Below are 57,671 nucleotides of genomic sequence, written 5' to 3'. Positions count from 1 at the left end.
CCGAGACAGCCGCAATGTCGCCCTGACTCCTCTTGGCCAAAACTACGTTGATCGCTGCCAACCTCTGTTCGATGAATTGGAAAAAGCCACCGCTGAACTGCATGATAATAGCCAAACGCCCCAAGGTGCGCTGCGCGTTTCTGCCCCAGTGGGCTTACTCACCTACCAGCTGATGCCCATTTTTAATCAGTTTTTGGCACGTTACCCAGACATCACCTTATCCATCCACCAACTGTCGAATCAGCATCACGATTACAATTCAGAACAATATGATGTAGTGTTCCGTGTCGGACAACAACCCGACTCTAATTTTGCCGCCGCCCAAGTGGGCACGTCTCATCGTATTTTAATTGCCTCGCCCAGCTACTTAGCACAATACGGAAAACCCAATCACCCAGAGCAACTTAATCAGCATTCACGCTTGGCAACAGTACCTGAGTTTGATTGGGCACTGACCTGTGGCCAACAAACTGTATGGGTAAATTCGCCCCCTAAGGTAGCGATTGCCGATCTCAACAGTGTAAAGCAAGCCAGTATCAGTGGGCTTGGTATCGCGTGCTTACCCAGCTATATGGTGATCCAAGAATTAGAGCAATCACAATTAGAAACCATGATGCCAGAATGGTACTCACCACCTCGGCCTATTTATATGCTTTATCAGCGCTTAAGTTATATCCCGACGCATATAAAGTGTTTTACGGATTTTGTTCGTGAACACTTACAGTACAATAACAATCCATAGCGCCACTTCTATACAATAAACAAAGCTATCTTGTGAAACTAAAGTCACTAAGGGCTGGTCTCAATAACCATGCTGACACCCCATTTACCGTAGACATAACAATCATGACCAAACAATTTCGCTTTTCCCACTGGTTGCTGCTGGTGGCTTTAATACTGAGTAATCTACTCACTCCCGCACGGGCTGCTTTTAACTTGCCGGGGTTAAGTAACAATGAACCTCAATTTGTGATGGTGGATGAAGCTTTCCCTTTTAACTTTATCCAACAAGGGGATCGCCTCTATCTCGACTGGCAAGTCAAACCCGAATATTACCTTTATCAGCACCAACTGTCTGTCAGTGCCACCAATGCCCAAATTGGTGATATCGAAATGCGCCAAGGCCAACCGTATACAGATGAGTTTTTTGGTCAGGTCAACATTTACACCGAGCCATTAACCGTAACGGTGCCTTTGGTGTCAGTTGATGACAATGCCGAGCTGATTGTAAGATATCAAGGCTGTGCAAAAGCAGGCTTCTGCTACCCACCAGAGATCAGAAAAGTGCCTCTGTCACCACTCACCGCAGCGAGCAGTTACACCCAAGCAGCAGAAGAGACACAATCTGGCGGCGCACAACCAAATCAAACCACAGCAACAGCAACAGCAAGACAGGACATCACCACTGAAGCTCCTCAGCTACAAACACAGCAACAAGAGCTTGCCGATAACCTAGGTACACAATGGTGGACTCCATTACTGTTTTTAGCCTTAGGTGTGGGGCTTGCCTTCACCCCTTGTGTACTGCCAATGTACCCAATTCTGACCGGAATCGTATTGGGCGGCGGAAAATTAAGCCACGGTAAAGCCTTTAAGCTGTCTTTTGTCTACATTCAGGGCATGGCGCTTACTTATACCTTATTGGGCTTGGTTGTGGCCTCTGCAGGCATGCAATTTCAAGCGGCACTACAACACCCTTATGTACTGATTGGCTTAAGTATTTTGTTTGTTGCTCTCGCTCTTTCTATGTTTGGCCTTTACACCATTCAATTACCAAGTAGCGTGCAAACTTGGCTTAACGGGTTAAGTAACAAACAAAAAGGAGGGAGCCTAGCGGGCGTATTCACCATGGGTGCCATTTCGGGTCTAGTGTGCTCACCCTGCACCACCGCGCCATTGTCTGGGGCACTGATTTATGTAGCACAAAGTGGCGATTTAATGACGGGTGCCATCGCATTATACGCATTGGCCATCGGTATGGGGATTCCATTAGTTCTTGCCGCTATGTTTGGTAATAAACTACTGCCAAAAGCAGGCAACTGGATGAACCACGTCAAAACTTTCTTTGGTTTCGTCTTGCTAGCCGTGCCTGTCTTTTTACTGGAACGTATTTTACCGCCTCACATCATTCCATACCTATGGGCTGTACTGGGAGTTGTGGCTTTTGGTTGGGTCTACCACCTACAAAGTGCGATGGAGCTGGGCTGGAAACGCAGCCTGATCGGTATTATTGCGATTTTAGGTGTGATTGCTTCCGTACAACCGTTGCTCAACCAACACACCAATGTTTCCGCCAATGGCACAACACCAGCGGCAGGAACCAACCAAACAACGGCGGTCAGCTTTAAACGGATCGCCGATTTAAACGAGCTTAATACGGAACTGGCAGCGGCCAAAGCAGCCAATAAACCTGTGCTGCTTGATTTCTATGCCGACTGGTGTGTAGCGTGTAAAGAATTTGAAAAATACACCTTCCATAATTCCGAGGTTGAGCCTTTGCTCGCCAATTTCGTTCTGCTACAAGCGGATGTCACCAACAACGCCCCAGAAGACATCGCCTTGCTGCAAGAACTGGATGTACTGGGATTACCCACCATCGACTTTTGGGATGCCAATGGCAATAAAATCGACAACGCACGTTTAACGGGTTTTATGAAAGCCGAACCTTTTATTCAACACCTTAAAAACGCCAAATTAGTTCAATAAACTACCTTACAGCAGAGGAACTCATCGTACCTCTGCTGCCTTCTTACATTCAGTAAATGTATCATTTGTTCACCTCGACAAACGTCGAACTTCTATCATCACCCTATTATCATAATCCCGTTCTATTGTTTGCATAATTAAAGAGAGAAGGCTCAGACTTTAGGCGAATAAAATTGCCCGCTAAAACGGCAAATGCTACCGTCAATCAACACAATAATGAGAATAAGAACGACATGGACGCTAACTACACCATTATTATTGCTGATGATCATCCCCTGTTCCGCAACGCTTTATTTCAATCTGTTCATATGGCGATCAGCGGGGCAAATTTGCTGGAAGCAGACTCTCTCGACAGCTTACTCAGCTTGTTAGAAAAAGACCCAGAAATCGACCTGCTATTACTCGATTTAAAAATGCCAGGAGCCAATGGAATGTCTGGCTTAATTCACTTGCGATCCCAGTATCCCGATCTTCCGATTGTGGTGGTATCGGCCAGTGAAGAATCCAGTGTGGTCTCTCAAGTCAAAAGCCACGGTGCGTTTGGTTTCATTCCTAAATCAAGTGATATGAGGGCTCTCGTCTCTGCGCTCAACCAAGTACTCAATGGCGATTCTTTTTTCCCTGAAGGCGTGATCGAAAACGATCAAGCTTGTTCCGAATTGGCAGAGAAGATAGCAACCCTCACGCCTCAGCAATATAAGGTACTGGGCATGTTGTCTGATGGCCTACTCAACAAACAAATCGCCTATGATTTAAATGTCTCCGAAGCCACCATTAAAGCCCATATGACGGCCATCTTCCGAAAGCTTGGAGTTAAAAACCGTACCCAAGCGGTCATTTTGCTGCAACAAATCGACGTAGCTTAATTAAGATAAGTTCATTAGGTATTGGCACATAGGGTGCTAATACCTTCCTTTAAAATAGAAAAATAATAGACTCCCCCTCTAATTAATACCAGCACTTACCTATAAACAGAAAACCTATTCTAACCTCTTTGATAGCAACACCTTATTTGTAAAGAATAGACATAAAAAAAAACAAAATTTCTCTATAAATTCGCCAATAGATAATGATTTATTGCTAAGATAAGTAATAAACACTTCATACCTTAAATAAAACCACGTTACCTTTCACGACTGTCATTGAAGGAGTTCTTTTTGCTTAGTGCCTTAATTACCCAATTTGTTCTCGTGTGGGCAGTAGTTGACCCTATTGGTTCAGTTCCTGTTTATTTGTCTCAAACCAGCCACCTTAATGCCAAACAACGTCGCTTGGTGGCACTCAAAGCCACCGCCATTGCAACAGGCATTTTGTTGTTCTTTATTGTTGTCGGCCAACTGTTATTAGAGGCAATGCAAATCCCACTGCCTGCATTCCAAGCCGCTGGTGGGCTGGTATTACTGCTGTTTGCACTGACGATGATCTTCGGTGAAAGCAAAGTGGATGAAGAATGCAAACTGAGTGAAAAAGAAGTTCAGCACTCAGAGTTAGGTAGCCTTGCTGTGTACCCATTGGCAGTCCCTTCTATTGCCTCTCCTGGTGCCATGATGGCCGTCGTCATGCTGACTGATAACAATCGTTACGCCATTGTCGATCAAGCCATTACCACCCTCGTGGTTATCACGGTGTTATTGATCACTTTATTGTTGATGCTGGGTGCCAACAAAATTCAAAAATACATCGGTCATGTGGGGGCTGCCATCATCAGCCGAATCATGGGATTAATCCTGGCGTCTGTGGCCGTCAATAACCTGCTAAGCGGGATCAAAAATTTCTATTTCATGAGTTAGACCTTCGTCCAAAGCAACATTTAATTAACATAGTTAAAAATAAGCTCACCTCACAAAATCGCTCAATTTCGGGCGATTTTCGCTTTTATTCCTCGACTAAAGTTGCACTGTTTTCTTTTTCTTTCATTGCTAATGTTTTCTCGTAACATTTATTTAACGAATAACATAAACACAAAGGAGATGGCGATGGCGTTCGAATCTAAAGAACATGCGCAAGCCTACTGGAAGGAAAATCTAGGCATTATGGGCTCGTTACTCGCAATTTGGTTTCTAGTCTCATACGGAGCAGGAATTCTATTTGTTGATGTGCTGAATACTATTCAGATTGGCGGTTTCAAACTGGGATTCTGGTTTGCACAACAAGGTTCGATCTACACCTTTGTCGCCCTGATCTTTATCTATGTTGCTCGCATGAATGCGCTCGACAAAAAATTTAATGTACAGGAAGATTAAGAGGGGTCGTCATGGATATCCAAACTTGGACGTTTATATTAGTTGGTATCACCTTTGCTCTTTATATTGGCATCGCAATTTGGGCTCGTGCGGGTTCAACCAGTGAATTCTATGTAGCAGGCGGTGGGGTTCACCCTATTGCCAACGGGATGGCAACGGCCGCTGACTGGATGTCGGCTGCATCGTTTATCTCTATGGCTGGTATTATTTCCTTCATCGGTTACGACGGTAGTGTGTACCTGATGGGTTGGACTGGTGGTTACGTACTGCTGGCTCTTTGTCTTGCTCCTTACCTCCGTAAATTTGGTAAGTTTACGGTGCCGGATTTCATCGGTGACCGTTATTACTCTAAAACTGCACGTTTGGTAGCTGTCTTTTGCGCCATCTTCGTTTCGTTTACCTACGTAGCAGGTCAAATGCGTGGTGTGGGTGTGGTATTTGCTCGCTTCCTAGAAGTAGATATTAACCTCGGCATCATCATCGGTATGGGTATTGTTTTCTTCTACGCAGTATTGGGCGGCATGAAGGGCATTACTTATACGCAGGTAGCTCAGTACTGTGTGCTTATTTTCGCTTTCATGGTTCCTGCCATCTTCACCTCTTTCATGATGACGGGTAACCCAGTTCCTCAGCTTGGTTTTGGTTCAACCTTAACGGGCTCTGAAACCTACATGCTAGACAAACTCGATGGCCTATCGGCAGAGCTCGGATTTAATACCTATACCGACGGCTCCAAGAGCATGGTGGATGTCTTCTTCATCTGTGCCGCTCTAATGGTGGGTACGGCTGGTTTACCACACGTCATCATTCGCTTCTTCACCGTGCCAAAAGTCTCTGATGCACGTGTATCAGCAGGTTACGCTCTTGTATTTATCTCAATCCTATACACAACGGCTCCGGCTATTGCGGCATTTGCTCGTGTAAATATGATTGAAACCCTAAATGGTCCAGACAAACAAGGCGTTGCTGCAACCGAAGCACCAAGCTGGTACCAAAACTGGGAAAGCACTGGTCTTGTTGGTTGGGAAGACAAAAATGGCGATGGCAAGATGTTCTACTCGGGTGATGAGCGTAACGAAGTTAGCATCAACCGTGACATCATCGTACTGGCTTCACCAGAGCTAGCAAGCCTACCAAACTGGGTAATTGCTTTACTGGCAGCAGGTGGCCTAGCCGCTGCACTATCAACCGCTGCGGGTCTACTACTGGTGATCTCAACCTCCATATCACATGACTTGTTGAGAAAGAGCTTCAAACCAGACATGACGGATAAAGAAGAACTTCGAGCCGCACGTATCGGTGCCGCCGTGGCCATCATAGGTGCTGGTTACTTAGGCATTAACCCACCTGGTTTCGTGGCAGAAGTAGTGGCCTTTGCCTTCGGCTTAGCAGCAGCGTCTTTCTTCCCTGCGATTATCTTGGGTATCTTCTATAAGAAGATGAACAAAGAAGGTGCTATCGCAGGTATGTTGGCAGGTATCGTCTTCACCACGGCTTACATCATTTACTTCAAGTTCATCAACCCAGCAGCGAGCACACCTGATAACTGGTGGTTCGGTATCAGCCCAGAAGGCATTGGTACACTAGGTATGTGTCTGAACTTTGTAGTGTCGATTGTTGTGAACAAATTCACGGCTGAAGTACCTGAAGATGTCCAACAAATGGTTGAATCGATTCGTTACCCTAAAGGTGCTGGTGAAGCGCACGAGCATTAATCCCATCGGTAACCCAAAGCTTCAACAGCAAATAATATAAGCAATGCATAATAAAAAAGGATTGGCCTCATCGCCAATCCTTTTTTATTTTACGACCACTCTACACTTGTCTTATTCCACTTCCGCCAACACTTTGTTCAGTACCGTTCTGAGCTTTAATGGCTTCACGGGTTTTGAAATGTAACCAAAACCATTTTGACTAATGCCATCTAGCACCGCATTGGTTCTATCAGCACTGATCACCACGCCTTGGAAGTTATTACCTAAGCGTAACCTGCATTGCTGAAGCACTTGTAAGCCCGTTTGATCATTCGCTAAGTGATAATCACTGAACACCACTTGTGGAACCCAACCGTTTTCTAGCGCATTCATACTCTGCATTAAGTCTTCTGCGGTTTTTACTTCACAACCCCAGCGCTTTAGTAGAGTTTCCATACCCAATAAGATTTCAGGCTCGTTATCCACACAAAGCACTCGTAATCCAGCCAGAGGTAAATTGGCATTTGGCTCTGAAGGTACTGGTATTGAACGTTGTTCTAACTGCCCTTTTGACACCTGAATAGAGAACACGGTGCCACGATCAGGCCATGAACGCAGCTCAATTTGATGATCCAACACTCGGGCAATACCACGGGCAATGGCGAGGCCTAGCCCCAACCCTTGATCGGCGTGGCTTTGATCCGCCCGAGTAAACTCTTCAAAGATATGAGATTGCTTATCTTCTGGGATCCCGACACCGTTATCCCAAACTTCAATACGAACTTGCTCTCCCACCCGTCTTGCTCCTAACAGCACTTTGCCTTTCGGGTTATAACGAAATGCGTTCGTTAAGAAGTTTTGAATGGCCCGTCGGAGCAGCTTAGGGTCGGAAAAGATCACCACATCCGATGGCACAACATGGAACTCAATGCCTTGCTGCTGTGATAACACCCCAAACTCAGCCGCCAAGTTATTTAAAACATCATTTAACGGAAAAGAAGCCATGGCTAAATCTAACTTGCCAGCTTCTAAACGAGAGATATCCAGCAAGTCACCAATGAGCTCTTCTGCGGCCCCTAACGCACTTTCAATATGACCAGACATCTTTTGGGTTTCATCATCTTTGGCCACTTCTGACAATGAAGAGGCAAACAATCTGGCGGCATTTAAAGGCTGCATTAAATCATGGCTTACCGCTGCTAAAAAACGACTCTTCGACTGAGAAGCATGCTCTGCACGTTGGGTAGCATGAACCAATCGGCTGTTTAGGGATTCCAACTCCTGTGTTCGTTCTAATACCCGAGCTTCCAAATTTTCATTCGCTTCTTTTAACGCTTGCTCGGCATCCCTAAAGGCGGTGATGTCGGTAAAGCTCATCACAAACCCCCCTCCCGGCATCGGGTTACCTTGCACTTCAATCACACGGCCATCAGGACGAATACGCGAAGAAGTATGAGCCGTTCCACGCTCTAAATGCAAAACACGGCGCTGAACGTGTATTTCCGGATCGCCTGGACCACATAACCCGGCTTCTGCGTTATGACGGATAATATCGGCAATGGGTCGACCGACTTGGATCAATCCTGCTGGGAAGGTAAACAGCTCTAAGTAACGTTGGTTCCAAGCCACCAATCTTAGCTGCTTGTCGACTACCGCAATACCTTGATTAATATGCTCAATCGCGCCTTGTAATAATCCTCGGCTAAAATCAAACAGCTCCGAAGCTTCATCCACAATGGTAGCGACCTCTTCCAGCTGCATGTTCCGCCCTTGAAGCGCCGATGCCAAAACCAGACGGGCAGAAGATGCCCCAAACACCCCTGCCAACACTCGCTCAGTATGGCGTATCAGCGCAGAGCTGGCTTGCTGCTGAGGTGACAGCTCTTGCTGATTTTGCTGAGAAAACAACCGAAAGGCTTGGCGTACGCGTTTACGTCCCACAAAGCGTGATGCCAGCATTTCCAACTCCGCCACCGTCACACGGCTTTGGTATAAGCTAACATCTTCATTTTCAGGAAGAGGGGTGCCCACGAAGGCAGCAGCTTGCAAGCGTTCACTCAAGCTAGAATGGGTTGTCATTGAAACAAAGATGTACGCCACAGTATTAGCAGCAAGACTCAGCACCATTCCCCAGTCCGACGATTTCAGATTTAAATTCGCCAGCCAGTCTGGTGGCGTCACCAACCAAAGTAGCAAGTTGTTATCGGCCGTGCCCGCCAACATTCCTGTTTGGCTCATTAAGGTGATTAGCCAAATCACAAAACCAATTAACAGCCCAGCGTACACCCCTTTTCGGTTGCCATAGCGCCAATACAAGCCACCAATCAGAGCGGGCGCAAATTGAGCTATTGCAGCAAAGGCCAACAAGCCAATCACCGATAAAGAACTGATGGTGCCTAAAGCTTGATAAAAGCCCCATGCCGCCGCCAGTAACAAAACGATCAAGGCGCGGCGAGTATTCAGCAACAAACCGGAAAACTGTGTGAAATTACGATTCGACATTTTTACGCGGCGCAACAACAAAGGCAGCACCAAATCGTTCGACACCATGATCGCCAACGCAATGGTAGACACGATCACCATGCCACTGGCGGCGGAAGTTCCCCCTAAAAAAGCAATCAACGCAATGTCGTCAGCACCTACCGATAAAGGCACACTCAATAAATAAGACTCAGCCGGAATACTGCCACTCAACAAGCCCTGCCCTGCCCATGCGATAGGCAGCACTAAAATGCCCATCAATAGCAAATAGCTTGGAAATACCCAACGCGCCGTGTGTAAATCTTGGGCTCGTTCATTTTCCACCACTGTGGTATGAAACTGACGAGGCAAACACACAATGGCTGCCATGGTCAAAATGGTATGAATGATCAACGTGGCAATATTAGGGGATTGATAAGTCTGCGCAGCTATCTGGCTAAAATTCACCGAAGGCTCACTCAACGCCAAAAACACAATGAAGCTACCGACAATCAAAAAAGCAGCCAACTTCACTAAAGATTCAAACGCCACCGCCATCATCATGCCGCGGTGATGCTCAGTGGTATCAATATGGCGCGTACCAAATAACATGGTAAACACCGCTAAGGCCGCGCCAACAAACCACGAAATGTGCTCTTCTTCATAACCAAAATCTTGAGCTAAATTGGGGGCCACCAGCTCTAGGCCCATAGTGATCCCTCGCAACTGCAAGGCAATGTAAGGCAAGATCCCCACCACCGCAATCACGGTTACGGCCACCGCCAGTCCTTGTGACTTTCCATAACGAGCGGCAATAAAATCGGCAATGGAAGTAATATGCTCCCGTTTGGCAATCAAGATCAAGCGGGCCAAAAAACGCCAACCAAACACAAACACCAAAATAGGGGCGAGGTAGATAGGAAGGAATGACCAAGGGTTATTACTGGCTTGGCCTACCGTGCCGTAAAAGGTCCATGAGGTACAGTACACCGCCACCGATAAACTATAAATCCAAGGCCGATAACGTGATAGCCATTGTGTTTGCCTATCACCATACCAAGCAATTAAAAACAGTAACCCTAAATATGCCAACGACACGGGAACAACAATCCAACCCTGCGTCATAACGTCTCCTTGTTATTGTTATGCAGTAGTGGGCATTGTAACCGTGTCGTTTTTTTAGGCTAATGTTTCACTCACCTTTTGTAAGATGAATGCATAAAGTGTGATTTTCCCCTACTTCACTTTACCCAGTTTGATAAACAGAGCCAGTACACCCATCAGCGCCATTCCCCAAAATACCTGACCAGACCATAACTCGTATGCCCAGCCACTTACGGCGGTCATCAAGGCAATAAATGCCCCAAGCGGCAGTGCGTTATACAAGGCTTGTAGAGCAACCATTTTATTTTGAGGGGCTTTTTGAATGTATTGAATCGCCGCTAAATGAGCCATCGCAAAAGTAACACCATGTAATAACTGCACCACCACCAGCCCAGCCAGCTCAGTGGTCATGGCAGTCACTCCCCAACGAATTACCACACCTAATGCCGCCAAACGGAACAACATGGCAATACTCATTCCAGCAAAAAGACGCTTACTAAACGCAAACACCGCGACTTCAGCAACCACCCCAAGGCTCCACAAATAACCAATGATGCTTTCAGGGTGGCCAGCTTCTTTCCAATAAATCGAGCTAAAGCTGTAATAAGCCGCGTGACTGCCTTGAATCAGTGAAATCAACACTAAAAACCGAACAATGGGCATTTCTGTTAATAAGTGACTCAGCTTTGGTCTAGGTTCATCGTGTTCTTTTTCTGTCACTGGCAAAACCGTTGGGTTGCGCATCACAAATAACATGGCAACACCTAAGCCAAACAAAGCGGTATATGGGATCATGTCTGAGCCATACTCCGCCACTAAAAAGCCAACGACCGTAGATCCTGCAATGAAGCTCACAGATCCCCATAAACGAGAGCGACCATAGTCCAGCAATTTAAGCTTCGCGTAATGATTAGCCAAAGCATCAGATAACGGCACCGCCGGACCGCATGCAATATTAAACAGCACCGTAACCACAGCCATGAGCCAAAAGCTGCCCCCAGCCCACAGATGAAACGCCGCAAAAATTAAAGAAGCAAAAGTTAACCAGCGCAGTGCTGGGATCAGGTGCTCAACTTTGTGTAACCTTGGCGTAATGAATAAATTGGCAAAGCACCGAGTCGCAAACGCCAACCCCAATAAAATGCCAATATCAGAAGGGCTGATCCCTTGCTCTTCAAACCACAACGCCCAAAAAGGCAAATACACCCCATAGGCAAAAAAGAAACCAATAAAATATTGTGACACCCAACCAAATGGCGAACTGCGTAGCATCTGAGCCTCGAACCGAAAAAGGAAAGTAAGTGGCGCAATTATGCCGCAGAGGATTAAGGAGAAAAAGGGAAAGGAACCACGGTGATATCATCCTCTTATCGTTGATAAACATCCCATATAGACTAAAGTCGCCTAGAGCAAAACCATCCCCTGATCCACACTGACTTCACCTTAGTGAGCTGGGAGCGGCTTTTCATGCCAGACAAATTTGATACGACCCTTGCCCCTTTTGATCGCCTCTCTCATGAGCAGAAGAGGCAACTAAAAGCGTCATTAGATGTGGTGTATTTTCGTCATAACGACACCATTTTGTCGGCCAACAGCGCCAGTGAGCATTTATTGATCATCATTAAGGGTGGCGTAGAAGAAACTTCAGTTGACCGCAGTGAAATCTACGCTCACTACGCCAGCGATGACATGTTTGATGTGCGTTCTCAGTTTGAAGGTACGATTAAACACAACTACTACGCGTTAGAAGACACCTTGTGCTATCTCTTACCGAAAGAGGTTTTCCTAAAGTTATACAATGAGAATGGCCAATTCGCGGCGTATTTCGATAATAACCTAGCCAAACGACAGCAACTCTTAGAAGAAGCTCAGCAGCAGCAGAACTTAGCCGAATTTATCTTAACCCAAGTCGACGATGATAATATTCAACCCGCCCTCACCGTTGGTTGGGAGGTCTCTTTAAGCCAAGTTACCGCACAAATGAAAGAACACGGCGTCGATGCTGCTCTTGTCGAATTAAACCAATACGATACCCGGCTGAAAAATAACAAAGGCATTACCCCATTTGGCATTGTGACTCGCACCGATTTATTACACGCCGTCATGCTCGACAAACAACCACTACACAGCCCTGTAGGCCCTGTCGCCTGCTACCCCGTTCACCATGTTGAAAAAGGTGACTTCCTCTTTAATGCCATGATATTGATGACGCGGCATAAAATTAAACAGGTGCAAGTCTGCGACCATAACCACAGCATCGGCATGCTTGATTTAACCCAAATATTGAGTCTGTTCTCCACTCACTCTCATGTACTGGCGCTGCGAATCTCTCGGGCCGAAACCATTGAAGAACTCTCTTTGGCCGCCAATAACCAACAAGATCTCGTCGAAAACCTCATTAACAACGGCATAAAAACACGCTTTGTCATGGAGTTAATCGCTGCGGTTAATGAACAGATCATCGAAAAAGCGTTTAGTTTAGTGGTTCCCCCAGCGTTGCAAAATCAATGTTGTTTAGTCGTGCTTGGCTCTGAAGGCCGAGGAGAGCAAATTCTCAAAACCGATCAAGACAATGCCCTTATCATCAACGATGGTTTGCAATGGCATCAATGTCAAGCGGTGATGGAAAAGCTGACGCACACGCTGCAACAACTGGGCTATCCTCTCTGCCCTGGCAACGTAATGGTCAATAACTCAGCTTGGGTCAAAGCTGAAACAGAATGGAAACAAGAGATCAGCCATTTATGCCAACACGTGACACCAGAAGGCATGATGAAATTGGCAATATTAGCCGACGCACACGCCATTGCTGGGGACAAATCCCTCTTAGCGCCAGTAAAACAGCATCTTCATCATCAACTCAATGATCAAGAACTCGTGTTAACCAGCTTTACTCGACCCGCCTTGAAATTTAATGTGCCTCTGACTCTGTTTGGTAACCTAAAATCCTCCAAACAAGGACTGGATATCAAACGAGGGGGAATTTTTCCCATCGTACACGGTATTCGTGCTTTGGCCCTCGAACATGGTATCGAGCACACCAATACCTTTGAACGGTTAGAGCAACTCTCAGCTCAGCGAGTATTAGAGCAAAGCACCACAGATAACCTCAGTGAAGCGCTAAAGCTGTTCATCAAATTACGCCTTCACCAACAGCTCAAAAATAAAAACGGCACCAGTAATCAAGTGAACGTCAAACAACTGGATCGAACTGAACGAGATCTACTTCGCCACAGCTTACATGTAGTGAAAAAATTCAAAGAATGGCTTGGCTACCATTACCAAATAAGGGATTAATGATGAACCTATTGCAGCGATTATGGTGGAAACACAAGCTAAGGCACTCTCCCCATCAAGCCTTATTCGAAGCTTATAAGGGGGACGAGCTGGTCTCACTCGACTGTGAAACCACCAGCTTAGATCCCCAACGAGCTGAACTCGTCACCATTGCGGCCACCAAAATCAAAAATAACCGCATTCTGACTAGCCAGTCTTTTCATATCAGCTTATGCGCACCACAAAGTCTCGACGCCAATTCAGTCACCATACACCGTATTCGCCACCAAGATCTCACTGCTGGTTTAACCGAACAGCAAGCACTCAGCCAGTTAATTGCCTTTATCGGTAACCGCCCGCTAGTGGGGTATCACATCCGTTATGATAAGACGATCCTCGACCGATATAGTCAGCATTGCCTAGGCTTTCCATTGCCAAACAAACTCATTGAGGTGAGCCATATATACCACCAAAAGTTAGAGCGTTTATTGCCCAATGCCTACTTTGATCTCAGTATTGAAGCTATTTGCAGACACCTTGATTTACCTCTTCCCGAACGTCACGATGCCCTACAAGATGCCATTGCCGCAGCCCTCATTTACGTGCGTTTAAAACACGGTGATCTTCCGGCAATAACGTCTCCCTCTTAAAGCGTATTTAATACGACATAGATCCCACTCTTCGCTTTAAACAAAGCGACATTGAGTAAAAAAACGCCATCTCATCCTAAAGTCTAATTGTCGAAAATCCCTGTCTGGTCAACAGTATTACCTAACAAAACGGCACATACATAGGCCGAATATATAGACCAAGAAATACAGGGCTGCTGCCGTATTCACAAGGAGAGAATAGAATGAGTGATGTTCACGTTTACCCGGTCAATCAAGATATTGCAAAAACAGCCCACGCTGACGATGACAAATATCGTGAAATGTACCAACAATCCGTGATTAACCCGGAAGGATTTTGGCGCGAACACGGCCAAATCGTTGACTGGATCAAACCGTACACAAAAGTAAAAAACACCTCATTCGACACCGGTCACGTTGATATCAAATGGTTTGAAGACGGCACACTAAACGTCTCTGCGAACTGTATCGACCGTCACCTAGAAACTCGTGGTGACGAAGTTGCCATCATTTGGGAAGGTGATGATCCTGCTGATGACAAAACACTGACATTTAACGAACTGCATGAAGAAGTCTGTAAGTTCGCTAACGCCCTTAAAAGCCAAGGCGTTCGTAAAGGCGACGTAGTATGCCTTTACATGCCAATGGTCGCAGAAGCGGCCGTTGCAATGCTGGCATGTACTCGTATTGGCGCTATCCACACCGTTGTCTTTGGTGGTTTCTCACCAGAAGCCCTAGCCGGCCGTATTATTGATTCTGACGCTAAAGTCGTGATTACTTCAGACGAAGGGGTTCGTGGTGGCCGTGCAGTTCCACTTAAAAAGAATGTCGATGAAGCATTGGCTAACCCAGAAGTGAAAACCATTGAAAAAGTCGTGGTTCTTAAACGTACTGGTGGTGAAATCGAATGGCACAGCGAGCGTGACGTATGGTGGCACGAAGCCACAGCCGTTGCATCACCACACTGCCAGCCAGAAGAGATGAACGCAGAAGATCCTCTGTTTATTCTTTACACCTCAGGTTCAACCGGTAAACCAAAAGGCGTATTACACACCACAGGTGGTTACCTTGTTTACGCCACCATGACCTTCAAGTACGTATTCGATTACCAAGAAGGCGAAACATTCTGGTGTACTGCCGATGTTGGTTGGATCACTGGCCACACTTACCTCATCTACGGACCACTGGCGAATGGTGCGAAAACCATTCTGTTTGAAGGTGTGCCAAACTACCCTTCCACCAGCCGCATGAGCGAAGTGGTTGATAAGCACAACGTCAACATTCTGTACACAGCACCAACAGCGATCCGTGCCCTAATGGCAAAAGGCACTGAAGCCATTGATGGTACATCTCGTGACAGCCTGCGTATTATGGGCTCTGTGGGTGAGCCAATTAACCCAGAAGCCTGGGAGTGGTACCACAAAACCATTGGTGATGAGCGCTGCCCAATTGTTGATACATGGTGGCAAACAGAAACAGGTGGTATTCTAATTTCACCACTACCAGGTGCAACGGCACTAAAACCAGGCTCAGCGACGCGTCCATTCTTCGGTGTTCAGCCAGCTCTTGTTGATAACATGGGTAACATCATTGAAGGCGCCACAGACGGCAACCTAGTGATCACCGATTCATGGCCTGGCCAAATGAGAACCATCTATGGTGATCACGAGCGCTTCGAACAAACGTATTTCTCAACATTCCAAGGCATGTACTTCACCAGTGATGGCGCTCGCCGCGATGAAGACGGTTACTACTGGATCACCGGACGTGTGGATGACGTATTGAATGTCTCTGGTCACCGTATGGGTACCGCAGAAATCGAATCGGCACTGGTTGCGTTCGATAAGATTGCCGAAGCCGCTATTGTAGGTGTCCCACACGACATCAAAGGCCAAGCGATTTACGCTTACATCACCTTGAATTCAGGCGAAGTTCCAAGCGCAGAACTTCATAAAGAAGTAAAAGAGTGGGTTCGTAAAGAAATTGGCCCTATCGCAACACCAGACTTCCTGCACTGGACTGACTCATTACCAAAAACTCGTTCAGGCAAGATCATGCGTCGTATTCTGCGTAAGATCGCAACTGGCGATACCAGCAACCTAGGCGATACATCAACACTGGCAGATCCAAGTGTGGTCGATAAACTCATCGCTGAAAAACAACAATTAATGTAATGCCGTACACTGCTTAGTGCTTATGGTGGGATTAATACCATCATAAGCTGGTAGTAACTAAGCCCGTATAACGCCGAATGTGAAAACGTTCGGCGTTTTCCTTTTTTGGTACAACAAGGCTTTCTAGACAACAAAAGCAATATGATCACAGCAAGCTGATGAAGCAAGCGTTCAAGAATGTATCTACGCTAATGATTCAATAAAATAACGTCCTGACCGAGCAGATAAATCCGAAATACTGTCAGCTCCTCATCAATCACAACCGCAACCCTCTCAAATTACAGGTACAGGAAGGCTATCATGAATAACTAGTTATGTAGCCACCAGCTAGGATACTTTCTTTATAACTATTGAGGGCTTCTGGGGAGCCCTGTGTTCCATTATAAATGTTCAGAAATGAGCATCTCTAACTTTGGTAGAACTTGAGTATACAGTTCCTTCTTTCCAAAGAAGGATTAACCAATATGACTTATTATTGCCTCCTCACCAACGACGAACACTACCTAACGTTTTTCTGCAAAAAATGTAATAAAAAATGCAAAAAGACATTAAAAGCCCACACCCTTAACACTATTAAGCTATTGATTTTAATATCATTTATTTGAAATAAAATTTAACACATTTTTTTCATGAAAATTTGAACATCAAAGACAGCTGAGTTAGAACAGAGTGCAAGTCGATCTATCGAGATTACATAATGGACAATAACACAAGTTTTATCGAATGGTGGTCATCTGCAAACACAACTTTTTCTGAGTGTGAAAACAGTCATGATGTTATTGAGTGCGTATCAGGAGAAATCAAAAAATTAGGATTTGATCACTTCGCATATGGTAAGAAAAAATCAGTTCCTTTTTCCCGAGCTTTAGTGAATATTGATGGAACCTACCCGAACGAATGGGTTAAGCGTTATAAGGAAAAACACTATTTCCAAATTGATCCAAGTATCGCCAGTCGCGCAAAGGATCGTCAGTTCGTTATTTGGCAGGATAGCATAGAAATAAAGAATAGCCTTGTGTATAGGGAAGCTGGAGAGTGGGGAATTAACTTTGGCGCAACATGGACACAAAGAAGTATGGATCACTCTCTATGTATTCTTGGAATATCTAGGCATAATGAAAAAATATCTCCCGATGAAAAAATAAACCTCAATATAAAAATGCGTTGTTTAATCGATTTTATTGAAGAAAAAGATTGCCTTTTTTCAAAAGGTAAAAATTTTAACGATGAAATCCAGCTAAGCCAACGAGAAGAGGAAATTTTAAAATGGATTGCAGATGGGAAATGCTCTAAGTCAATATCATATATTTTAGGAATATCAGAGAATACGGTTAATTACCATATAAAAAAGATCCAAAGTAAATTTGGCTCTGCAAACAGAACACTCGCGGCTGCATATTCTGCTGCATTAGGAATAATATAAACTAAGTATTAACCCTCAACTTAATAATAACTATAAAATAGATCGACGTACCCAATTTTTCCATCGAAAAAATAATTTTATCTCGATTTTCATATCGCGTCGCAATGCGGCGCTTTTCTTTTAAATATATAATATATTCTCAAAATATTACATCATCTATAAGTATCCATAGCCCCCCCACCTTACCATCACACGTACACTTTATATTTTATCCATAAGATATCAATATTAGAATATGATGGCACCATAATTTGTTTCTAAACATTACTGAAAAAATTTCATTTTCTTCCCTACACTTAATTTTATTAGTATTTAAGCATGTATATCAAATGCATTGTAGTATCAAAAAAACTTTGCGGACAAAAATATACAACTATCCAGACCTCTAACCCACTCAATTTCCATAATCTATAGCGCTTACTTAACAACACCTCATTACGAAGCACATCATAAGCGATTAATAACAAATAAAATAAATGGTTTAAATTATTACTGCTAAAATTAATTTTCATTCTAATAAGTCTAAAACTTCACTTGAGAGGCACCGTCCTAACACTACCTTTTTTGGTAGTTGCAACCAATCGTTAAGCAAATGTAACATCCTCGGGCATTTTCAAGGATGTTTTTGTAACGAGGTTGATTCAGATGTACCGAATGGTTTGTAAGCCTTACATTGCTTTCGATAAAAGTGAATTAAACGAATTAGGTCGCTATCGGCATGAAGTTTTTATAAAAAAATTAAAGTGGGATCTAATTTCTACTTCAAGTGATAAAGATATTGAGCTTGATGAATTTGATTCAAGTGATGCTCTATATGTCATTGTATACAATGAAAACAGTGAAATTGTAGGGTGCTCACGACTAATTCAAACACTCTCTCCTTATTTACTGGCTGATATATTTCCTTACTTATGTGATGGTGAACTCCCTAAAAACTCCTTGAACTGGGAAATATCACGTTATGCCGCACACGGCCATAAACTCGAGAGCACCCCTTTTGATATTTTTAAGTTTTCCATGCAACTTGCCAAAATGCATGGTGCATCCAATCTGGTGGCGGTCACCACAACAGTGATTGAAAGATACTTCTTGAGAAAAGGTGTTTCTATTGAACGTTTAGGTAAAGTCATTCGTCAAGGTAAAGATAACCTCGTTGCATTGTCATTTGACACTGACCAGTTTAGTGAAGACTCATCCTTGAATATTATTCAACATGGCGATTCATTTTCAACCCACCACCCACAGTACAACCAGTTAAATTACGCTCATTTATAAATAAAGTGAGCTCCTCACACTATCAACTTATTAAATAAGGTATTTTATAATGGACTATGAAGTTATTGTTGTCGGCTCAGGAGCAATTGGTTCTTCAATCGCCTTCGAACTTGCTTCCAGAGGAATAAAAGTTGCCAGAGTCGGTGAAATAAAAAGAACTCACTCAGCTTCTAAAGCTGCTGGCGCGATGAATGGCTGTTTTGGCGAAATTACAAGTGGTTTAGTCGGCAGTGAGTTTGGTAGATTAAAGCTGGATATGGATATTCGCGCTAAATCACTTTGGAGTAATTGGGCAGAGCGACTTTCAGAAGCATCTGATAATTCAGAACAACTCTTTACTGCTCAGGGAACTCATGTAATTTTGAATTCAGCGGGCATGGCAGATGTTGATACTGTCAATTATGAAGCCATAGAAGAATATCTGAATCGATATGATGAACAATATGACACTATTTCTCCAAGTAAAATGCCATGGGTTAAAGCAAATGACCTTGTTCGCCCAATGCAGGCACTATATATTCCGGAAGAAAATGCAGTCGATTCTCATTTATTATTAGAGAAATTAGATGCTGCGTTACTTAACAAAGGTGGTGTAATTTACGAAGATAATGCATCTCAACTCTTTACAGAGGGAGATGTGGTTACTGGCGTTCAACTCAACGACGGTACATTACTTTCTGCAAAACACGTAATACTGGCTGCTGGCGTTCATTCTTTGGATCTCTTAGATGAATTTCCAGATGTAAAGCGTCGAATTCCGCCTATGTTTGCAGGATATGGTGTCTCCATTATGGCAAGGTTAAAGCCGGGACACCAAGTACCTACTAGTGTGATCAGAACACCGAACCGAGCATTCGCATGTGGGTTGCACTGTGTTCCAAGGGAAAAGGACTTATTATATATTGGTGCAACAAATATTCTGGCAGAATCCCCCAAAAAAAATGCCCTCATATCTGATGTACAATTTCTTTTAGACTGCGCTTTAGAGCAACTCAACATTGACTTGAATGATGCCGAAATTGAAACGATTCAAGTTGGTAATCGACCTATTCCTGCGGATGGATACCCATTAATTGGCCAATGCCATTTTAATGGCCTGTGGCTTGCCACCGGAACCTATCGAGACGGCCTACATCAATCTCCTCTGCTCGCGACGTATCTCGCAGATAAAATTCAGGGATTACAGACAGAATTAGATCTTGATGTATTTACTCCGATCCGTAAGCCATTACCTGGATTATCTCGAGAAGAAACGGTTACAGAAACGGCTAAACAGATGTTTGCCACAGGATACGAGTTCAGATGGGATATCAAACCATATTGGCTACCATTGCTTGATACCGGAATGACAGGCTTTTATACAAACTTAATTGATTCTTTACATCCGACATATACGCCTCCACCAGAGCTGGTCGCTTTCTCTTACTTGTATAAATCAATGTATGACAAATTAGCTGAATACTACGAGGCATGGTCATGAAAATGAATGATCTTGAAAGAGAATTTAAACATGATCTCAACAACCTAAAAGCTTCGGGCATCTGGGATCCTGTTGGTGACTTTAAGGCTATTTTGAATAAACACTTTAGCGGTATAAGTCAGATAACAAATCAAAACGTCCTGCATTTTCAGGCTGATATTCAAGAGCGAGTTCGTCGTATCCCATTAGGGCATATTCTCGGATATACAGAGTTTAACGGTTATCGCTTTGTTGTGGGGACAGGTGTCTTCGTGCCACGACAGCAAAGCACAATGCTACTTGACTGGTTACATAAAAATGTGGACATCCAACCAGGAGCTTTGATTTATGACTTGTGCTCGGGAAGTGGTGCTATTGGGGTATCAGCATGGAAACAGCACCCAAATACCAAGGTAGTCTGTGTTGAAAATGATGACGTGGCTTATCAGTATTTATGCCGGAACATTAATCGCTTAGCGAGCGAGGAACATGTCATCGCTAAAATGAAAGACATAACCAATCATACAGATTTTGTCGATCACCATGCATGCGTTGATGTCATGATATCTAATCCACCATACGTTCCTAACTCTGAAGATTTGTTGCCGGAATGGCAACAGCACCACCCTGTAAATGCGATCTATTCCGGCCAAGGAGGAAATCAGATGATTGAAGCATCTATTAGCCTTGCAGAATCGCTCTTAAAGCCGGGAGGAACCATATTAATTGAACATGGTGAATTTCAGAAAGATATCGTCAAAAACATCTTTAAGCGTTATCAATTTCATTCAGTAGAAACTCATACATCCCACCAATTCTCAGATGAAACAGGCCTTGCGGTGATGACAACAGGAACTAAACAATGAACACTCTCGATGTATCAAACTTGGACCAAAATTCGCAAGATTGGATGTCAATCCGAAGCAGTCGAACTTCAGGTGCTTTTGAACATGCTTCAGGTGAAGGGCTCACCTCTTTTATTGTGACAGAACGTCATGGTAAACAAGTAATTCTAGATGATGGGAAGCCATACACAGAGTTTATATCGTGCTCATACCTTGGACTCGAATCTCATCCTTTACTGGTTGAAGCATCATATAACGCACTCAATAGCATTGGTATTCATTTATCTGCCAGCAGAAGTGCCATGAGCCCAGTATATTTACCGCAGCTGGAAGAACTACTGCAGGATATATACCAAGGAAACTCAGTTACAGTGTTTACTTCTACAAGTAATGCCCATTTAGGCGTCCTGCCACTACTGGGAAGTGGACATATGGATCGTTACCCAACAAAACCAGAGGTAAGGTGGCTGGTTGATAGAACAGCCCATGCATCTATTCAAGTACTAAGAGGATTGTTAGGGCAATTTGGCCAGGTTATTCGTGTTGATACCAATGATACTGAAGCTCTATCACAAACCCTTCAAGACTGTTCTCATCAAAAGGTCACTCCAATTCTATTAATTGATGGTGTTGGTTCAATGTCCGGCTTACTACCAGTGAAGAACTTATCTGAGTTAATGAAAAAATATGATGGGTATTTATATGTTGATGATGCGCATGGTATTTCTATTTCGGGTAAATATGGTTCTGGATATGCTTTTGAAAACCTAGGACATGAGCTTCCTGACAATACAATAATTGCAGGCTCATTGAGTAAAGCGTTCGGTGGTGCAGGTGGATTCATTGTACTCAGAAAAGACTACAATAATTCACAGCTAAAAAGACTGGCGAATCCGTTGGTTTTTGGGCATACGATACCAGTACCGCTTCAGGCTGCTAATGTTGCAGCAGCTAAAATACACCTTTCTTCAGAAATAGATACATTACAAAGCTCGCTTTGGAAAAATATCAACCAATTGGATAACTTGGTTACTGATACCTTAATGAATGAACAACTAAAAGCTCCCATCCGCGGTGCTTATTTTGATTCAGAACAACAAGGGTTAGATGCTGCCAAAAAGTTACGAGAGTCAGGAGTTATTATGTTTCCTGTTTTCTACCCAATTGTTGAGACAAATAAATCAATGCTTAGATTTGCAGTTTCAGCAAATCATACAACGGAGCAGATCGTTGATTTATCAGAAAAGTTAAACCATCTGAAAAGTTAAACCACCTAAAAAGCAATAAGCCGAAAAACAATTGAGCGCTCAATCAATTTAACTTTATTTTTCGACACTATGGTTTACCCATACTTTTCTTCATAGGTGTAACACAATGAAAAAAAATAATATTTCAGAAAGTAAAACAGTACAGAAATTAGCCCCCTTTCGTAATGAACTTGACTTAATCAACTTCGAGATTGTTGAACTACTGTCAAGACGAATGCACATATGTCGCACCATAGCCAAAGTAAAATCTCAGGAACAAATACCGATGATGCAGATGGGCCGAGTAGAATTCACATTGAGCAAGGTCAAAGAGCTTGCCATTGCCCAACAACTTCGTCCTGAATATGTCAGTGATATATTTGAACGTATTATTCACGAAACGTGTGATGAAGAATCACAGATCATCAATACTCTATCTGCAGAGAATTAAAATGCATATCTTAATTGTTGATAACTTTGATTCATTCACTAATAATATTGCCCAGTATGTATTTGAAGCCACTGGACAAGTTCCTACAGTGGTTCCCAACACAGTATCATTGGGAGATTTAGATATACAGAAATTTTCAGGCATTATTCTTTCTCCGGGCCCAGGCCATCCGAATAATGATGAAGATTTTGGCGTCTGTCGTGATATTATTAATCATTGTCAACTCCCTATCTTGGGAGTTTGTCTGGGGCATCAAGGAATTAATTGCCAGTTTGGTGGTGTCGTCTCACATGCCCCAAAACCTGTACATGGCTATAAAAGTAAAATCACTCATCATGGCAATGGACTGTTTGCAGGTATTCCGCAAAACTTTGACGTTGTTCGCTACCATTCTTTAGTATGCACAGAAGTGGCGGACAGCCTTGATGTAACTGCCTACTCTGAAGATGGCCTAGTGATGGGAGTTGCCCATAAGGAAAAACCCATATGGGGCGTACAATTCCATCCTGAGTCTATCGATTCTGATTACGGAATGACATTAATTGAAAACTATATTCACTTAATCCAATCCCACCGTGTAGAACAAAAAGACCAAAATAAAATAAGCCAAGCACTTGAATCGGTAGCAGGTATCATATCTCTATCAATACAGTACGAGCGTTTGAATATTTCCTCAAATGCTGAAAATATATTCAGCAATAACTTCTCCAATAAATCATCCGCTTTTTGGTTAGATAGTGAGCTCTCTGAAGGCCAATTATCAAGATATTCGGTAATGGGAAGTGCTCAGCCTAATGAAGCTCTTACTTTCTCCTACGATGTCAATGAACAAAAGCTATCAATTCTCGGTCCGCTTGGAGAAAGCTCTGTTTATGGTGATTACTTCGAATTAATGGATCAATTAGTCTCTCAGCTAAAGCCTGCACGATTCGATGACCTGCCATTTCCCTTTCAGTGCGGACTGATAGGCTACTTAGGCTATGAATTAAAAGCATTAGTTGGAGCTGAAAACCACCACCATTCTTCCACCCCAGATGCACTATTTTTTCTGCCACAAAACATGCTTGTTTTTGATCATGAGGAAGATGCCGTCTATCTATGCAACTTATGGGGTAAACCCATAACAGTTGCGATCCCAGATATGGCATCAGAACAAAAAGAAACAACAAACGCAGCATTCGCGCCAGGTGCTATCGCAGCAGATGTACTTGAGCTTGAAGATAACGTAGCTCAATACATCGAGAAAATTAATCACTGCCTCCATGAGATTCGAAATGGTGAGTCATACGAAATCTGTTTAACTAACCGAGCTCGTATGCCCTTTGAGAATGATGCATTTCAAGCTTACCTCAAGATGCGTACAGCCAGCCCTGTTCCATATGGTGCCTTTATCAAAACACCGGAGTTTTCAATTCTAAGTGCATCCCCAGAAACTTTTCTTAAAGTTGATGCAAGCCGTAAAGTAAGCTCGAAGCCGATAAAAGGAACTAGACCGAGAGGATCAACCAATGAGCACGATAAAAAACTGAAAAAGGACCTAAAGAAATCAGAGAAAGACCGCGCAGAAAACTTAATGATTGTTGACTTAGTCAGGCACGATCTCAACAACGTCTGTTTACCTGGTACCGTTCGGGTCACCAAAGCTTTTGATATTGAAACCTATAGCTCGGTTCATCAATTAGTCTCAACAGTTGAAGGAAAACTCAAACCCAGTCTCGGACCATTTGGCGTCATCAAAGCCTGCTTTCCTGGAGGTTCTATGACTGGAGCACCGAAGCTGAGAACAATGTCTATTATTGACAAACTAGAGAACTCTGCTCGGGGTATTTATTCAGGGAGTCTTGGCTGGGTTGGCATGGATGGAGTGACTAATTTGAGCATAGTTATTCGAACAGCTGTTATTCAAAAGGGCATGGGGGAATTTGGTGTTGGTGGCGCAATAGTCGCTGCTTCTTCACCGAAGGAAGAAATAGAAGAGACTTTGGTAAAAGCGAGTGTACCGTTTTATTCGTTATCTGCTGATTAAGGATACCTAACTTGAAACAATGCATAATTTTAGGAGGAGCCGGCGTTGTCGGCTCTTTCATGTCAAACATACTCAAATCATCTGGTTATTTGGTTACCATTGTTGACCTCGCTCCTCCCGTTACTGATGAGCTATATGTTCAGTGCGATGTGCGTCAGCTGGATCAATCTCTTGCCGATAGAATGAAGAACGCCTCCATGGTTGTTTTTGCGTTACCGGAAAGTATTGCAGACGATGCTCTCATTACTTACATGCCCATACTAGAAACCGCCGATAGTATTGTTCATACCTGTTCAGTACAGAAACCTTTCCACAAGCTAGCATCAGATTGCTTACCAATGAAAGATATTGTTGGTGTCAACCCAATGTTTTCTCCACAGCTGGCTTATGAAGGACGTACAGTGTTATTGTGCGAACCCCGCACTTCAAAGACGGGAGCAATACTGGAGGCGATTCTACTCAAACACAATATGGAAGTAACCCGCCTAGATCCTGAAGCACATGACAATATGATGGGGCTGTGTCAGGCATTACCACATGCAGCCATTTTATCTTTTCTGTCAGTATTAACAGAAAAAAATCATCCAATTGATTTACTATATAAAATTGCCCCTCCTCCGATGAAAACCTTGCTAAGTCTAGCCGCTCGTATTCTAACAAATGAAGTGGAAACTTACTGGGATATTCAAGCTTACAACGACGAAGCCAAACATCAACGTGAACGCTTAATGTCCACATTAGCACAACTAAATACAGAAGTAGAAAAAGATGGCTTCCATTCTTTTTCTGCCCGATTACAAAACTCTGCAAAACAATTTGGCGATGTACTATCAGTATCAGCTAACGATGCAGAGTTAATTTTCAATACACTAAATTCCCATCAGACAGGAGGGAAAAATGAGTGAAGTTGTAAATCCTTTGGTTTCAATATTAAGAGATCGCTCAAAAGCACTGGCATTGTTTATGATTATGCTACCCGTTCTACTGGTAACCATTGACAATACGATCCTAAATTTTTCCTTACCAAAAATTTCATCTGCCTTGAGCCCATCAGCTGCGCAACAGCTTTGGATTATTGATGCATATTCAATAGTATTAGCCGGGTTACTCGTAACAATGGGAGGAGCTGGTGATCGGATCGGCCATCGAAAAATACTTTATATCGGCTGTAGCGGCTTTACCATTGTTTCACTAGCAATTGTATTTTCACAACAGGCATGGCACCTCATTGCAGGGCGAGCTGTACTGGGCTTTTTTGGTGCCATGATATTACCCGCCACATTAGCTTTGATACGAGCAACGTTTGAAGATAGAGAAGAAAGAAGAATTGCAGTGGCGGTTTGGGCGACTAGCCTGACTATTGGCTCGGCTTTAGGCCCACTAGTCGGAGGTGTGCTTTTGCAATTTTATGACTGGCAGGCCGTATTTTTAGTCGCGATTCCATTTTTAGCACCTGTTTTACTGCTAGCACCTTCTTATCTACCTGAGTCTGAAAAACAACCAGCATTCAGTATTGATTACTGGAGTGTAACCTTAAGCATGGCGGCAATGGTAAGCTTGATGTATTCACTCAAACATGGCGCGACAGAAAGTGTGGATGCAATCGCAATATCGACATTTATTGTAGGCCTAGTTCTAGGCACTCTTTTTGTACGGAGACAGTTCACTTTAAAAGATCCTTTGCTGGACCTGAAACTATTTACTATTCCCGCTTTCTCAATGTCGATTTTAGTTAATCTAACCAGTCTAGGACTGCTTATTGGCTTTATCTACCTGGCCACACAAATGATGCAGATTATTCTTGCTACAGGCCCCTTAATGGCTAGTTTGAATTTGGTTCCTGGCCAAATACTAGCAATTATTGCAGGAATGGCCGTAGTACCGTTTGCACAGCGGTTGGCTCCAAACTTAATTATATCTTTCTGCTTACTATTGGCAGGTTCTGCGTTCGCAGTTTTTGTGATGTTTGATATTTCACTTCTGACAATCTGTATTGCATTTGTATTGTTGAATGTTGGTGTCGCTGCAATTACAACAGTAACGAATGACCTTGTTTTATCTTCAGTTCCAACTGAACGGGCAGGAAGTGCATCATCGGTGAGTGAAACAGCTTATGAAGTCGGTGTGGTGTTAGGAACAACACTAATTGGTGGTGCTGTCGCTTGGCTTTACCGCTCATTCTTTATTTTACCTGCAAACATTGACAGCTCAGCAGTATCCCTAGTACAAGAAACTCTATCAAGTGCTTATACGGCCAGCGAAACACTACACCCAGCATTAGCAAAGCAGCTAATGGAAACTGCCTCTGAAGCCTTTATTCAAGGAGTCCAGTGGGCAAGTATCGGTATAGTCGGAGTGATAGTGTTCCTTATTCTATTGGTAATTCGATATTTGAAGCTACCTTCGGTTCATCATACCGATGCTATCGCGAACTATAGTGATTGATATCATCGGCTTCGAAAACAAACATAGTACACCCAAGTAAAAACTACTTAACATTTTTAAAAGGTCTACTCACATCGTGACTGGGCCTTTTCTTTGTTCCATTCAAGTAGCGACTATGTCACCTCTTTGACCAAGCACTCATCAATTAGCATTATCAGCTATTGAGTAACTTTTTATTCAAACACGCCATCAATCAAAAAACCCTTAATAAAGATCACAGTATTTTATTTACAGCTGACGCATGCTCTAGCCCCAGCGCTTTAAACCATGTAAATTCAAACACCTCATTTCGGTGAGTCTGCTCCCAAAGACTGATTAGCGATAAAAAGATGAATAACCAATAAGTTATGATTTAATACCGCACAGTTACTCACCAACAAGGCGCGATAAAGATACACTTCGGCGTACAGCCGTTAGGCAAAAAAAAGCAATAATTATGGGTGATTAGACCAGTATTTTGCTGCGATTTGCGTTGAATTGTCTATAATTGCACACCATATTAGTTTTGAGCGTATTTTGAGCTAGTCGTTCTGTTTAAATCAGATTACGCACACAAATTACTTCAATAACTCCACGGTATAGGTTAGATAGCATCAAGATGTCGACAAAATTACGTATTTTACTGCTGAACGGACCAAACCTAAATTTACTGGGTTTACGTGAACCTGGCCACTATGGTCATCAAACGTTAGATCAACTCGTTACGGGGTTGACCGAAAAAGCCGCTCAGTTAGATGTATCTCTCGAACACCTGCAATCTAACCGTGAATATGAATTAATCGAAGCCATCCATGCCGCTCATGGCAAGGTGGATTATATCATTATCAATCCAGCCGCTTTCACACATACCAGTGTCGCTCTTCGTGATGCCCTACTCGGAGTTGCAATCCCGTTTATTGAAGTCCATCTATCCAATGTCCATGCTCGCGAACCTTTTCGCCATCACTCCTACTTGTCGGATAAAGCACAGGGAGTGATTTGTGGTCTTGGTCCTGATGGTTATGAATTCGCCCTGAATGCAGCGGTACGCCGACTGCGCTCAGATAGCTAACTGAACAAACATAAGAAAGAGAAAGAAATAATGGATATTCGTAAAATCAAGAAGTTAATTGAACTAGTAGAAGAATCTGGCATTGCTGAACTAGAAATTTCTGAAGGCGAAGAATCAGTACGAATCAGCCGTGCAACTGCACCTGTTCAAGTTGCAGCACCTGTTCAAGTTGCAGCTGCTCCGGCTCCAGTGGCCGCTCCTGCCGCGGCACCAGCAGCTCCTGCTCCAGCGGCGGCACCTGCTGCTGATGCAGCACCTGTTGCAAGCGGTCACCAAGTTCTTTCTCCAATGGTTGGTACTTTCTACAGTGCACCAAGCCCAGATGCAAAACCGTTCGTTAAAGTGGGTCAAACTGTAAACGTTGGTGACACACTATGCATTGTTGAAGCGATGAAAATGATGAACCAAATCGAAGCAGACAAAGCAGGCGTTGTGGTTGAGATTTTGGCAGAAGATGGCCAATCAATTGAATTTGATCAACCACTAGTTGTGATCCAATAACAGAGGCCACTATGTTAGATAAATTAGTCATCGCGAACCGAGGTGAAATTGCACTTCGTATTCTTCGCGCATGTAAAGAACTGGGCATTAAAACTGTCGCGGTTCACTCTACTGCAGACCGTGACTTAAAACACGTTTTGCTAGCTGACGAAACTATCTGTATTGGTCCAGCTAAAGGTATCGACAGCTACCTAAATATCCCTCGCATCATCAGCGCGGCAGAGATTACAGGCGCAGTAGCCATTCACCCTGGTTACGGCTTCCTATCTGAGAATGCTGATTTTGCTGAGCAAGTAGAACGCTCTGGCTTTATTTTTGTTGGCCCTAAAGCGGAAACTATCCGTATTATGGGTGATAAAGTTTCAGCCATTAATGCAATGAAAAAAGCAGGCGTACCATGTGTTCCAGGCTCTGACGGCCCATTGGATGATGACGAAGCGAAAAATAAATCTTTTGCTAAACGCATTGGCTACCCTGTAATCATCAAGGCATCTGGTGGTGGTGGTGGCCGCGGTATGCGCGTTGTTCGCTCAGAACCAGAACTGACTGAAGCCATTGCTATGACTCGCGCAGAAGCAAAAGCGTGTTTCAACAATGACATGGTTTACATGGAGAAATACCTAGAGAATCCACGTCATATCGAAGTTCAAGTGTTGGCAGATGGTCAAGGCAATGCCATTCACCTAGGTGAGCGTGACTGTTCTATGCAACGTCGTCACCAAAAAGTGGTTGAAGAAGCGCCAGCACCAGGCATCACTGAAGAAATGCGTAAGTACATCGGTGAGCGTTGTTGTCGTGCTTGTATCGAAATTGGTTACCGTGGTGCAGGTACGTTTGAATTCCTATACGAAAACGGCGAGTTCTACTTCATTGAAATGAACACCCGTATTCAAGTAGAGCACCCAGTAACAGAAATGGTAACGGGCGTGGATCTTATCAAAGAGCAGCTACGTATCGCAGCAGGTCAACCTCTGTCTTTCACCCAAGAAGACATTAAGATCAGTGGCCATGCAGTTGAATGTCGTATCAATGCCGAAGATCCAGAGCGTTTCCTACCATCACCAGGTAAAATCGAGCGCTTCCACGCACCGGGTGGCATGGGGATACGTTGGGAATCTCATATTTACACAGGCTACACAGTACCACCACATTACGATTCAATGATTGGTAAGCTGATCACCTTCGGTGAAAACCGTGACGTGGCTATTTCTCGTATGAAAAATGCCCTAGGTGAATTGATTGTTGATGGCATCAAAACCAATGTGCCACTGCAACTGTCTATCATGAATGATGAAAACTTCCAGCATGGTGGTGCCAACATTCATTACCTAGAGAAGAAATTAGGCCTTCAATAAGCCTTTCTTTTGCTAGCGATACAAATAAGGCTGCTTCTGCGGCCTTATTTTTTTAGCACGATACTCGTATCATTCGGTCAAAAATTGACTAAATTCTGTTAGACTCCCCCTCTATTTTTCTCAACCACTCTAAAGAGGCTGCCAACCATGCCTTGGATTCAAGTTAAACTTAATGCCACTGCCGACAATGCAGAAAAAATCGGTGACATGCTAATGGAAGAGACGGGCGCGCTGTCCATTACCTTCCTAGACGCTAAAGACACCCCTGTATTTGAACCTATGCCAGGTGAAACCCGTTTATGGGGTGAGACTGACATCGTCGCTCTGTACGATGCTGAAGCCGATATGGACATGGTTATCGCGGTCGCTAAAGGCTCGAACATGCTCGAAGAAGGGTTTGCTTATAAAATCGAGCAACTTGAAGACAAAGACTGGGAACGTGAATGGATGGATAACTTCCACCCAATGAAATTCGGTGAACGTCTGTGGATTTGCCCAAGTTGGCGTGATATTCCAGAACCTGACGCTGTGAACGTTATGCTGGATCCCGGCCTTGCTTTTGGTACAGGAACTCACCCAACAACATCATTATGCCTTGAGTGGCTTGAAGGCTTAGATCTTACTGGAAAAACCGTGATCGACTTTGGTTGTGGCTCCGGCATTCTTGCGATCGCTGCGATCAAACTAGGGGCAGAAAAAGTCATCGGGATCGACATTGATCCTCAAGCTATTCTGGCTTCAAAAGACAATGCCGAACGCAATGGTGTGGCCGACAAACTGGAGCTGTTCTTACCTCAAGATCAACCAGAAGGTCTGCTGGCCGATGTCGTTGTGGCTAACATTCTGGCAGGGCCTCTACGTGATCTATCTGGCGTGATTAAAGGGCTAGTGAAACCACAAGGCCAACTCGCTATGTCTGGTGTACTGGACACTCAAGCAGAAGACGTTGCCACTTACTATCATGATACAATTACCCTAGACCCAATTGTTGAACAACAAGAGTGGTGCCGAATTTCCGGCCAAAAGCAGTAAAACGGCTCCCTGTAAAATAGAAAGTTGTACAATTAAAAAGGCTCAATCGGTTGAAAAACAGACAATTTTTAAAAACAAATTGTAAATGCTCAATTATTGGCCTTTTCAGCTGCTAAAAAAATGCGTAAAATGCGCGCCCTTAACTGGCATAGTAGCGTGTAGATGTTTTGCAGATCGGAAATTATCAATTAAAGAACCAGTTGATTGTAGCTCCTATGGCAGGAGTAACAGATCGACCATTTCGAGAGTTATGCCTTCGTTACGGCGCGGGAATGGCCGTTAGTGAAATGATGTCTTCAAATCCGAAAGTCTGGAAAACATCAAAATCGCAACAGCGTATGGTGCATGAGGGCGAATCAGGTATTCGCTCTGTCCAAATCGCTGGCGCGGATCCACAATTAATGGCAGAAGCGGCACAATTTAGTGTTGAAAACGGTGCGCAAATCATCGATATCAACATGGGTTGTCCGGCGAAGAAAGTTAATAAAAAGCTGGCGGGCTCAGCTCTATTACAACGACCAGATCTGATTGAAGAAATCTTAACTGCCGTTGTTAATGCTGTGAATGTCCCGGTGACGTTAAAAACTCGCACTGGCTGGGATCCTGAAAACAAAAACTGTGTTCAGGTTGCAAAAATGGCGGAGCAATGTGGCATACAGGCTTTGGCGCTTCATGGGCGTACACGAGCTTGTATGTACAAAGGCGAAGCAGAGTACGACAGCATCAGAGCAGTAAAGCAAGCCATCTCTATTCCGGTGATCGCTAACGGTGATATCGACTCACCAGAAAAGGCGCGCAAGGTACTTGATTATACAGGTGCTGATGCTCTGATGATTGGCCGTCCGGCACAAGGAAGGCCATGGATTTTTCAAGAAATCCACCATTATTTAGAAACGGGCGAATTTATGCCGTCTCTTCCCATTGAAGAGGTGAAAGAAATTCTACTTGGTCATGTTCATGAGCTTCACCAGTTTTACGGTGAATATCTAGGGCCACGAATTGCACGTAAACACGTGGGTTGGTACTTAAAAGAACATCAGCAAGCAGGCAATTTCCGTCCGGCCTTTAACGCTATCGAGGACGCTTCCGAGCAACTTGATGCGCTACAAGGTTACTTCGAAAACGTTGCATCATAATTACGAGAAGAGCTAGACAGAATATGTTCGAACAAAATCTGACTTCCGAAGCATTAACAGTCACGACTGTAACATCACAAGATCAAATTACTCAGAAGCCACTACGTGACTCTGTTAAAGCATCATTAAAGAACTACCTTGCGCAATTAAACGGCCAGGAAGTCGACGACCTGTACGAACTTGTATTGGCTGAAGTTGAACAGCCTCTACTAGACACTATCATGCAGTACACTCGCGGTAACCAAACTCGCGCAGCAACCATGATGGGCATCAACCGTGGTACTCTTCGTAAGAAGCTAAAAAAATACGGCATGAACTAAGCACCCAGTGCTAAGAAAAATTCCGAAAGGGCTATTGATAACTTATCGATAGTCCTTTTTTATTATCGGTATTTCCACCTAACCGTATATCAAACCTAAAATGATACCCTTTATATCGAAAAGGAGCAGGGGGAGGGCCATGAAGCTTTCACTCTGAGTATACTGCACAGCATTAGTGATGCCTTAACTAAAGATCGCGGCAAAGGTAAAGAGCTGGCTGGGCAAATTACATAATAAGTATCTAAAACAAAAATGCCCCTACTTAACACAAGCAGGGGCATTTTTATTTTGCAACTTAACAGCTCTGTTATTCAGTAACCGCTAAGCCGCGATACAAAAACAACTATGGTGGCCAAGCTCGTTTTTTACCACCACCACCCGCATTTGAGCGGATCAGTTCAATCATTTTTGCACTTTTTTCTTCAATACTTTTTAAACGGTCATCAATTTCACCAAGATCACCTCCAGCGCTGGCTCCCCCGCCACTAGCTGCCCCACCCCCCCCGGTGTTCGACTCACACAACTGACCGATTTTCGCGTTTTGTGCTTCAATTCGTTTAATTCGAGCGTCAAGGTCAGCTATCGCCTTATTTTGAACTGTGATCTTTTTATCAATGATTTTGAGAGCCGAAAAAAGCTTCATCATTTCTTGCTTTTCCATTACGTATTAGCTCACATCTTTGGGCAAGAGCATCTAGTCGTCTCAACGCCAGTAAATTAAGAATGGTTCGAACATTGCCATTTTGTAAGTAGTGAGTTCATTCACAGTTAACATATTAAACTCAACTTCTTATTAATTAGGCAATGTATTTTATATTACACCTGATTAAGGCAGAAATCGAACTTCACCCGCTCGGCTTTCCTTATTCTTAACAATAGTATCGGCTATTTTCAGAAAAACTTAATCAATAAAATCCCCGCTAACTCTTTAACTCTCCAGCCGCCAGTGCTTCTAAAATGGAGCAATGAGACGCATCACCATCGCTTTTACCGCAGCACGCGTCATTAATTTTTTGTAATGCATGACGAATTCGATTCAACTCAATCACTTTCTTATCAATGTTATCTAGCTTCGCTTGAGTGATTGACTTCACTTCGGCGCAACTGTGCTGGCTGGCTTCCAGCTTAATATCCAGCAATTCACGAATTTCCTCTAAACTTAACCCCACTTCTTTAGAGCGAAGAATAAATTTCACTCTGGCAAGGCTCTCCTCACTGTATAGACGATAGCCGCTTTCACTGCGACCCGTTGGTACCAATAACCGATTTTTTTCATAAAACCGCAATGTATCTGTGCTGACTTGGCACTGTTTTGCGAGTTGGCCTATTAAATACATAAAGCTCTCCTTTTAATGGGCTAGCATGTTTTTCTTACCCAAACGGTCAATATTTTTACATTTATTTTGCGACAGCAAACGATTGCGCAAGCTTTTTAGTTAATTATTAGTTAGAATAGCGCGCGCCGTTAAAGCCTCAAACAAACGTAAAAAGAAAGGTAGTGGTTAAAACTACCTAGGGTCTTTGCCAAAACTGGCCAATCTCTTACATCACGAGTAAGAACAAGTTCATTTTTGGCAAATATCCTTTATACCCTTTGAATTTGAGGAAAATGGTAGCAATGAATAACGCTCGTCCAATCCGTCGTGCGCTAATTAGCGTATCTGATAAAACTGGCATTGTAGAATTTGCTGAAGCTCTGGCTGCTCGTGGTGTAGACATTCTATCTACTGGTGGTACTGCTCGCCTGCTTGCTGAAAAAGGCATCTCTGTTACAGAAGTATCTGACTACACTGGTTTCCCAGAAATGATGGACGGCCGTGTTAAGACTCTGCATCCAAAAGTTCACGGTGGTGTTCTAGGCCGTCGCGGCCAAGACGATGACGTGATGGAAACTCACGGTATCAACCCTATCGATATGGTTGTTGTAAACCTATACCCATTCGCAGAAACCGTTGCTAAAGAAGGCTGCACCCTTGCTGATGCCGTTGAGAACATCGACATCGGTGGTCCAACAATGGTTCGCTCTGCAGCGAAAAACCACAAAGACGTCACTATCGTTGTTAACGCTCACGACTACGACCGCGTTATCGCTGAAATGGACGCGAACGAGAAATCTCTAACACTAGAGACGCGCTTCGACCTAGCTATTGCAGCATTCGAACATACAGCTTCTTACGACGGCATGATCGCTAACTACTTCGGCACTATGGTTCCATCTTACGGTGAGAACAAGGAAGGTGATGAACCTTCTCCTGAAAACAAGAGCAAATTCCCTCGCACGTTCAACCAACAGTTCGAGAAAAAACAAGACATGCGCTACGGTGAGAACAGCCACCAATCAGCAGCATTCTACGTTGAGGCAAACCCTGAAGAAGCATCAGTTTCTACAGCTCGCCAAATCCAAGGTAAAGCCCTTTCTTACAACAACATCGCTGACACCGATGCAGCACTTGAGTGTGTGAAAGAGTTCGATGAGCCAGCATGTGTGATCGTTAAGCACGCTAACCCATGTGGTGTAGCACTAGGTGAAAATATCCTAGAAGCTTACGACCGTGCATTCAAAACAGACCCAACGTCTGCATTTGGCGGCATCATCGCATTCAACCGCGAACTAGACGCTGCAACAGCTACCGCTATCACTGAGCGTCAATTCGTTGAAGTTATCATCGCGCCTTCTGTTTCTGCTGAAGCAGTAGAAATCGTAGCGACTAAGAAAAACCTTCGCCTACTTGAGTGTGGTGAGTGGACAACGAAGACGACTGGCTTTGACGTGAAGCGCGTTAACGGTGGCCTACTGGTTCAAGACCGTGACCAAGGCATGGTATCTCAAGACGACCTTAAAGTGGTTTCTAAGCGCCAACCTACCGCTGAAGAGCTAAAAGATGCCCTATTCTGCTGGAAAGTAGCGAAGTACGTGAAATCTAACGCGATCGTTTACTCGAAAGGCGACATGACTATCGGTGTAGGCGCTGGCCAAATGAGCCGTGTTTACTCTGCGAAAATCGCTGGTATCAAAGCAGCAGACGAAGGTCTACAAGTTGAAGGCTGTGTAATGGCATCAGATGCGTTCTTCCCATTCCGTGACGGTATCGACGCGGCGGCAGAAGCGGGCATCAAATGTGTTATCCAACCGGGCGGCTCTATGCGTGATGACGAAGTTATCGCAGCAGCAGACGAGCACGGCATGGCGATGATCTTTACCGGAATGCGTCACTTCCGTCACTAATTCTCTTGTCATCATTGGGGCGGTAACTGCGTTGACTACGCTCGCTTACCCTAATCACATAGCGAGCTATGCTCATAGGGATAAGCTCGCTTGTCGCCTTGTTAGCGCTCCCACTAATTTAAAGAGACCTCGAATAGTTGAATGACGTAAGCACTAACTACTTTGAGCAAACTGATTATTAATTTTCTGAATATTTAGATATTTGAGATTAAGGATTTAACAATGCGAGTTTTAATTATTGGTGCTGGCGGTCGTGAGCACGCTTTAGGTTGGAAAGCAGCACAAAACCCAAATGTTGAAACAGTGTTTGTTGCACCTGGTAATGCTGGGACAGCACTTGAGCCTAAACTTGAAAACATCAACATCGGTGTTGAAAGCATCTCAGAACTGGTTGCCTTTGCACAAGAAAAAAACATCGAGCTAACCATTGTTGGCCCTGAAGCACCGCTTGTGATTGGCGTTGTAGATGCTTTCCGTGAAGCAGGTTTACCAATCTTTGGTCCAACTCAGGCCGCAGCACAGCTAGAAGGCTCTAAAGCGTTCACGAAAGATTTCCTAGCTCGACATCACATTCCAACCGCGTCTTACGCAAACTTCACCGAAATTGAACCTGCACTGGCTTATGTTCGTGAACAAGGTGCACCAATCGTAGTAAAAGCCGATGGCCTAGCCGCAGGTAAAGGCGTGATCGTTGCAATGACTCTAGCCGAAGCCGAAGACGCGATCAAAGACATGCTTGCTGGCAACGCATTTGGTGAAGCAGGCAGCCGAGTCGTCATCGAAGAGTTCCTCGACGGTGAAGAAGCCAGCTTCATTGTTATGGTGGATGGTGAGAATGTACTGCCTATGGCCACCAGCCAAGACCACAAACGCGTTGGCGACAAAGACACTGGCCCTAACACAGGTGGTATGGGTGCTTATTCCCCAGCTCCTGTCGTGACACCTGAAATCCACGAACGTATTCTTGAAGAAGTTATCTACCCAACGGTACGTGGCATGGATGCAGAAGGCTCCCCATACACAGGTTTCCTATACGCAGGCTTAATGATCATGGCAGACGGCACCCCAAAAGTGATCGAATACAACTGCCGTTTTGGCGATCCAGAAACGCAACCTATCATGATGCGCATGGAATCCGATCTAGTTGAACTATGTCTAATGGCTATCGATGAAAAGCTAGACCAAGCTGAATCTAAGTGGGACCCACGAGCCTCTATTGGGGTTGTTCTAGCGGCTGGCGGATACCCTGCTGACTACGCAAAAGGTGATGTAATTTCACTGCCAGCAGGCGATGTTGAAGGCCAAAAGATCTTCCACGCTGGTACAGCGAATAACGAAGCTGGCGAAGTGGTGACAAATGGCGGTCGTGTTCTATGTGCAACAGCCCTTGGAAACAGCGTCTCAGAAGCTCAACAGCGAGCTTATGAGTTAACTAAGAAGATTAGCTGGAATGGTATGTTCCATCGCAATGACATCGGTTACAGAGCGATTGAGCGCGAAGAAAACAAATAATTAAAACGAACAACGTCAGTCGGCACTAATCAAAAGGCACTTTGTCATCGAAGTGCCTTTTTCCTATCTTTAATCTAATTACAATACCCACATTTCAAACACACAGTACTTACTCTTCAATCAGTTCAGGCCGTTCAATGCAATCGAAGCTGTCATCTGCTAACAATAAAATCTGAGAAACACTCAATTCACCGTTTTGACTTGAGCCAATAAAGCCAATAAAGCTGTCGACTGACGATAAACGCGATACCACAAAACTCGGTAAACTCTGATTAAATGCCAACCGCTCAAAGTCTTCATCCTGGCAAGTTTCAAATGTTTCACCATCCCACTCGCCTTGATACAACGACAAACCTTTTTTATCTTGCTCTTCCAACACATCAATCAAATGCAGGGCTTCCTCTGCATACTGAGCTAGCTGGGTTGCGCTTAAGGGTAACACTCGACCATCTAAACGATACTGCTGATATACCGCTTCGCCAGCCCCGTTATAACGAATGTGAGTAGAAAAAGGTTTTAAGCCGCCTTGATATTGTTTGAGGGTCTCTCCTTGACGGATCACTTCACGTAACACCCCCTCTTCCCAGCGATAGTCCGTTTTATACCAACCGTAATCCCCAGTGGTGACATAATCCCCCGCAGACTTAGGTATTTGAATTTTTTTGGTATACCAGTACAAACTGGTTGCGTCACCCATTGCTTGCCCACCAGATAAATGAACATCTTGTGCAATATTAGGGTTATTCACTGAAGAGGAAGAACAGCCGATTAAAGCTAAAGAGAGAATAAGAGAAGAAAAGAGACGCTTCATAAAAATACCGCCGAGTAAGGTTACTCGGCGGAGTATAGATTATTTTACAGCATCTTTCAGTGCTTTACCGGCAACAAATGCAGGTACGTTAGCTGCTGCGATTTGGATTTCATCACCAGTTTTTGGGTTACGGCCTGTACGAGCAGCACGGTGGTTTACTTTGAAAGTACCAAAACCAATCAGCTGAACTTGATCGCCTTCTTTCAGGGTAGTAGTCACACCGTCAAGAGTCGCTTCTAAAGCCGCTTTCGCTTGTACTTTTGATAGATCAGCTTTTTCAGCGATAAGGTCGATTAACTGGGTCTTGTTCATTAGGTTTCCCTTCTTGTTTTTTCTTTAAGACGCGGTCACTCTAATTCAAAAGAAGCCCGTCTGGCAAAGGTTTGTCGTCGTTCTTGTGTCTACTTGCGGGCTCTTTAACCACAAATTGAGCGATAGTTCACAAAATGTTACTTATTCATCTGCTACTCCTATTGTAATCACCACTAAAAAGACCAATTTATAGACAGTGTTAAACTCTAAAAATAAGCAAAATATATGATCTTACTTACCATATACATCAGCCTTTCCATTGGTGTATCTTTCATTTGCTCGGTGCTGGAAGCCATTTTATTAAGTATTACCCCAAGTTATTTGGCTCAGATGAGACAAAAACAGCACCCAGCGGCTGAAAAATTAGCCAAGCTAAAAGAAGATATTGATCGTCCCCTAGCTTCTATCTTAACGCTAAATACCATCGCTCATACCATCGGTGCCGCAGGTGCAGGGGCCCAGGCTGCACAAGTTTTTGGTAATCAGTGGTTGGGGCTTTTCTCTGCTCTTTTAACCTTAGGTATTTTATTGCTTTCTGAAATTGTGCCAAAAACCATTGGTGCGACCTACTGGCGAGAACTGGCTCCAATGGCAGCTACGGTTCTACGCTGGATGGTGTGGGCATTAACACCGTTTGTGTGGGTGTCAGAACAGATCACAAAACGTTTAGCTCGTGGCCAAAGCACACCAAAACTGCGTGATGAAATTTCAGCAATGGCACTGCTTGCCAAAGAGTCTGGTGAATTTGCCGAAGGTGAATCTAAAATGCTAAGCAACTTACTGCATTTTCAAGATGTGCAAGTCACCAAAGCAATGACACCAAGAACGGTACTTTTCCGTGCCGATGCCGAACAGAGTGTGTCGGAGTTTTTATCTGACTATCAAGATACGCCTTTTTCTCGCCCATTGATTTACAGTGAGCAAAAAGACAACATCATCGGTTTTGTTCATCGTTTAGAATTGTTTGCCGCTCAACATGAAGGCAGAGGCCAGCAACAGCTGGGGACTTTGATGCGTCCAATTCCTGTTGTCATGAATACGGTAAGCTTGCCTTATGCGTTTGAGCAGCTCATGCAGAATCTAGCTCAACTGGCTTTGGTTGTGGACGAATACGGCTCCGTACAAGGTTTGATCACCTTAGAAGACATTTTTGAACACTTACTTGGCGAAGAGATTGTTGATGAGGCAGATAAAACAACCGACATGCAGCAATTGGCTTACCAACGCTGGGAGGAGTGGAAAAAACAACATGGTGTGATTGAAAGCAAAGATTAATCTGCCATCATTTCTCTGATAAAAATAAAGGGCCTGTATGGGCCCTTTATTGTATGGAATTAATGAGACAATTCGATACCGATGTTACTCACCAGATCCTCACGTAATTCAACACGCAAATCTTTAATTAATTCAATGTCTCGACCTTCCGCATCACGTAACGGACGGAAAATAGCCCACTGTACATCCCACTCTGCACATACAGCTTCACATTCTTTTTGGTTGTCGTTTGTAATTTCAGTGCCCGTTTGAGCTTCCTCTAGCTGCACAACAGTCGCCACCGACTGCTGACTGATTTTCAGCATAGATTCGAAAAGAATGTCACGATCTAATAATGCATGCAGCAATGTCGAGAGAGCAACACAAGCATCAATTGCCGGATAAACAAGATAAATATCATCTTCTTCGGCAACAGGAATAAGATCTTCAAGTTTTTCTAGTTGACGTTCAAAATTAATTTTTGCCGTCTTAACCGTCAATAATTCCCAGATACTATCTAAAATAACTCGATATGGTCTTGGGTCGGCAAACTCGGTGTTTTCACAAAATAGCGCATAATTAGGGTACATACGCTCACATAGGCAAGCCATAAACGTAATTTGCTGCCATGGCTCAAACTTCTCAAGGCGCACTTGAATCGGATTCTGTAACATAAATGCTTCTGCACAATAAAAATAGACAGTAGAAGTTTACTTGATAACCAGTCAGTACAAAAGGAAGCTTATGAACAAATTGTTGATCTTATCGAGGGAAGAAAAAACCTACCACCAGCTACTTCAACAAGCACAACTGCCTGATATCGAGATCGCGTCCGATCCAGCCCAAGCAGAGATTGTGCTTGCCGATCCACCACTCGTGACCTCTCACCTTCCTAGTCTCACAAACCTAGACTGGTTACAGTCCACGTTTGCTGGCGTTGATTCACTCACCACCCCAGAGCTTCGCCAAGATTACCAGCTTACGAATGTCCGAGGGATCTTTGGCCAACAAATCTCCGAATACGTTTTAGGGTACACCATCAGCTATTCACGCCACTTCAGCCATTATCATGAACAACAAAAAAACGCCTGCTGGTCACCGAAGCCGTACCAATCCCTACTCGATAAAACCATCGTGATCCTAGGTACAGGATCGATTGGTAGCCACTTAGCGCACAGCTGTAAAGCACTAGGATTAACCATTTACGGCGTCAACCGCACAGGCATTCCCCCACGAGATTCACAATTCCACCAAGTATTTCATCTAGCGGAATTAAAACAAGCGCTCAGCATGGCTGATATTGTGGTCTCCACCTTACCCAAAACCGAGCAAACCATTAACTTGTTGGATCAAAATACCTTATGTCATTGTCAACACGCATTACTATTCAGTGTGGGACGCGGTGAAGTAGTTGAACAATCCGGCTTGTTAGCGGCATTAGAGATAGGCTCCCTCAGCCACGCCTTTTTAGACGTGTTCCCATCCGAGCCTTTAGATCAACAACACCCCTATTGGCACCACCCAAAAATCACCGTTACCCCCCATATTGCGGCAGTAAGCTTTCCAGAGCAGGTTTTTGAAATATTTAAAGAAAACTACTTACGCTGGCGAGACGGCTTTAACCTACGAAATATCATTGATTTTGACAAAGGCTACTAGATGTCATCACCCGAACTCGACACACTTTTAGCCCAAATACGACAATGTCGTCATTGTGAATCGAACTTACCACTTGGCGCTAATCCAGTGATTCAAGCCGCAAGCTCTGCAAAACTGTTGATCATAGGGCAAGCACCGGGCACAAAAGTACACCACAGCGGCATTCCTTGGAATGATCCCAGCGGAGATCGCCTTCGTCGCTGGCTAGATCTCGATCCTGTCGATTTTTATGATCCCAACAGCATTGCTATTGTTCCTATGGGGCTGTGCTATCCAGGCAAAGGAAAAAGTGGGGATCTTCCACCACGTAAAGAGTGTGCGCCATTATGGCATCAGCCTATTTTATCTCAGCTACCCAGTATCGGAATGACACTCTTGATTGGCCAGTATGCGCAAAACTATTACCTTAAAGACAAACCCAAAACATTAACCGAAACCGTTAAGGCTTGGCGACAATGGGCACCTCGCTATATTCCCATCCCCCACCCATCACCACGCAATACACTGTGGCTTAAAAAGAATCCATGGTTTGAGCAAGAAGCGGTGCCGTACATTCGAGATTATGTCCACCAGCATTTGGAAAGTAACAGATAAAAAAAAGCCCATACATCACTGTGTATGGGCTTTATGATTTCGTTATTCAATACGCTGAATGTTCAGCGTAAGAAAAAGGCTTACTTATGATATGGCTTAGACAGCTCGTGCACAGCATCCACAAACACACCAGCATTTTCTGGCGGTACGTCTAAGTGAATACCATGGCCAAGATTAAAGACATGACCTGTACCTTCACCAAAACCTTCTAAGATCGTTGCTACTTCCTGACGAATACGCTCTGGCTGAGCATAAAGCATTGATGGATCCATGTTGCCTTGTAGAGCCACTTTATCACCAACACGCTTTTTCGCATCTGCAATATTAATTGTCCAATCAAGACCAACCGCATCACAACCTGTCGCTGCGATTTGCTCTAACCACATGCCACCATTTTTGGTAAATAGCGTAACAGGCACACGACGGCCTTCATTTTCACGAATCAAGCCATCAACAATCTTATGCATGTAACGCAGTGAGAACTCATTGTAATCACGAGGTGTTAATACACCGCCCCACGTATCAAATACCATTACAGATTGTGCGCCCGCTTTGATCTGGGCGTTCAAATATTCAATAACGCTATCAGCTAACTTATCTAAAAGTAGGTGCAGTGTTTGTGGCTCAGCGTACATCATCTTTTTGATCTTAGTGAACGCTTTTGAGCTGCCACCTTCAACCATGTACGTGGCTAATGTCCACGGGCTACCAGAGAAACCGATCAGTGGTACTTCGCCTTTTAGATCTTTACGGATCTGGCGAACTGCGTTCATTACATATTGCAGCTCACCTTCAGGATCTGGCAAACCGATCTTCTCAACATCCGCTTTACAAGTAATAGGGCGCTCAAATTTAGGGCCTTCACCTGCTTCAAAGTACAGACCTAGTCCCATTGCATCAGGAATCGTTAAGATATCTGAGAATAAGATAGCCGCATCAAGAGGGAATCGACGTAGTGGCTGGAGCGTAACTTCCGATGCCAACTCTGCGTTTTTACATAGAGACATAAAATCGCCGGCAACACTACGAGTTTCACGATACTCAGGTAGGTAGCGACCTGCTTGTCGCATCATCCATACTGGTGTGTGATCTACCGGCTCTTTTAATAACGCACGTAAATAACGATCGTTTTTCAATTCAGTCATAATTCATCCCCAAAAAATTTGCGCTTATTGTACCACCCTTCAACCACAACAAAAGATCACCTTTGTAACCTAGATCATATTTAATAAAACATTTTGTTGTGCAAAATTGCTTCACTCGAATGTGCGTGATACAAACTGCTTCGCTAGCGAAAATTATAATAACCGAACTCACTTAAGTCAGTTCGGAATCTCATAACGACATCTTACTTATCCCTCCCCCCTACGGAGGGTTTTTTTTATCTGTCCGTTTCTAAACCCAATGTAGACTTAATCAACTCTCTGGCGATCGTGCCTTCCGGAGCCAGCAACGGCAGCTCATCTTTGCTAAACCATTGTGCATCAGACAGTTCACTATAATCAGGCTTGAGTTCTCCACCAGCATACTCAGCGATAAACCCCGCCATCAGATTAGAAGGAAAAGCCCAAGGTTGACTCCCAAAATAACGCACATTACTTATATCAATGCCGGTTTCTTCTTTCACTTCTCTATGCACACATTGCTCTAGTGTTTCTCCTACTTCAACAAACCCCGCAATCACTGTATATAACCCATTACGGTGACGAGGATGCTGAGCCAATAAAATCTGATCACCTTTACGCACGGCAACAATAATACAGGGGGAGATACGGGGGTAATGTAGGGTACGGCACTCATGACACTGCATCGCCAACTGATTATGATTTAAGTTGTTCCGGCCCCCACACTGTGGGCAAAAACGAAAGGTCTGAGACATAATGCCAAACTGGACGGCTTTACTGGCTAAGTCGAATAATGCCCGCTCTGCTGTTAGTAATTCACGCAAAGAAGAATATGCTATGGTATTTTCAATCGCATCGTCATTCAGCCAAGCGACAGCGTGATCTTTATACTTTCCAATAATAACGGCTTGCTCTACCGGAAATGAAAATTCTTCTGCGGAGCCCAATGGTAATAAGCCTTCTTCTAACCATAAAGCGGATCCATCCACTACACACCAATACACTATTTCATTATTTTTCAACATCTATGTTGCCTCTATCCTTGCAGGTAAGCCAATTTACTGGCAATCTAAACTTGATAACAGAATGTTAATTCTAAATTATGGTTCCCTAGATCAGGGAGTGACAACTGCCAAATAACCATTGTGGTTTTGGCTGTCAGATCATGAGGGCATGGTCATGCTTACAAAATTCAAACAAGTACAAGAACAATGGGGTGGCACAAGTGATGTTATTGATCACTGGCTGTCAACACGTCAACCTTTACTCGTAGAGTATTGCAAACTCGCTGGATTACCACCTTTTGACACTGCTACACATCAGTTACCATCACCAAAAGAATTACAACATTTTTGCCAACAGCTCGTCGATTATATCTCTGAAGGACACTTCAAAGTTTATGATATGGTAATGCAAAAATGGGATTCAACAGGGTATTCCCCAACACAGGAAATATCCCAAGCTTATTCATTAATTGTTCAAACAACCGATCCCGCGCTTAACTTCACCGATAAGTACGCCAATGTCGATGAAGAAAATTTATTGACGGATCTTGACTCTGATCTCTCTTCACTAGGCGAGCTTATTGAGGTCCGTTTTGCTTTTGAAGACAACTTAATCCAATTGATTGGTGATACGCTCGCGCACCCACCCGGCGCGTAGAACACTAACGGGACATTGCTTCTAGCCACTTATTTTTGTGGTTAGGGGCTGTTACGTATCTGAAAATGCCCTCCTGGTTATCAAACTCAGTGATAAATAAGCAATCAACCTAAAAGGCTACCACGCTTACATCCGTTCTGATGGTCTACCTCTATGCCTTATTTTTCTCAAATACTATATACGCTTTCCATCTGATAGATACAAAAAAGGCACCCTATTGGGTGCCTTTTCTATTAACTTATGAAGCGATTAGTCTTCTGAAGACAGACCTGCGTTCAGTAGCGCAGCAAGATCTTGAGATGCTTGCTCGGCGTCTACTTGTGGTGCTAGTTCTGGCTCAAGCTCAGCAGCACGTTGCTTCTGACGCTCTTGGTGGTATGCGAAACCAGTACCAGCTGGGATCAGACGACCAACAATCACGTTCTCTTTCAGACCACGTAACTCGTCACGCTTACCAGAAACCGCAGCTTCCGTTAGTACGCGAGTCGTTTCTTGGAACGATGCAGCAGAGATGAATGACTCTGTAGCAAGAGACGCTTTCGTGATACCTAATAGGTCACGTTCGAAGCGAGCTGGCTCTTTACCTTCAGCTTCTAGCTTACGGTTTGCAATTGTTACGTTCGCAAACTCTAACTGCTCACCAGGTAGGAACTCAGAATCACCAGAATGCGTAATCGTACACTTACGTAGCATTTGACGAACGATAGTTTCAATGTGCTTATCGTTAATCTTAACGCCCTGTAAGCGGTAAACTTCCTGAACCTCGTTCACGATGTATTCTGTTACTGCGTGGATACCACGTAGGCGTAGAATATCATGAGGAGTTTCTGGACCATCGGCGATTACATCACCCTTCTCAACTTTCTCGCCTTCGAATACGTTCAATTGACGCCACTTAGGAATCATTTCTTCGTACGCTTCACCCTCAGATGGAGTGATAACTAGACGACGCTTACCTTTCGTTTCTTTACCAAACGAAATTGCACCGCTAATTTCAGCAAGAATCGCAGGCTCTTTAGGCTTACGAGCTTCGAATAGGTCGGCTACGCGAGGTAGACCACCGGTGATATCTTTAGTACGGCTAGACGCTTGCGGGATACGTGCAAGAGTTTCACCCACACCTACTGCATTACCATCGGTAAGCTGTACAATCGCTCGACCAGGTAAGAAGTATTGTGCTGGCATTTCCGTACCAGGAATCATGATATCGTTGCCGTTTGCATCAACCAGTTTAACGGTTGGACGCATGTCTTTACCTGCACTCGCACGCTCAGCAGCATCAAGAACAACGATTGAAGACAGACCTGTTAGTTCATCAGTTTGAGTCGTAACAGTTACACCATCGATCATATCAACGAACTGAACCTGACCTTCCACCTCAGTGATGATAGGCATTGTATGCGGATCCCAGTTAGCGATTACATCACCAACCGTTACTGCATCATTGTCAGCTTTCGATAAGATAGCACCGTAAGGTAGTTTGTAGCTTTCTTTCGTACGGCCAAACTCATCAATGATGGTCATTTCAGACGCACGAGAAGTAATGATCAACTTACCTTCGCTATTAGTAACGTACTTAGCATTGTGAAGTTTCACAGTACCTGTAGTCTTAACTTGGATGCTGTTCTCAGCAGCGGCTGTCGATGCAGCACCACCGATGTGGAACGTACGCATCGTAAGCTGTGTACCCGGCTCACCGATTGACTGAGCAGCGATAACACCCACTGACTCACCTTGGTTAACCATGTGACCACGAGCCAGATCACGACCGTAACACTTCGCACAACAACCGAAGTCAGCTTCACAACTAACCACAGAACGTACTTTAATTAGGTCAACGGAGTTTTCTTCAACAATCTCACACCACTTCTCATCAAGAAGCGTGTTACGAGGAAGAAGAACTTCTTCAGTACCAGGCTTAAGTACATCTTCAGCAACCACACGACCAAGAACACGTTCGTGTAGAGGTTCTTTAACGTCACCACCTTCGATTAGAGGGATCATAGTCACACCAGCGTGTGTACCACAATCATCAAGGTGAACTACTACATCCTGAGCAACGTCAACAAGACGACGAGTTAGGTAACCCGAGTTCGCTGTTTTCAGTGCCGTATCCGCAAGACCCTTACGAGCACCGTGCGTTGAGATGAAGTATTGGTTAACGTTTAGACCTTCACGGAAGTTCGCCGTGATCGGTGTTTCGATGATAGAACCATCCGGTTTCGCCATCAGACCACGCATACCAGCTAGCTGACGAATCTGCGCAGCAGAACCACGAGCACCGGAGTCGGCCATCATGTAAACGCTGTTAAATGATTCTTGTTGTTCTTCTTCACCGTCACGGTTAATAACAGTTTCAGAAGATAGGTTATCCATCATCTCTTTAGCAACTTGATCGTTCGTTGCTGCCCAGATATCGATAACTTTGTTATAACGCTCACCAGCAGTCACAAGACCAGACTGGAACTGTGCCTGAATTTGTGCAACTTCTTCTTCTGCATCCGACACTTTCGTGTACTTAGCATCAGGAACCACCATGTCATCGATACCAACAGACACACCAGAAAGTGCAGCGTAGGCAAAACCTGTGTACATGATTTGGTCAGCGAAGATAACAGTGTCTTTAAGACCAAGCTTACGGTAACACTCGTTCAGAAGCATAGAGATTTGCTTCTTACCTAGTTTTTGGTTTACCAAGCTGTATGGTAAGCCGTTAGGTACGATGTTCCATAGCATCGCACGACCAACCGTCGTATCGATTAGCTTAGTTTCGCTGGTTTCGTTACCGTCTTCGTCACGAATTACTTCAGTAATACGAACTTTTACACGAGCATGAAGCTCTGCGCTCTTCGTACGGTATGCTTTTTCAGCTTCACGCGTATCGGCAAGGTACATGCCTTCGCCTTTCGCGTTAATTTTTTCACGGGTCATGTAGTACAGACCCAATACAACGTCCTGAGAAGGTACGATGATAGGATCACCGGACGCAGGAGACAGGATGTTGTTAGTAGACATCATTAATGTACGTGCTTCTAACTGTGCTTCCAGAGTTAGAGGTACGTGTACCGCCATTTGGTCACCATCGAAGTCGGCGTTGTATGCCGCACACACTAGTGGGTGAAGCTGAATTGCTTTACCTTCGATAAGTACTGGTTCGAACGCCTGGATACCAAGACGGTGAAGTGTTGGTGCACGGTTCAATAGTACTGGGTGTTCGCGGATTACTTCGTCTAGGATATCCCAAACGATAGCTTCTTCACGCTCTACCATTTTCTTAGCAGCTTTAATCGTAGTTGCAAGACCACGAGTTTCTAGCTTGCTGTAGATAAACGGTTTAAATAGCTCAAGTGCCATCTTCTTAGGAAGACCACACTGATGTAGACGAAGGTATGGACCTACTGTGATTACAGAACGACCAGAGTAGTCTACACGTTTACCTAGAAGGTTCTGACGGAAACGACCTTGTTTACCCTTGATCATATCAGCAAGAGATTTCAGAGGACGCTTGTTCGAACCTGTGATCGCACGACCACGACGACCGTTATCAAGAAGTGCATCAACAGACTCTTGTAACATACGCTTTTCGTTACGTACGATAATGTCTGGTGCAGCTAGGTCTAGAAGACGCTTCAAACGGTTGTTACGGTTGATCACACGACGATATAAGTCATTCAGATCTGACGTTGCAAAACGACCGCCATCTAGTGGTACTAGAGGACGAAGATCTGGCGGAAGAACTGGTAATACAGTTAGGATCATCCACTCTGGGTTGTTACCAGATTGAACAAACGCTTCTACCAATTTCAAACGCTTAGTGATTTTCTTACGCTTAGTTTCAGAATTAGTGGTTTCTAACTCTTCGCGCATTAGCTCCATTTCGTTTTGCAGGTCCATATTGGCCAGCAAAGCTTTAACGGCTTCAGCACCCATCTTAGCGTCGAACTCATCGCCCCATTCTTCAAGCGCGTCAAGATACTGCTCTTCAGTCAGCATTTGGCTACGCTCAAGGTTGGTCATGCCTGGTTCGATTACTACGTAAGATTCGAAGTAAAGTACACGCTCGATGTCACGTAGCGGCATGTCCATTAACAGACCGATACGAGATGGCAGTGACTTCAGGAACCAGATGTGGGCAACTGGAGAAGCAAGCTCGATATGACCCATACGATCACGACGAACTTTAGTTTGCGTTACTTCTACGCCACATTTTTCACAGATAACACCACGGTGCTTTAGGCGTTTGTATTTGCCACAAAGACACTCGTAATCTTTAACTGGACCAAAAATACGTGCACAGAAAAGGCCGTCACGTTCTGGCTTAAAGGTACGGTAGTTGATTGTTTCTGGCTTTTTAACTTCACCAAAAGACCATGAACGGATCATGTCTGGTGACGCTAGACCGATTTTGATTGCATCAAATTCTTCAGTCTTATGCTGTGCTTTCAGAAACTTTAATAAGTCTTTCACATTCGGCTCCTGTAAGGAGATACCTGAAAAGGCGCTCAGGCTGAGCGCCTCATGTTCTAACCGGATAATTCAGTAAACTGAAATTATTCGTCTTCTAGCTCGATGTTGATACCTAGTGAGCGGATCTCTTTCAACAATACGTTGAACGATTCTGGCATACCAGGTTCCATACGATGATCGCCATCTACGATGTTCTTATACATCTTAGTACGGCCATTCACGTCATCTGACTTAACTGTTAGCATTTCTTGTAGAGTATATGCAGCACCGTATGCTTCAAGTGCCCATACTTCCATCTCACCGAAACGCTGACCACCGAACTGAGCTTTACCACCAAGTGGTTGCTGAGTTACTAGGCTGTAAGAACCAGTTGAACGTGCGTGCATCTTGTCATCAACTAAGTGGTTCAGTTTCAGCATGTACATGTAACCTACAGTTACAGGACGCTCAAACTCGTCACCTGTACGACCATCAAACAAGCGTAGCTGACCAGATTCTGGTAGATCCGCAAGTTTAAGCAGTTCTTTGATCGATACTTCAGGAGCACCATCAAATACTGGAGTCGCAATTGGTAGACCGCCACGAAGGTTCTGAATCAACGTACGAACTTCATCGTCTGTTAGCTTAGCGATGTCGATATGCTGACGTGTATCACCTAGATCATAAACCTTCTGTAAGAAGTTGCGGAACTTATGAAGCTCCTGCTGTTCTTTCAGCATTTGGTTGATCTTGTCACCGATACCGCGTGCAGCTAGACCCATGTGAGTTTCAAGGATCTGACCGATGTTCATACGCGATGGTACACCCAGTGGGTTCAGTACGATATCGACTGGACGACCCGTTTCGTCATACGGCATATCTTCAACAGGGTTAATCTTAGAGATTACACCTTTGTTACCGTGACGACCCGCCATCTTATCACCAGGCTGGATACGACGCTTAACCGCTAAGTAAACCTTAACAATCTTAAGAACACCAGGTGCTAAATCATCACCTTGAGTGATCTTACGACGCTTAGTTTCGAACTTCTTATCGAATTCAGCTTTTAGCTCATCATATTGCTCAGCCAGTTGTTCTAGCTGATTTTGTTGAGCTTCATCGTCTAGAGTCAGTTCAAGTAGCTTCTTACGATCAATCGAATTTAGCTTGTCTTCACTGTAACCTGCAGATAGCAGTAGTGAACGAACACGAGCAAATAGGCCACCCTCAAGAATCTGGAATTCTTCAGTGATGTCTTTCTTCGCTTCTTTTAGCTGCATCGCTTCGATTTCTAGCGCACGCTTGTCTTTTTCTACGCCATCACGAGTGAATACTTGTACGTCAATGATCGTACCAGAAACACTGTTAGGAACACGTAGTGAAGAGTCTTTAACGTCAGACGCTTTTTCACCGAAGATTGCACGTAGAAGTTTTTCTTCAGGAGTAAGCTGAGTTTCACCTTTAGGTGTCACTTTACCTACTAAGATGTCGCCACCTTTAACTTCTGCGCCGATGTAAACCACACCAGATTCGTCAAGCTTAGAAAGCGCTGCTTCACCCACGTTAGGGATATCTGCAGTGATTTCTTCACTACCCAGTTTAGTATCACGTGCAACACATGATAGCTCTTGGATGTGAATCGTTGTGAAACGGTCTTCCTGAACTACACGCTCAGATACAAGGATTGAATCCTCGAAGTTATAACCGTTCCAAGGCATGAACGCGATACGCATGTTCTGACCAAGCGCTAGCTCACCAAGGTCTGTTGAAGGACCATCAGCAAGAACATCACCACGAGCTACTGGCTCACCTGGTAATACAGTTGGGCGCTGGTTGATACATGTGTTCTGGTTAGAACGCGTGTACTTAGTTAAGTTGTAGATGTCGATGCCCGCTTCACCTGGGATCAGCTCATCTTCATTTACTTTAACTACGATACGAGATGCGTCTACCGATTGAACAGTACCGCTACGTTTAGCTACAGCAGTTACACCTGAGTCAACCGCTACATTACGCTCAATACCAGTACCAACTAAAGGCTTATCAGCTTTTAAAGTTGGAACTGCCTGACGTTGCATGTTCGCACCCATCAATGCACGGTTTGCATCATCGTGCTCTAGGAACGGGATCAAAGATGCCGCTACCGATACAACTTGGTTGGTTGCAACGTCCATATATTGAACGTGATCACGTGGGTGAAGACCTGAATCACCTTTTTGACGTGCTGTTACTAACTCATCACTGAAGCTACGGTCTTCGTTTAACGAGGCATTCGCCTGCGCAATAACGTATTGACCTTCTTCAATCGCAGATAAGTAATCAACTTCGTCAGTTACTTTGCCATCGATAACACGACGGTAAGGTGTTTCTAGGAAGCCATAATCATTACATTGTGCAAAAGCAGACAATGAGTTGATAAGACCGATGTTTGGACCTTCCGGCGTTTCGATAGGACATAGACGACCGTAGTGAGTCGCGTGTACGTCACGTACTTCGAAGCCAGCACGCTCACGAGTCAGACCACCTGGACCAAGCGCCGAGATACGACGTTTGTGAGTAACTTCTGACAGTGGGTTGTTCTGGTCCATAAACTGAGACAGCTGAGAAGAGCCAAAGAACTCTTTTACTGCCGCAGAAATAGGCTTAGCATTAATTAAGTCTTGAGGCATGATTGCATCAAGATCGCCTAAGCTTAGACGTTCTTTAACTGCACGCTCAACACGAACTAGACCAACACGGAATTGGTTTTCAGCCATTTCGCCCACAGAACGAATACGACGGTTACCAAGGTGATCGATATCATCGACTTCACCAATACCGTTACGAATGCCAATTAGCTTACGCATTACTTCGATGATGTCGCTTTCATCAAGCGTACCAGCACCGGTAGATTCATCGCGTGCGATAGAGCTATTGAACTTCATACGACCAACAGCAGATAGATCATAACGATCTTCTGAGAAGAACAAGCTTTCAAATAGTGCTTCTGCTGCTTCTTTTGTTGGTGGCTCGCCTGGGCGCATCATGCGATAGATTTCAACCAATGCAGAGATGCGATCAACAGTACTGTCAACACGTAAAGTGTCAGACATGTATGGACCGTGGTCTAAGTCATTAGTGAATAGCACTTCGATCTTCTTGTGGCCTGCTTGAGACAGGTTCGCAAGAGATTCTAGGCTTAATTCTTGGTTCGCAGTAACGATTAGTTCGCCAGTAGCTTCGTTCACATAATCACGAGCAGATACTTTGCCCACGATGTAATCAACTGGCGCTTCGATGTGTTTAACATCATCTTTAGTCAGTTGACGGATGTGACGAGCAGTAATACGACGACCAGCTTCAACGTATACTTTACCGTTAGATTCAATGTCGAATGTCGCAGTTTCACCACGTAGACGATCAGGAATCAGCTCCATCATTAATGTTTGGTCTTTAACTTCAAAAGTTACTTTTTCGAAGAATAGATCCAAAATTTCTTCAGTGGTTTTATTCAACGCACGAAGAATGATAGATGCAGGCAGTTTACGACGACGGTCGATACGTACAAATAGGTTATCTTTCGGATCGAATTCGAAATCTAACCATGAACCGCGGTAAGGGATAACGCGTGCGTTATATAACACTTTCCCTGATGAGTGGGTTTTACCCTTATCGCTGTCGAAGAAGACGCCTGGGCTTCGGTGCAGCTGGGATACGATAACCCTCTCAGTACCATTGATTACAAAGGTACCATTGTCTGTCATGAGTGGCATTTCACCCATGTAGACTTCTTGTTCTTTAATGTCTTTTACGGTACCAGCCGGTGCGTCTTTATCAAACATTACTAAACGTAGTTTAACGCGTAGTGGTGCAGAATAAGTTACGCCACGAATTTGACATTCTTTAACATCGAATACTGGCTCACCGAGACGATAGCTAACGTATTGCAGCTCGGAATTGCCATTGTAGCTCTGAATTGGGAAAACAGAACGAAAGGCAGCTTCAAGACCGTATTGCCCTTCTGGATCTTGCTCGATAAATTTCTTGAATGAATCAAGTTGGATCGAAAGCAAGTATGGTATGTCCAACACTTGTGGACGCTTACCAAAATCCTTACGGATGCGCTTTTTCTCGGTATAAGAGTAAACCATAGGGTTCCTCAGCTCGCTGATAAGTGACCCGAACTGTCCAACTTTGGGACAGTGACTAATAACACTGTTTACTGTAGGAACATCACCTGAAGATGACAGTTGATGTTTTTTTGCTTAAAGTGTGGTGGACTAAACAGTGTGAAAAACACCGACACTCTACAGCGCAAAAAGGCCGGTGGTTAATAAACCACCAGCCATTAGCCTATAAAGGCTAAGAAATTAAGTATAAATTACTTAACTTCAACAGAAGCACCAGCTTCTTCTAGCTGAGCTTTAAGAGCTTCTGCTTCTTCTTTAGAAACAGCTTCTTTTAGAGGTGCTGGAGCACCGTCTACAAGACCTTTAGCTTCTTTAAGACCTAGGCCAGTTGCGCCACGTACTGCTTTGATAACAGAAACTTTGTTACCGCCAACAGCAGTTAGGATTACGTCGAATTCAGTTTGCTCTTCAGCAGCGTCGCCGCCAGCTGCGCCACCTGCAACTACTGCAGCAGCAGCAGAAACACCGAATTTCTCTTCCATAGCTTCGATAAGCTCAACAACTTGCATTACAGACATTTCTGCAACTGCGTCTAGGATTTGCTCGTTAGTAATAGACATAACAATTCTCTTTTAAGTCAACAATTAGTTTATTTTGCAACCAATGAAGTGCGCTAATTAAGCAGCTTCTTCTTTTTGGTCGCGAACAGCAGCGATAGTACGTACCAGCTTGCCAGCTGAAGCTTCTTTCATGCACATCATTAGGCGTGCAATTGCTTCGTCGTAAGTTGGTAGTGTCGCTAGTACTTCAGCATCAGTAACTGCGCCTTCGAATGCAGCAGCTTTGATCTCGAAATCTTTGTTCTCTTTAGCGAAGTCTTTGAAAAGACGCGCTGCAGCACCTGGGTGCTCGTTAGAGAACGCAAGTAGACTAGGACCAGTGAAAGTGTCAGTTAGACACTCATACTCAGTACCTTCTACTGCACGGCGTGCTAATGTGTTACGAACAACTTTCATGTAAACACCAGCTTCACGAGCTTGTTTACGTAGAGAAGTCATTGCGCCAACAGTAACGCCACGAGAGTCAGCTACAACTGCAGAAAGTGCACCACTGGCTGCTTCGTTGACTTCAGCAACAATTGCTTTTTTGTCTTGAAGATTTAAAGCCATTTGGATTAACCTCTGGTTGTTATTACACCACTCACTGCCATATTGCAGGAGAGTAATTACGGTGCATTCCCAGAAAACCAATTTAATAAAAAACCAGTTGTTCAGTTCGGGCACCGTCTACGCAGGTTTTATTAAGCCCCTAAGGACGCCTACGGTCTTGGACGGAAACTACCTTAGATAACGAAGTATCTTGTAGCCCCAACCATAAAATTTGATAGGCGCAAAATTATACACAAATCTCACGCCTTTGCAAATTAGTTTGCGTTAGTGTCCAGAGTATTCTGATCAACTGTAACGCCAGCACCCATAGTAGTAGAGATGCTTACTTTCTTAAGGAAAGTACCCTTCGCTGAAGAAGGCTTAGCTTTCTTAAGAGCAACTAGAAGAGCTTCTAAGTTCTCTTGTAGTTGGTTAGCATCAAAGCTCACTTTACCGATAGTAGTGTGAATGATGCCGTTTTTGTCGTTACGGTAACGAACCTGACCAGCTTTAGCATTCTTAACAGCTTCAGCAACGTTAGGAGTTACAGTACCAACTTTAGGGTTTGGCATTAGACCGCGAGGACCAAGAATAGTACCTAGCTGACCTACAACGCGCATTGCATCTGGAGAAGCAACAACAACGTCGAAGTTCATTTCGCCTTTCTTAACTTGCTCAGCAAGATCGTCCATACCTACTAGGTCAGCGCCAGCAGCTTTTGCAGCTTCAGCGTTTGCACCTTGAGTAAATACAGCTACACGGATTTCACGACCAGTACCGTGTGGTAGTACAGTTGCACCACGAACGTTTTGATCTGATTTACGTGCATCGATACCAAGGTTAACAGCAACGTCAACACTTTCAGTAAATTTAGCAGTAGCTAGTTCTTTAAGAAGAGCAACAGCTTCGTTGATTTCGTAATCTTTAGTTACGTCAACTTTTTCGCGAATAACGCGCATGCGCTTAGTCAGTTTTGCCATGATCTTAACCCTCTACCACTAGGCCCATTGAACGAGCAGTACCAGCAATTGAGCGCTTCATAGCTTCAATGTCTGCACCAGTCATGTCTGCAGCTTTAGTCTCAGCAATTTCTTGCAGTTGAGCGTCAGTTACAGTACCTACTTTCTCAGTGTTTGGACGACCAGAACCAGACTTAACGCCAGCAGCTTTCTTAAGAAGAACAGCAGCAGGTGGAGTCTTAGTTACGAATGTGAAAGAGCGGTCGTTGTATACAGAGATAACAACTGGGATTGGTAGACCTTTCTCAACAGATTCTGTTTTTGCGTTGAACGCTTTACAGAATTCCATGATGTTCACACCGTGTTGACCTAGAGCAGGACCAACTGGTGGACTTGGGTTTGCCATACCCGCTGCAACTTGCAGCTTGATATAAGCTTCAACTTTCTTAGCCATGATATTTCCTAATACTTGGGTTCTAACGCTTATTCTATGAAAATAAGCTCCCCGTTAACAAAAAGGCGCGAAATTGTATTCCAATTTCACGCCTTTGACAACCATATTTGGCGAGTTTTTGATCAGTTCTTTTCTACTTGACCAAATTCCAGTTCAACTGGAGTAGCACGGCCAAAGATAGAAACCGATACTTTCAAGCGACTCTTCTCATAGTCAACTTCTTCAACAGTACCGTTGAAGTCCGCGAATGGGCCTTCAGTAACACGAACAACTTCACCAGCTTCAAACAACGTCTTAGGACGAGGCGCTTCACTTGCCTGCTCTAAACGGTTCAAGATAGCATCTGCTTCTTTGTCTGAAATTGGAGCTGGACGATCAGAGGTACCACCAATGAAGCCCATTACACGCGGTATACTACGTACCAAGTGCCAAGACTCATCGTTCATTGTCATTTGAACAAGAACGTAGCCTGGGAAAAATTTGCGCTCACTTTTGCGGCGCTGGCCAGCACGCATTTCAACGACTTCTTCTGTTGGTACAAGTACCTCACCGAAAAACTCTTCCATGCTGTGCATTTTGATATGTTCACGTAGAGATTGAGCAACTCGACCTTCAAAGCCAGAGAATGCTTGCACTACATACCAACGTTTTTTTGGAGCTTCGCTCATGGATAATTACCTCATACCCCAGTAACTAGGCGAACTAGACGAACCATAACACCATCAATGCCCCATAGCACCAATGCCATGATTACAGTAACAGCTAGTACGATAAAAGTTGTTTGCATTGTTTCCTGACGTGTCGGCCATACAACCTTACGAACTTCCATTCGAGATTCACGCGCAAACGTAATGGCAGCTTTACCTTTTGCAGTAAAAGCGGCAATACCACCAGCAGCAGCGATCAGTACAACAACACCTGCAGCTCGCAATACAACAGACATTTCACCTAACAGGTAATTACCTACAACAGCTGCAGCTAATAGCACAATAACAAGCAACCACTTAAACATGTCTGCTGCGTTTGAGCTATCAGGAGTTTCAGCATTTGCTTTCATAAAACCAACCTGTGATAAGTCTTAAATATAGACGACAATAACCCCGCCGTTGCAGGGCCTACGAGTTAAGATTAACAATGTACTCTTAACATATTGATTTCAAATAGTTATTTAGAAATCATTTCTGCTATGCAGACTGTACTTTGCCTATAAAACAGCCAAGTACGGAATTTAGTGCAGAAAAAGGGCATCAAATGATGCCCTTTTTACTAGTGTCTCGTCAAATCATTATTCAATGATCTTAGCAACAACACCAGCGCCTACAGTACGGCCACCTTCACGGATAGCGAAACGTAGACCTTCATCCATTGCGATTGGAGCAATTAAACTTACTTCCATTTGGATGTTGTCGCCTGGCATTACCATTTCAACGCCTTCTGGTAGAGAGATATCACCAGTTACGTCAGTTGTACGGAAGTAGAACTGTGGACGGTAGCCTTTGAAGAATGGAGTGTGACGACCACCTTCATCTTTTGAAAGTACGTATACTTC

The 57,671-nt window shown here is 44.1% G+C and carries 47 protein-coding genes and 1 pseudogene (1 of these 48 running past the window's edge); 30 read left to right on the top strand and 18 right to left on the bottom strand.

The window, feature by feature from the left end; genetic code table 11:
* The 6 genes from MHO82_RS19150 to MHO82_RS19125 all read left to right on the top strand — a co-directional run.
* Positions 1-742, top strand: partial view of a LysR family transcriptional regulator gene (locus MHO82_RS19150; RefSeq protein ID WP_239186472.1) — the 3' portion only. It extends 167 nt beyond the left edge of the window; 742 of the gene's 909 nt are visible here — the last part of the coding sequence; the start codon falls outside the window, past its left edge; its stop codon occupies positions 740-742.
* 104 nt (positions 743-846) lie between these two features.
* Complete coding sequence (locus tag MHO82_RS19145; protein WP_239186470.1) at positions 847-2,706, top strand: protein-disulfide reductase DsbD; 1,860 nt, start codon at positions 847-849, stop codon at positions 2,704-2,706.
* 233 nt (positions 2,707-2,939) lie between these two features.
* Positions 2,940-3,572 carry a response regulator transcription factor gene (locus tag MHO82_RS19140; RefSeq protein WP_239186519.1) on the top strand — a complete coding sequence of 211 codons (633 nt, stop codon included), beginning with the start codon at positions 2,940-2,942 and terminating at the stop codon, positions 3,570-3,572.
* Between the two features lie 291 nt (positions 3,573-3,863).
* Positions 3,864-4,496, top strand: coding sequence for a MarC family protein (locus tag MHO82_RS19135; protein ID WP_239186468.1), 633 nt, complete (start codon positions 3,864-3,866; stop codon positions 4,494-4,496).
* Between the two features lie 186 nt (positions 4,497-4,682).
* Positions 4,683-4,949, top strand: coding sequence for a DUF4212 domain-containing protein (locus tag MHO82_RS19130; RefSeq protein WP_239186466.1), 267 nt, complete (start codon positions 4,683-4,685; stop codon positions 4,947-4,949).
* An 11-nt stretch (positions 4,950-4,960) separates the two neighbouring features.
* The gene (locus MHO82_RS19125; RefSeq protein ID WP_239186464.1) at positions 4,961-6,664 is read left to right on the top strand and encodes a sodium:solute symporter family protein; all 1,704 of its coding nucleotides are present in this window, start codon (positions 4,961-4,963) and stop codon (positions 6,662-6,664) included.
* 111 nt (positions 6,665-6,775) lie between these two features.
* Here MHO82_RS19125 and MHO82_RS19120 read toward each other — a convergent pair whose 3' ends face one another.
* Together MHO82_RS19120 and MHO82_RS19115 are read right to left on the bottom strand one after the other, a co-directional pair.
* Positions 6,776-10,228: a PAS domain-containing hybrid sensor histidine kinase/response regulator gene (locus MHO82_RS19120; protein WP_239186462.1), complete on the bottom strand. Its 3,453-nt coding sequence runs from the start codon at positions 10,226-10,228 to the stop codon at positions 6,776-6,778.
* A 111-nt stretch (positions 10,229-10,339) separates the two neighbouring features.
* Positions 10,340-11,479, bottom strand: coding sequence for a 3-phenylpropionate MFS transporter (locus tag MHO82_RS19115; RefSeq protein ID WP_239186460.1), 1,140 nt, complete (start codon positions 11,477-11,479; stop codon positions 10,340-10,342).
* A gap of 195 nt (positions 11,480-11,674) precedes the next feature.
* Between MHO82_RS19115 and MHO82_RS19110 the strand changes: the two genes are divergently transcribed.
* From MHO82_RS19110 to fis, 18 genes are all read left to right on the top strand, one after another.
* Positions 11,675-13,504 carry a putative nucleotidyltransferase substrate binding domain-containing protein gene (locus MHO82_RS19110; protein ID WP_239186458.1) on the top strand — a complete coding sequence of 610 codons (1,830 nt, stop codon included), beginning with the start codon at positions 11,675-11,677 and terminating at the stop codon, positions 13,502-13,504.
* A gap of 2 nt (positions 13,505-13,506) precedes the next feature.
* The gene (locus tag MHO82_RS19105) at positions 13,507-14,133 is read left to right on the top strand and encodes a 3'-5' exonuclease (RefSeq protein WP_239186517.1); all 627 of its coding nucleotides are present in this window, start codon (positions 13,507-13,509) and stop codon (positions 14,131-14,133) included.
* A 203-nt stretch (positions 14,134-14,336) separates the two neighbouring features.
* Positions 14,337-16,286 carry an acetate--CoA ligase gene (acs, locus tag MHO82_RS19100; protein WP_239186456.1) on the top strand — a complete coding sequence of 650 codons (1,950 nt, stop codon included), beginning with the start codon at positions 14,337-14,339 and terminating at the stop codon, positions 16,284-16,286.
* A 697-nt stretch (positions 16,287-16,983) separates the two neighbouring features.
* Positions 16,984-17,709, top strand: a complete 726-nt coding sequence (locus MHO82_RS19095) for an autoinducer binding domain-containing protein (RefSeq protein ID WP_239186454.1) — start codon at positions 16,984-16,986, stop codon at positions 17,707-17,709.
* 645 nt (positions 17,710-18,354) lie between these two features.
* Entirely contained in the window at positions 18,355-18,984 is a 630-nt protein-coding gene (locus MHO82_RS19090) for an acyl-homoserine-lactone synthase (RefSeq protein ID WP_239186452.1), read from the top strand.
* A gap of 49 nt (positions 18,985-19,033) precedes the next feature.
* Entirely contained in the window at positions 19,034-20,464 is a 1,431-nt protein-coding gene (locus MHO82_RS19085; RefSeq protein WP_239186450.1) for an FAD-dependent oxidoreductase, read from the top strand.
* Positions 20,461-21,309 (top strand): HemK/PrmC family methyltransferase, encoded by an 849-nt coding sequence (locus MHO82_RS19080; RefSeq protein ID WP_239186448.1) that lies wholly within the window; start codon positions 20,461-20,463, stop codon positions 21,307-21,309. Before MHO82_RS19085 ends, MHO82_RS19080 begins: the two co-directional genes overlap by 4 nt.
* Complete coding sequence (locus MHO82_RS19075; RefSeq protein WP_239186446.1) at positions 21,306-22,556, top strand: aminotransferase class I/II-fold pyridoxal phosphate-dependent enzyme; 1,251 nt, start codon at positions 21,306-21,308, stop codon at positions 22,554-22,556. Before MHO82_RS19080 ends, MHO82_RS19075 begins: the two co-directional genes overlap by 4 nt.
* Positions 22,557-22,662: 106 nt before the next feature.
* On the top strand, positions 22,663-22,986 hold the full coding sequence (locus tag MHO82_RS19070) for a chorismate mutase (protein ID WP_239186444.1): 324 nt from the start codon (positions 22,663-22,665) through the stop codon (positions 22,984-22,986).
* Position 22,987: 1 nt separating this feature from the next.
* Positions 22,988-25,012 (top strand): aminodeoxychorismate synthase component I, encoded by a 2,025-nt coding sequence (gene pabB / locus MHO82_RS19065; RefSeq protein WP_239186442.1) that lies wholly within the window; start codon positions 22,988-22,990, stop codon positions 25,010-25,012.
* A gap of 59 nt (positions 25,013-25,071) precedes the next feature.
* Positions 25,072-25,917 carry a prephenate dehydrogenase dimerization domain-containing protein gene (locus MHO82_RS19060; protein ID WP_239186440.1) on the top strand — a complete coding sequence of 282 codons (846 nt, stop codon included), beginning with the start codon at positions 25,072-25,074 and terminating at the stop codon, positions 25,915-25,917.
* Positions 25,910-27,457, top strand: coding sequence for an MFS transporter (locus MHO82_RS19055; RefSeq protein ID WP_239186438.1), 1,548 nt, complete (start codon positions 25,910-25,912; stop codon positions 27,455-27,457). Before MHO82_RS19060 ends, MHO82_RS19055 begins: the two co-directional genes overlap by 8 nt.
* Positions 27,458-28,055: 598 nt before the next feature.
* Positions 28,056-28,508 carry a type II 3-dehydroquinate dehydratase gene (aroQ, locus tag MHO82_RS19050; RefSeq protein ID WP_239186436.1) on the top strand — a complete coding sequence of 151 codons (453 nt, stop codon included), beginning with the start codon at positions 28,056-28,058 and terminating at the stop codon, positions 28,506-28,508.
* A gap of 30 nt (positions 28,509-28,538) precedes the next feature.
* The gene (gene accB, locus MHO82_RS19045; protein WP_239186434.1) at positions 28,539-29,009 is read left to right on the top strand and encodes an acetyl-CoA carboxylase biotin carboxyl carrier protein; all 471 of its coding nucleotides are present in this window, start codon (positions 28,539-28,541) and stop codon (positions 29,007-29,009) included.
* A gap of 11 nt (positions 29,010-29,020) precedes the next feature.
* Complete coding sequence (accC, locus tag MHO82_RS19040) at positions 29,021-30,364, top strand: acetyl-CoA carboxylase biotin carboxylase subunit (RefSeq protein ID WP_239186432.1); 1,344 nt, start codon at positions 29,021-29,023, stop codon at positions 30,362-30,364.
* 147 nt (positions 30,365-30,511) lie between these two features.
* Positions 30,512-31,396 carry a 50S ribosomal protein L11 methyltransferase gene (gene prmA, locus MHO82_RS19035; RefSeq protein ID WP_239186430.1) on the top strand — a complete coding sequence of 295 codons (885 nt, stop codon included), beginning with the start codon at positions 30,512-30,514 and terminating at the stop codon, positions 31,394-31,396.
* Between the two features lie 167 nt (positions 31,397-31,563).
* Positions 31,564-32,532: a tRNA dihydrouridine synthase DusB gene (dusB, locus tag MHO82_RS19030; RefSeq protein ID WP_239186428.1), complete on the top strand. Its 969-nt coding sequence runs from the start codon at positions 31,564-31,566 to the stop codon at positions 32,530-32,532.
* A 23-nt stretch (positions 32,533-32,555) separates the two neighbouring features.
* Positions 32,556-32,852 (top strand): DNA-binding transcriptional regulator Fis, encoded by a 297-nt coding sequence (gene fis, locus MHO82_RS19025; RefSeq protein ID WP_005372656.1) that lies wholly within the window; start codon positions 32,556-32,558, stop codon positions 32,850-32,852.
* Between the two features lie 343 nt (positions 32,853-33,195).
* Here fis and MHO82_RS19020 read toward each other — a convergent pair whose 3' ends face one another.
* Together MHO82_RS19020 and zntR are read right to left on the bottom strand one after the other, a co-directional pair.
* Complete coding sequence (locus MHO82_RS19020; RefSeq protein WP_239186426.1) at positions 33,196-33,498, bottom strand: hypothetical protein; 303 nt, start codon at positions 33,496-33,498, stop codon at positions 33,196-33,198.
* A gap of 274 nt (positions 33,499-33,772) precedes the next feature.
* A complete protein-coding gene (gene zntR / locus MHO82_RS19015; RefSeq protein ID WP_239186424.1) occupies positions 33,773-34,189 on the bottom strand; it encodes a Zn(2+)-responsive transcriptional regulator in 417 nt (138 codons plus the stop codon).
* 281 nt (positions 34,190-34,470) lie between these two features.
* Between zntR and purH the strand changes: the two genes are divergently transcribed.
* Both purH and purD read left to right on the top strand, forming a co-directional pair.
* Positions 34,471-36,078 carry a bifunctional phosphoribosylaminoimidazolecarboxamide formyltransferase/IMP cyclohydrolase gene (gene purH / locus MHO82_RS19010; protein ID WP_239186422.1) on the top strand — a complete coding sequence of 536 codons (1,608 nt, stop codon included), beginning with the start codon at positions 34,471-34,473 and terminating at the stop codon, positions 36,076-36,078.
* Between the two features lie 222 nt (positions 36,079-36,300).
* A complete protein-coding gene (gene purD / locus MHO82_RS19005; RefSeq protein WP_239186420.1) occupies positions 36,301-37,590 on the top strand; it encodes a phosphoribosylamine--glycine ligase in 1,290 nt (429 codons plus the stop codon).
* A 109-nt stretch (positions 37,591-37,699) separates the two neighbouring features.
* Here purD and MHO82_RS19000 read toward each other — a convergent pair whose 3' ends face one another.
* Both MHO82_RS19000 and hupA read right to left on the bottom strand, forming a co-directional pair.
* Complete coding sequence (locus MHO82_RS19000) at positions 37,700-38,401, bottom strand: DUF1481 domain-containing protein (RefSeq protein ID WP_239186418.1); 702 nt, start codon at positions 38,399-38,401, stop codon at positions 37,700-37,702.
* A 39-nt stretch (positions 38,402-38,440) separates the two neighbouring features.
* The gene (gene hupA, locus MHO82_RS18995; RefSeq protein ID WP_239186416.1) at positions 38,441-38,713 is read right to left on the bottom strand and encodes a nucleoid-associated protein HU-alpha; all 273 of its coding nucleotides are present in this window, start codon (positions 38,711-38,713) and stop codon (positions 38,441-38,443) included.
* 225 nt (positions 38,714-38,938) lie between these two features.
* Here hupA and MHO82_RS18990 point away from each other — a divergent pair, with 225 nt between their 5' ends.
* Positions 38,939-39,988 carry a hemolysin family protein gene (locus MHO82_RS18990; RefSeq protein ID WP_239186414.1) on the top strand — a complete coding sequence of 350 codons (1,050 nt, stop codon included), beginning with the start codon at positions 38,939-38,941 and terminating at the stop codon, positions 39,986-39,988.
* A gap of 59 nt (positions 39,989-40,047) precedes the next feature.
* Here MHO82_RS18990 and MHO82_RS18985 read toward each other — a convergent pair whose 3' ends face one another.
* Positions 40,048-40,641, bottom strand: coding sequence for a DUF416 family protein (locus MHO82_RS18985; protein WP_239186412.1), 594 nt, complete (start codon positions 40,639-40,641; stop codon positions 40,048-40,050).
* 70 nt (positions 40,642-40,711) lie between these two features.
* Between MHO82_RS18985 and MHO82_RS18980 the strand changes: the two genes are divergently transcribed.
* On the top strand, positions 40,712-41,626 hold the full coding sequence (locus tag MHO82_RS18980) for a D-2-hydroxyacid dehydrogenase (RefSeq protein ID WP_239186410.1): 915 nt from the start codon (positions 40,712-40,714) through the stop codon (positions 41,624-41,626).
* Positions 41,627-42,220, top strand: coding sequence for a uracil-DNA glycosylase family protein (locus MHO82_RS18975; RefSeq protein ID WP_239186408.1), 594 nt, complete (start codon positions 41,627-41,629; stop codon positions 42,218-42,220).
* Positions 42,221-42,300: 80 nt separating this feature from the next.
* Here the strand turns inward: MHO82_RS18975 and hemE are convergent, their stop codons facing one another.
* Together hemE and nudC are read right to left on the bottom strand one after the other, a co-directional pair.
* On the bottom strand, positions 42,301-43,365 hold the full coding sequence (hemE, locus tag MHO82_RS18970) for a uroporphyrinogen decarboxylase (RefSeq protein WP_239186406.1): 1,065 nt from the start codon (positions 43,363-43,365) through the stop codon (positions 42,301-42,303).
* 236 nt (positions 43,366-43,601) lie between these two features.
* Positions 43,602-44,369, bottom strand: a complete 768-nt coding sequence (nudC, locus tag MHO82_RS18965) for an NAD(+) diphosphatase (protein ID WP_239186404.1) — start codon at positions 44,367-44,369, stop codon at positions 43,602-43,604.
* Between the two features lie 148 nt (positions 44,370-44,517).
* Here nudC and rsd point away from each other — a divergent pair, with 148 nt between their 5' ends.
* Positions 44,518-45,006 carry a sigma D regulator gene (gene rsd / locus MHO82_RS18960; RefSeq protein WP_239186402.1) on the top strand — a complete coding sequence of 163 codons (489 nt, stop codon included), beginning with the start codon at positions 44,518-44,520 and terminating at the stop codon, positions 45,004-45,006.
* Between the two features lie 249 nt (positions 45,007-45,255).
* Here the strand turns inward: rsd and rpoC are convergent, their stop codons facing one another.
* The 9 genes and pseudogenes from rpoC to MHO82_RS18915 form a co-directional block, all read right to left on the bottom strand.
* Complete coding sequence (gene rpoC / locus MHO82_RS18955; RefSeq protein ID WP_239186400.1) at positions 45,256-49,473, bottom strand: DNA-directed RNA polymerase subunit beta'; 4,218 nt, start codon at positions 49,471-49,473, stop codon at positions 45,256-45,258.
* Positions 49,474-49,556: 83 nt separating this feature from the next.
* Complete coding sequence (rpoB, locus tag MHO82_RS18950; RefSeq protein ID WP_239186398.1) at positions 49,557-53,582, bottom strand: DNA-directed RNA polymerase subunit beta; 4,026 nt, start codon at positions 53,580-53,582, stop codon at positions 49,557-49,559.
* Between the two features lie 230 nt (positions 53,583-53,812).
* A complete protein-coding gene (rplL, locus tag MHO82_RS18945; protein WP_239186396.1) occupies positions 53,813-54,181 on the bottom strand; it encodes a 50S ribosomal protein L7/L12 in 369 nt (122 codons plus the stop codon).
* A 57-nt stretch (positions 54,182-54,238) separates the two neighbouring features.
* Complete coding sequence (rplJ, locus tag MHO82_RS18940) at positions 54,239-54,730, bottom strand: 50S ribosomal protein L10 (RefSeq protein WP_239186394.1); 492 nt, start codon at positions 54,728-54,730, stop codon at positions 54,239-54,241.
* 254 nt (positions 54,731-54,984) lie between these two features.
* Positions 54,985-55,689, bottom strand: a complete 705-nt coding sequence (gene rplA, locus MHO82_RS18935; protein WP_239186391.1) for a 50S ribosomal protein L1 — start codon at positions 55,687-55,689, stop codon at positions 54,985-54,987.
* 4 nt (positions 55,690-55,693) lie between these two features.
* The gene (gene rplK / locus MHO82_RS18930) at positions 55,694-56,122 is read right to left on the bottom strand and encodes a 50S ribosomal protein L11 (RefSeq protein WP_017026547.1); all 429 of its coding nucleotides are present in this window, start codon (positions 56,120-56,122) and stop codon (positions 55,694-55,696) included.
* Between the two features lie 122 nt (positions 56,123-56,244).
* Positions 56,245-56,790 (bottom strand): transcription termination/antitermination protein NusG, encoded by a 546-nt coding sequence (gene nusG, locus MHO82_RS18925; RefSeq protein ID WP_239186389.1) that lies wholly within the window; start codon positions 56,788-56,790, stop codon positions 56,245-56,247.
* An 11-nt stretch (positions 56,791-56,801) separates the two neighbouring features.
* Positions 56,802-57,179 carry a preprotein translocase subunit SecE gene (secE, locus tag MHO82_RS18920; protein ID WP_239186387.1) on the bottom strand — a complete coding sequence of 126 codons (378 nt, stop codon included), beginning with the start codon at positions 57,177-57,179 and terminating at the stop codon, positions 56,802-56,804.
* A gap of 228 nt (positions 57,180-57,407) precedes the next feature.
* Positions 57,408-57,671: pseudogene (locus tag MHO82_RS18915) on the bottom strand (elongation factor Tu); the annotation flags it as partial.

Source organism: Vibrio sp. Of7-15 (assembly GCF_022347565.1).
Taxonomy (GTDB): Bacteria; Pseudomonadota; Gammaproteobacteria; order Enterobacterales; family Vibrionaceae; genus NORP241.
Note: the sequence above shows the minus strand (reverse complement) of the source record. Positions and strands in the feature narration are given on the sequence as shown.

Coding starts and splice junctions, on each gene's coding strand:
- MHO82_RS19145 (WP_239186470.1), top strand. CDS start 847: ATGACCAAACAATTTCGCTTTTCCCACTGGTTGCTGCTGGTGGCTTTA.
- MHO82_RS19140 (WP_239186519.1), top strand. CDS start 2,940: ATGGACGCTAACTACACCATTATTATTGCTGATGATCATCCCCTGTTC.
- MHO82_RS19130 (WP_239186466.1), top strand. CDS start 4,683: ATGGCGTTCGAATCTAAAGAACATGCGCAAGCCTACTGGAAGGAAAAT.
- MHO82_RS19125 (WP_239186464.1), top strand. CDS start 4,961: ATGGATATCCAAACTTGGACGTTTATATTAGTTGGTATCACCTTTGCT.
- MHO82_RS19120 (WP_239186462.1), bottom strand. CDS start 10,228: ATGACGCAGGGTTGGATTGTTGTTCCCGTGTCGTTGGCATATTTAGGG.
- MHO82_RS19115 (WP_239186460.1), bottom strand. CDS start 11,479: ATGCTACGCAGTTCGCCATTTGGTTGGGTGTCACAATATTTTATTGGT.
- MHO82_RS19110 (WP_239186458.1), top strand. CDS start 11,675: ATGCCAGACAAATTTGATACGACCCTTGCCCCTTTTGATCGCCTCTCT.
- MHO82_RS19105 (WP_239186517.1), top strand. CDS start 13,507: ATGAACCTATTGCAGCGATTATGGTGGAAACACAAGCTAAGGCACTCT.
- acs (WP_239186456.1), top strand. CDS start 14,337: ATGAGTGATGTTCACGTTTACCCGGTCAATCAAGATATTGCAAAAACA.
- MHO82_RS19095 (WP_239186454.1), top strand. CDS start 16,984: ATGGACAATAACACAAGTTTTATCGAATGGTGGTCATCTGCAAACACA.
- MHO82_RS19090 (WP_239186452.1), top strand. CDS start 18,355: ATGTACCGAATGGTTTGTAAGCCTTACATTGCTTTCGATAAAAGTGAA.
- MHO82_RS19085 (WP_239186450.1), top strand. CDS start 19,034: ATGGACTATGAAGTTATTGTTGTCGGCTCAGGAGCAATTGGTTCTTCA.
- MHO82_RS19080 (WP_239186448.1), top strand. CDS start 20,461: ATGAAAATGAATGATCTTGAAAGAGAATTTAAACATGATCTCAACAAC.
- MHO82_RS19075 (WP_239186446.1), top strand. CDS start 21,306: ATGAACACTCTCGATGTATCAAACTTGGACCAAAATTCGCAAGATTGG.
- MHO82_RS19070 (WP_239186444.1), top strand. CDS start 22,663: ATGAAAAAAAATAATATTTCAGAAAGTAAAACAGTACAGAAATTAGCC.
- pabB (WP_239186442.1), top strand. CDS start 22,988: ATGCATATCTTAATTGTTGATAACTTTGATTCATTCACTAATAATATT.
- MHO82_RS19060 (WP_239186440.1), top strand. CDS start 25,072: ATGTCAAACATACTCAAATCATCTGGTTATTTGGTTACCATTGTTGAC.
- MHO82_RS19055 (WP_239186438.1), top strand. CDS start 25,910: ATGAGTGAAGTTGTAAATCCTTTGGTTTCAATATTAAGAGATCGCTCA.
- aroQ (WP_239186436.1), top strand. CDS start 28,056: ATGTCGACAAAATTACGTATTTTACTGCTGAACGGACCAAACCTAAAT.
- accB (WP_239186434.1), top strand. CDS start 28,539: ATGGATATTCGTAAAATCAAGAAGTTAATTGAACTAGTAGAAGAATCT.
- accC (WP_239186432.1), top strand. CDS start 29,021: ATGTTAGATAAATTAGTCATCGCGAACCGAGGTGAAATTGCACTTCGT.
- prmA (WP_239186430.1), top strand. CDS start 30,512: ATGCCTTGGATTCAAGTTAAACTTAATGCCACTGCCGACAATGCAGAA.
- fis (WP_005372656.1), top strand. CDS start 32,556: ATGTTCGAACAAAATCTGACTTCCGAAGCATTAACAGTCACGACTGTA.
- MHO82_RS19020 (WP_239186426.1), bottom strand. CDS start 33,498: ATGATGAAGCTTTTTTCGGCTCTCAAAATCATTGATAAAAAGATCACA.
- zntR (WP_239186424.1), bottom strand. CDS start 34,189: ATGTATTTAATAGGCCAACTCGCAAAACAGTGCCAAGTCAGCACAGAT.
- purH (WP_239186422.1), top strand. CDS start 34,471: ATGAATAACGCTCGTCCAATCCGTCGTGCGCTAATTAGCGTATCTGAT.
- purD (WP_239186420.1), top strand. CDS start 36,301: ATGCGAGTTTTAATTATTGGTGCTGGCGGTCGTGAGCACGCTTTAGGT.
- MHO82_RS19000 (WP_239186418.1), bottom strand. CDS start 38,401: ATGAAGCGTCTCTTTTCTTCTCTTATTCTCTCTTTAGCTTTAATCGGC.
- hupA (WP_239186416.1), bottom strand. CDS start 38,713: ATGAACAAGACCCAGTTAATCGACCTTATCGCTGAAAAAGCTGATCTA.
- MHO82_RS18990 (WP_239186414.1), top strand. CDS start 38,939: ATGATCTTACTTACCATATACATCAGCCTTTCCATTGGTGTATCTTTC.
- MHO82_RS18985 (WP_239186412.1), bottom strand. CDS start 40,641: ATGTTACAGAATCCGATTCAAGTGCGCCTTGAGAAGTTTGAGCCATGG.
- MHO82_RS18980 (WP_239186410.1), top strand. CDS start 40,712: ATGAACAAATTGTTGATCTTATCGAGGGAAGAAAAAACCTACCACCAG.
- MHO82_RS18975 (WP_239186408.1), top strand. CDS start 41,627: ATGTCATCACCCGAACTCGACACACTTTTAGCCCAAATACGACAATGT.
- hemE (WP_239186406.1), bottom strand. CDS start 43,365: ATGACTGAATTGAAAAACGATCGTTATTTACGTGCGTTATTAAAAGAG.
- nudC (WP_239186404.1), bottom strand. CDS start 44,369: ATGTTGAAAAATAATGAAATAGTGTATTGGTGTGTAGTGGATGGATCC.
- rsd (WP_239186402.1), top strand. CDS start 44,518: ATGGTCATGCTTACAAAATTCAAACAAGTACAAGAACAATGGGGTGGC.
- rpoB (WP_239186398.1), bottom strand. CDS start 53,582: ATGGTTTACTCTTATACCGAGAAAAAGCGCATCCGTAAGGATTTTGGT.
- rplL (WP_239186396.1), bottom strand. CDS start 54,181: ATGTCTATTACTAACGAGCAAATCCTAGACGCAGTTGCAGAAATGTCT.
- rplJ (WP_239186394.1), bottom strand. CDS start 54,730: ATGGCTTTAAATCTTCAAGACAAAAAAGCAATTGTTGCTGAAGTCAAC.
- rplA (WP_239186391.1), bottom strand. CDS start 55,689: ATGGCAAAACTGACTAAGCGCATGCGCGTTATTCGCGAAAAAGTTGAC.
- rplK (WP_017026547.1), bottom strand. CDS start 56,122: ATGGCTAAGAAAGTTGAAGCTTATATCAAGCTGCAAGTTGCAGCGGGT.
- nusG (WP_239186389.1), bottom strand. CDS start 56,790: ATGAGCGAAGCTCCAAAAAAACGTTGGTATGTAGTGCAAGCATTCTCT.
- secE (WP_239186387.1), bottom strand. CDS start 57,179: ATGAAAGCAAATGCTGAAACTCCTGATAGCTCAAACGCAGCAGACATG.